We start from the raw sequence: 41,914 nt of genomic DNA, 5'->3' as shown, positions 1-41,914 counted from the left end.
CGTCAGCTCGAGCGTTACGGATTCGTCGAGGAGGACCCCGGACGCGGCTCGGGGCGCGAGCGCTGGTGGCGGCGAGTTCCCGGCGGGCTGCAGATCAACACACCCGACCTCCAGGAGGACGCCGCCACCCGGGAAGCGACAACACTCGTGCTCAACGAGTTCAACCGCGGACGGCTCCGGCGCCAGGAGCACTGGCGTGAGACGTTCGACGACTGGCCCCGGGAGTGGCAGGACGCCAGCAAGCAAGGAACGTTCCACCTGCGCCTCAGCGCGGGGGAGCTCGAGACCCTGAACAGCGAGCTCGAAGCGGTCATCATGCGCTGGCACCAGCTCGCCTCCGACCGCCAGCACGGTGACGCCGGCGACGAGCACAGCCAGGTGGAGATCCAGCTGTCGACCTTCCCGCTTCCCGATCCGGGCGGACCGGCCAGCTGACGCCGGTTGCAGTTCCCATCACGGTTGCCACCCGACGGAGGGCTCCGGCGTGTCTTGAAGCGTCGCGCCGGAGCCCCCGTCGTGTGACCGGTGAGTCCGATCAGTAGAGCCAGGGATACGGCGACCAGTCCGGGTCCCGCTTCTCGAGGAACGAGTCGCGACCCTCGGCCGCCTCGTCGGTGCCGTAGGCGAGCCTGGTCGCCTCGCCGGCGAACAGCTGCTGGCCGACGAGCCCGTCGTCGAGCAGGTTGAACGCGTACTTGAGCATCTTCTGCGCGGTCGGGCTCTTGGCGTTGATCTCCGCCCCCCATTGAAGCGCCGTCGCCTCCAGCTCGGCGTGGGGCACCACGGCGTTGACGGCGCCCATGCGGTGGTAGTCCTCGGCCGAGTACTCCCGACCGAGGAAGAAGATCTCACGGGCGAACTTCTGGCCCACCTGGCGGGCGAGGTAGGCGGAGCCGTATCCGCCGTCGAAGCTGGCGACGGCGGAGTCGGTCTGCTTGAACCGGGCATGCTCGGCGCTGGCCAACGTGAGATCGCACACCACGTGCAGGCTGTGGCCGCCGCCCGCTGCCCAGCCCGGGACCACGCAGATCACCACCTTCGGCATGAAGCGGATCAGCCGCTGGCACTCGAGGATGTGCAACCGCCCCAGGCGACCGGGATCGACGGAGGCCGCCGATTCACCGGGCGCGCCGTCGTCACCGGCGACCGTGTACTGGTAGCCCTGCTTGCCGCGGATGCGCTGGTCGCCGCCGGAGCAGAACGCCCAGCCGCCGTCGCGCGGCGACGGGCCGTTCCCCGTGAGCAGGACGCAACCGACATCGCTCGAGGTGCGAGCGTGCTCGAGGGCCGTGTACAGCTCGTCGACGGTGTGGGGCCGGAACGCGTTGCGCACCTCCGGCCGGTCGAAGGCGATGCGCACCGTCCCGTGCTCGACCGCTCGGTGGTAGGTGATGTCGGTGAAATCGAAGCCGGGGACGGGGGTCCACCGCTCGGGATCGAAGATGTCGGACACGCCGTTCGCGCTGTTGGACGCCATGTCGACATCATGGCCGCTACCGTGCCGAGCGATGGCTTCCACCCAGGCCTCCTCGATCCAGGTGTTCGGCGTCGGTGGCTTGCCCGAGATCGCCGCGGGTGACGATCTCTCGGCGATGATCACCGCGGCGACCGACCTCCACGACGGCGACGTGGTGATCGTCACCTCGAAGGTGGTGTCGAAAGCCGAAGGTGCCGTGATCGACCTAGCCGGCGTGCACCCCTCGCCCTTTGCCGCGGCCTGGGCCGAGCAGTGGGACAAGGATCCCCGCGTCGTCGAGGTCGTGCTCGCCGAATCCAGGCGCGTCGTGCGCATGAGCGGCCCGGTGCTGATCACCGAGACCCACCACGGCTTCATCTGTGCCAACAGCGGCGTCGACCAGTCGTCCAGCGGCGGCGCCGGCCGCGTCGTCGTGCTGCCCAAGGATCCCGACGGCTCGGCCCGCCGGCTGCGCGACGGATTCCGTTCCGCCGGCCTCGACATCGCCGTCATCGTCAGCGACACGTTCGGCCGGCCCTGGCGGGAGGGACAGACCGACGTCGCCATCGGCATCGCCGGGATGTCGCCGATCACCAGCTACATCGGCCAACGCGATCCCCACGGTCACGAGTTCCGCGTGCAGGAGCTGTGCGTCGCCGACGAGCTGACGGCCGCCGCCGAACTGGTGAAGGGCAACGTGTCGCGGGTGCCGGTGGCCGTCGTGCGCGGCTTCGATTGGGAGCCCGACGAGTCGGCGACCGCCCAGATGCTGCTTCGCGACCCGTCCCGCGACCTGTTTCGCTGACCGGTCAGTAGGGTCGCCCCATGACCACTCAGGCGGCGTCGGCCGAGGCGTTCACCGGACCGACCACCGAGCTGTTGCAGTCGTTGATCCGCAACGCCTGTGTCAATGACGGCACACCCGACAGCGGCGGCGAGATCCGCAACGCCGATCTGCTCACCACGTACCTCGAGGGTGCCGGGCTCGCCGTGCAGCGCTTCGAATCGCGGCCGGGCCGGGCGTCGATGGTCGCCCGCATCGAGGGTTCCGACCCCACGGCGCCGTCGCTCTGCCTGATGGGGCACACCGACGTCGTGCCGGTCAACCCCGACGGCTGGTCGCACGATCCGTTCGGCGGCGAGATCATCACCGCCCCCGACGGACGGCCCGAGGTCTGGGGCCGGGGCGCCATCGACATGTTGAACATCACGTCGTCGATGGCGGTGGCGGTGCGCCGGCTCGCCGACGAGGGCTTCCGCCCGAAGGGCACGCTGATCTACTTCGGCGTCGCCGACGAGGAGGCCGGCGGCACGTGGGGGGCCGAGTACATGGTGGACAACCACTGGGACGTCGTCGGTGCCGACTACGTGCTCACCGAGACGGGCGGCTGGTCGTCGGTCGGCAACGACGGCATTCGGCGTGTCGCGGTCAGCGTCGCCGAGAAGGGCATCGCCTGGCTGCGCCTGCGCGTGAAGGGCACGCCGGGCCACGGGTCGATGCCGTACGGCTCCGACAACGCCCTCGTCACCGCGGCCGAGGTCGTGCGGCGCCTGTCCCAGTACCGCACGATCCCGCAGCTCGACGACCTGTGGAAGGCCCAACTGGAAGGCCTGGACCTGCCCGACGACGTGCTCGCCGCGCTCGACGACCCGGCGCGGATCGACGACGTGATCGCCGGTCTCGACCCGGCGGTGGCCCGCCGGGCCAATGCGTGCACCCACACCACGATCTCGCCCAACGTCGCCCACGGCGGGCAGAAGACCAACACCATCCCCGACGTGGTGGACATCGACGTGGACATCCGCCTCCTTCCCGGTGAGAGCGACGAGGCGGTCGAGGCGATCTTTCGTGACGCCCTCGGCGAGCTTCGCGACCGCGTCGAGGTCTCACCGATCCAGCGGGCCGACGCGACCCGCTCATCGCTCGACTCGCCGCTGTGGGACGCACTGGCGGCACGCACCCAGGTGGCCTTCCCCGGCGCCAAGCTCCAGCCGGGTCTGATGGTCGGTGGCACCGATGCCCGGTTCTTCCGCGAGCGGGGCTCGATCGCGTACGGCGCCGCCCTGTTCGCCCCGGGGATGTCGCTGGAGAGCTTCGGTCAGCGATTCCACGGCAACGACGAGCGCATCGACACCGAGTCGCTCGGCCTCTCCACCGACTACTGGCACGGCCTCGCCAAGCACCTCCTCACCTGACGCCTGACGGGATGTGTCAGGCACATCCCGTCAGGCGCACGATTCACACGCGGAGGTCGGCGTACCCCGGGTGCTCGACGATGAACTGGTCGACGTACCAGCACGTCGGGCGGACCTTGAGCTGGCGCGATCGCACGTCGTCGAGCGCCGCCTTGACGAGGCGCTCGGCGTGGCCCTGACCGCGGCGGGCCGGTTCGATGAGGGTGTGGTGGAACTCGGCGACGTCGCCGTCGTCGCTCCGGAGCAGGCGGTACTCGGCGAATCCGATCTCGGCATCTCCGGCGAAGATCACGTAGCGGGAACCTGCCTCGTCGTGGGTGACCTGAGTTTCCATCCGTGCATTCTGGCCCGGCGACCAGCGTGCAGAGGACTCCGTCGCGGGCTCACAGACGGCGCAGCGTCGCTCCGGGGTAGCGAAGCGGAGCGACGCGGATGACGGCGTCGGTGACGCAGCACCGGTCCTGGGTGGCGATGACCGGGTTGAGGTCGAGCGTGACGATCTCGGGGTGCTCGGCGGCCAGCTGGGCGGCCCGCAGGATGATGTCGATGACGAAGCCCGAGCCCACTTCGGCGCGCTGCAGGGCCATTCCCGCCCGCGACTCCTCGAGCAGGGCGATGGCGCTCTCCAACGACAGCGGGGCGAGGCGCGGCGTCTCGTCCACGAGATCGGCCTGGCTGCCCCCGATGCCCACCGTGACGAGCGGTCCGGCCCGTTCGTCGGCCACCACGCGGATGCGCAGGTCGACGCCCGGCGCGGTCATCGCCTGGACGACGACGAAGTCGGCGTGATCGCCGAGCGCGCTCCGCATCCGCTGCACCGACGACACCACGTCGACGCGGTCGGCGAGGTCGAGCGCCACTCCTGCGTCGACGGATCGTCCGGGGTGGCGGTGGCGGGCTTTGATGGCGACGGGATAGCCCACCTCGGCAGCGGCGTCGACGGCGTCGTCGGCCGGCACGAACATCCTCGGCGGCATGGTGATGCCGTAGGCGCGAAGGATCGCGTCCGTCTCGGCGACATCGAGTGTGCGGCCGTCGCCGGACACCGGACCGCGCGCCAAGGCGTCGGCGATGACGGCGTCGACCGCGTCGTCGTCGACGCCGTCGATGGTGACCGGCGCAGCCGCCGCTTCGGTGTCGAGCCAATGGCCGTAAGCGTACGAGCGTCCGAGCACGGCAGCGGCCGATTCGGGGAACGCGAAGCCCGGGACCGACGACCCTCGCCTGATCGGGCCGTCGGTGGCGCCGAGGAGGACGGCGGTCACCGGCTTGGTCGCACCCTCGACGGCGGCGTCGATCTCGGCCACGGGTGCGCCGATGGCGGCCTGGAGCGGCGGCGCGTGGATGACCATGACGCCGTCGACGCCGTCGTCGTCGAGCGCAGCCCGGACCGCATCGGTGTAGTCGGCAGGCGTCGACCGCCAGTCGAGCGGCCGGGGTGCCGCCACGGGGCGCAGACCTGCTGACACGAGGGCAGCCTCGGCGAGCGTGCGGGGACTCCGGGAGTTGGACAGCACCGCGACGTTGCGGCCGTGCAACACGGGCTGGGTGGCGAGCACCCGCAGCGTGTCCAGAAGGGCGGCGACCGTGGGAACCTCGATCAGCCCAGATCGCTGATAGAGCGCGCCTCCCGACGGTCCCGAAGCCGCCGTCCCCGTGCGGACCGCGACGATCGGGCGGCGTTGCGACACGCGGCGAGCGATGCGGGCGAACCGCCGGGGGTTGCCCAGCGTCTCGGTGTAGAGGCCGATCACCTTGGTGTTCTCGTCGTCGTCCCAGAACTGCAGGAGGTCGTTGCCGGAGACGTCGGAGCGGTCCCCGATGGACACGAACCACGACAGCCCGAGGTGCAGCTGCTCGAGACGTCGCAGCACCGACGAACCGAGCGAGCCCGACTGCAGCGACAGGGCGATCGGTCCCGGGGTGAGGCGGACGGGCACGAGCGAGGCCTGCAGGCCGATCTCCGGGCGCGAGGACGCCACGCCCATGCTGGACGGGCCGATGATGCGCACCCCGGCGCGGTTGGCGTCGGCGACGAGGGCCGTGATGTCGACGTCGGTGTTGTCGACGACCGTGGCGATGACGGCGCCGCGGACGCGTGCCGCGGCACAGTCGGCGAGCACGTCGGCGAGCGCCGCGGCCGGCACGGCGACGACCGCCAGCCACACGTCGTCGGGGATGTCGGCGAGCCTGGCGTAGGTGGGCGTGTCGCCGACGGTCGCCCGGTTGGGGTTCACCGCGTACACCGGGCCGGTCGCCGCGCTGGACACGTTGCGCCACAACGCGTCGCCGACGGTGCCGGGGCGGTCGGTGGCGCCGACGACCGCGATCGTGCGCGGCATCAGGAGGCGGGCCATCGCCCGGCTGTCGGCGCGCTGCTCGCGCTTGGCCATCGAGTCGAGGAACTGCGCCGTCTCGTCGAGGGCGAAGTCGACCTCGATGACGCCGCTGTCGTAGTGGCGTTCCAGCGGCCAGCCGGCCCGGCTGAACACGGCGAGCATCGGCCGGTTGTCAGCGAGCACCTCGGCCGTGAAGTGGTCGATGCCGTTGGAGGTGGCGATCGCCGCGAGGTGCTCGAGCAGCAGCGTGGCGATGCCCTTGCCGTGGTGGGCGTCGTCGACCATGAAGGCCGTGTCGGCGTCGTCCCGGCCGGGCCACCGTTCGTAGCTCGCCCAGGCGAGGAACTCGCCATGGCTCTCGACGACGAGGGCGGCGCGATCGACGAAGTCGACGTTGGTGAAGTGTTCGAGCTCGGCCTCCGAGAGGGTCGGTTTCGGCGAGAAGAAGCGCCGGTACAGGCTGTCGGCTGACTGGCGCTCGTGGAAGGCGAGGAGCGCCGGAGCGTCGGCCGGGGTCATCGGCCGCACGACGGCGGCCTCGCCGTCGCCCAGGACGACTCGCGAGGTCCAGCGGGCGGCGACGTCGTCGGCGGTCATTCGGCGGCGATGGGGGGTCGGGCCGCCGGGCTCAGCCGTAGCCGTCGAGGTGGGTGCTGTGCCAGCGCCAGGCCGTCTCGACGATGTCGTCGAGCGTCTTGGTCGCCGTCCATCCGAGCGTCGCGTTGATCAGCGTGGGGTCGGCGTACGTGGCGACGGGGTCTCCGGCGCGCCGGCCGACGATGTCGTGGGGGACGGGGCGGCCGGCCGCACGCTCGGTGGCCTTGATGACGTCGAGCACCGAGCTCCCGATGCCCGTGCCGACGTTCAGTGCGATGCTCGCACCACCGCCGGCGAGGTAGGCGAGCGCCCGGACGTGAGCGTCGGCGAGGTCGTCGACGTGGATGTAGTCGCGGATGCAGGTGCCGTCCGGCGTGGGGTAGTCGTCGGCGAACACCTGGAGCGGTGGGCGGCGGCCGAGGGCTGCCTTCATGGCGACCGGGACGAGGTTGATGCTGCGGTCCCAGACCTCGCCGTGCCGGCCGTCTGCTTCGGCGCCGGCGGCGTTGAAATACCGCAGGCTCACCGAGCGGAGGCCGTGGGTCACGCCGTACCAGCCGAGGACCTGTTCGACCATCGCCTTCGAGGCGGCGTAGACCGATTCGGGGCGGATCGCCGCGTCCTCGGCGACGGGGACGGAGTCGGGCGTCCCGTTCACCGAGCACGACGACGAGAAGACGATCTGGTCGACACCGAGGCCGAGCATCGTGTCGACGAGTGTGGCGGTTCCGGCGACGTTGTTGATCCAGTACTTCGTCGGGAGCTCCATCGACTCGCCGACGCTCTTGTAGCCGGCGAAGTGGATGACCTGGGTGACGCGGTGCTCCTTGCAGGCCGCGGTGACGGCGTCGACGTCGTCGATCGACGCCCGCACGAGGGGGATCCCCGGGATGGCCTGTGGGTAGCCGAGCTCGAGGGTGTCGAGCACCACCACGTCGGCCCCGTCGGCGTGGAGCCGGCGCACCGTGTGCGATCCGATGTATCCCGCACCGCCCGTCACGAGCACACTCATGGCCGGCAGGCTACTGCTGGGGGACCCACCGTCACGGCCGCGAACGCCGGACGGCGCCCATAATGTGCGTGAGATGAGGTCCCCGCGGGTGGCTCTGGTGCTCGGTGCCGGCGGCTCGGTCGGCCACGCGTTCCATGTCGGTGTGCTCAGCAGCCTGGCCGAGGAGCTGGGCTGGGATGCCCGGTCCGCCGAGCTGATCGTCGGCACGTCGGCGGGATCGATCGTGGGCGCCGGTCTGCGGGCCGGCCTCGGCCCGCTCGACATGCGTGCCAGGGCGCTCGGGCGGCCGTTGTCGCCTGCTGGGCGTCGCATCGTGCGCACCGGCGAGGCGGCCATCGCCCAGCTCGCGGCCGCCGACCAGCCGGCGGAGGCCGACCCGGATGCCGCCGTGGACGAGAGCCCGGGCGCCGACGGTCCCCTCGACGGCGTCGCCGAGCTCGCGACGCGAGTCCGGCAGATGCGCATGGCGTCGCCCGAGCGCGTCCTGCGTGCGCTGCGCGAGCCCTGGCGGGTCACCCCCGGCTCGCTCTTCTCGGCGATGGTGCCGCCGGGCCGACGCCCCACCGACTCGCTCGGTGCGCCCTACGACGCGCTGTTCGGGTCGGAGTGGCCGTCGTCGTCGCTGTGGATCGTCGCCGTCAAGCTCGACGTCGGCAACCGGGTCGTCTTCGGCCGCGACGAGGGCGCCAGCGCCGGCCCGGTGACCGTCGGCCGGGCCGTGCAGGCGTCGTGCGCCGTGCCCGGCTACTTCGCCCCCGTCAAGATCGACGGCGAGCGGTACGTGGACGGAGGGGTGCACTCGACCACGAACGCCGATCTCGCCGCCCACCTGGTCCCCGTGCCGCGCACCCATCCGGCGTCGGCGGAACCGGTGGAGCCGGAGGCACCGGACCTGGTCATCGTCAGTGCCCCGATGTCGCCCGAACGGGCCGGGCCGGAGCTCTCGCCCCGTTCGGCCGTGCGTCAGATGGCCCGGCGCTGGCTGGCGGGAGAGCTGATCGGGCTGCGGGACCGGGGTGTGGAGACCGTGGCCTTCCAACCCACGGCGGACGACCTCGCCCAGATGTCCGGGAACACGATGGACCCGTCGAAGGCCCCGGCCGTGATCGAACAGGTTCAGGCCTCGACGCTCGCCCGGCTCCGCGAGCCCGAGATCGCCGACCGCCTGGCAATCCTCAGCCGCTGACGCGCGAGGAGAGCAGCGCTTCGATCGCCGCCGCCAACTGCTCGTTGTCGCCGGCGGTGGCCACGACGTCGTCGCCCCGGTAGATCGTGGCTCCGTGCCGGCCGGGACCCATCTCCGTGAGGTCGTTGTGCACGACGAGGTCGACACCGTCGCACTCGGCTACCTTGCGCACCGCCTCGCGGCGCGCCTGCGGCTCGGCGTCGTTGGTGAGCTTGAAGCCCACGATGGTCGCCTGGTCGCCGGCGAGCTGCTTGAGCGTGGTGAGCAGCTTCGGGTTGCGCCGAAGGTGGATCGACAAGGCGCCGCCCGAGTCGATCTTGCCGCCCGTGGCCGCGGCGACGCGTCGGCCGTCGACCTCGAGATGATCGATGTCGTAGTCGCTGACCGCGGCCAGGTGGATCACGGCGTCGAAGTGGCCGCCGGGCAGGGTGGCGCGCAGCACCGCGTCGAGATCGGCGAACGTCTCGTAGGGGACGAGCTCGACGCCGGCGGAGGCAGCCGGCACGACGGCGTCGGCGGCGTGGATCAGCGTGACGTGATGGCCACTCGCGGCGAGGTGCGTGGCGATGGTGGCGCCGGTGGATCCGGTGCTGGTGTTGGTGATCGCCCGCACACCATCGATCGGCACTTTCGTACCGCCGGAGGTGACGGCGACGCGCAGCGACTCGGGAGCCGCCTCATGACCGGTGCCGGCCGGAAGTCGGCGGAGCACCTCGGCGACCACGACGTCGGGGTCGGCGAGGCGGCCGGCCCCGATCTCCCCGCATGCCAACGCCCCGGCGTCGGGTTCGAGGAACTCGACGCCCCACCCCCGCAGCCGGGCGATCGATTCCTGGGTGGCCGGATGCCGGAACATCGCCGTGTTCATCGCCGGGGCGACGAGGTAGGGCTTCGGGCGGCCGCCCGATGTCGACCCGCTGAAGTCATGGGCCAGGAACATCGTGCCGACGAGATCGTCGGCGATTCCGGCGGCGAGACGATTGAGCGTGTTGGCCGTCGCCGGGCACAGCACGATCACGTCGGCCCAGCGCACGAGGTGGATGTGATCCATCTGCGAACCGGGCTGGAACGTGTCGGTCGCCACCGGGCGGCCCGACAGGCCCTCGAGGGTGGCCGCGCCGACGAACTTCAAGGCGGCGTCCGTGGCGACGGTCTGCACCTCGCAGCCGGCCTGGGTGAGCCGGGAGATGGCGTGGCACGCCTTGTAGGCGGCGATCGAGCCGCTCAGCTGGAAGAGCACACGAGGGGACAAGCCGTCAGGCTAGTGCCTCCTCTCCGGGCCATGTCGGTTTGACGGTGGCGGCGCGCAAGACTGGTCCGATGCCCCCCACGAAGGACCCCGTCCGGAACGATTCGGCCAAGAAGGATTCGACGACCACCGGCGCCGAGACGGCCGCGCCGACGATCAGCCTGGCCGACGTGGCCAAGGATCGCCGGACGTTCGATCCCGCTCCGTCGCGATCGACGACGATCGACGTGGTGGTCACCCGTTCGGCTCCGGCCGCGGCCGGAGCGATCGGTCTCCCCGTCGGGGAGAAGGGGGCGGTCCCTCGTTCGCTCGGCCTCGACCGGGCCACGCTCGCCGCCGCCGGTTTCGAGGGCAAGCTCGGCCAGACGCACGTCGTACCCCGTCAGGGTGCGGCGGCGCTGGTGGCGATCGGTGTCGGCGAGGGCAACCTGTCGACGAGCCAGCTCCGCGACGCGGCCGCCGCCTTCGCCCGGGCGGCGGGCAAGCACGGCTCCCTCGCCACTGCGTTGCACACATCGGCGAGCGGCTCGGCGGCCGACGCCGCAGCGGCGGTCGTCGAGGGGATCGTGCTGGCTCGCTACCGCTACGGGGCGTTGAGGAACTCCTCGTCCACGACGCCGGTCTCGGCGATCGCCCTCCTCGCCGGCAACGATGTCGCCGCGGTCGAGCGCGGGGCGACGAAGGGCCGGGCCACCGCTGCTGCCGCCTGCCTCGCCCGCGACCTGGCGAACACGCCGCCGAGCCATCTCACGGCCACCCGGATCGCCGAGCTCGCCGTGCAGATCGGTGCCGAGACCGGTCTCGGTGTCGAGGTGTTCGGCCCCGAGGAGCTGACGCTCCTCGGCTGCGGTGGTCTCCTCGGTGTGAACGCCGGGAGCGCCGAGCCGGCGCGGTTGGTGAAGCTGACCTACCGGCCGAAGCGGGCCAAGCCCACGGCCGCGCACATCGCGCTCGTCGGCAAGGGCGTCATGTACGACTCTGGCGGCATCAGCCTGAAGCCGAGTGACGGCATGCACCTCGTCATGAAGATGGACATGTCCGGCGCCGGCAACGTGCTCGCCGTGATGTCGGCGCTGACCGCCTTGGGGTGCCCCAACCACGTGAGCGCCTACCTGATGTGCACCGACAACATGCCGTCGGGGTCGGCCATGAAGCTGGGCGACGTCCTGCACATCCACGGCGGCACCACCGTCGAGGTGCTCAACACCGATGCCGAAGGCCGCCTGGTGTTGGCCGACGGCCTGGCGCTGGCCGCCGAGGAGTCGCCCGACGCGATCATCGACATCGCCACCCTGACCGGTGCGTGCGTGGTCGCCCTCGGCACGTCGTACGCCGGCGTGCTCGGCAACGATCAGGGGCTCGTCGACGCCATCCGGGGGGCGGCCGATGCAACCGACGAACCCGTGTGGCAACTCCCGCTCGCCAAGGATCGCTACCGCAAGCTGCTCGATTCCGACGTCGCCGACCTCAAGAACGTCGGTGGTCCCTATGGCGGGGCGATCACGGCTGCGGTTTTCCTCTCCGAGTTCGTCGGCGACATCCCGTGGGCGCACCTCGACATCGCCGGCCCGATGAAGTTCGACGCCGACGACTCGTGGCGGACCAAGGGCGCCAGTGGCGTGGGCACGAGGCTGCTGATCGACCTCGTCACCAGCTACGCGCGCTCGTCCGCCTGACCCGCGGCGGGCCCGTCACACGTGGGACGGTGCGACGACGACGTGATCGACCGGGAGCCCGTAGCGCCGGGCGATTCGGTCCGGCAGGCTGAGCTTCAGCCACCGCGACAACCCTGCCGGCAGGGTTGCCACGATGACGGCGTCGAATTCGTGATGGTTCATCGCGTCGGCGACGGCCAGCATCGGGTTGGCGTCGCCCACCTCCCCCTCGACGTCGGCGCCGGTGGCCCTGAGCTGATCCAGACAGCCTTCGAGCCGTTGGGCGGCGATCGCTCGCGCCTCGCCCTCCGTCCACGTCAGGTGCTCCTTCGGTGGAGTGGCCGGCACGACGACGTAGAACGAGCACGGGCCGAGCCGGCGCCGCTTCTCGATGCACTCGGTCAGGGCCTCCCCTCCGAGCGTCTGGTTGGCAACGATCAAGATGGTGGGCATCGGGTCCCCCTCTCGTCAGGCTGGGCTCCTGACCTCTCCAGTCTCGACCCATGCAGGCCAGAGGGCAAGGGTGTGGCCGATTGTTCTCGGATCCGCGCGTGCGGGTACACGAGCGCCATGAGTGACGACAAAGGCGGCCTGATCGAGGCCGCGACCCTGGCCCGCGACCGTTCGTACGTTCCGTACAGCAGCTTTCGGATGGGCGCAGCCGTGCGGTGCGCCGACGGGACGATCGTGCCGGGGGCATTGGTCGAGAACGTCTCGCTCGGCCTGGCGATGTGCGCCGAGCGCTCGGCGTTGTTCGCCACGGTGGCGCTCGGGTTGGTGCCGACGACGCTGGCGATCGTCTCCGAACGCACGTCGGGTCGGCTGACCTTTCCGTGTGGCGCATGCCTCCAGGTCGCCCTCGAGCTCGCCGGGCCGGAGCTGACGGTCATCGCGTGCGAGCCGGGCGGCGAGTCGAGCCGTGCCCGGCTGGGTGACCTGATTCCCCGGGCACCTCGCCGCGGCACGTACGCGTCCGGCTGACGAGCGTCCGACCCCGTTCACAACGGATTGCGATCAGCGGATGACCGGGAACCTGAGGTGGGTGACCTGATCGCCTTGGACGCAGATGGTCGGGTTGCCGAGCGGAACGTCCTCGACGGCGGCGTTCCCGAAAAACCGTCGACCGCCGCCCATGACGACGGGCACCAAGTCGATCGCCACCTCGTCGAGCAGCCCGAGCTCGAGACATTGACCGGCGAGCACGCCGGCCGTCACGTTGACGGCGAGATCACCGGCGATCTTCTGCGCCCGTTCGATCGCCGCCCCGACCCCGTCGGTCACGAAGGTGAACGGGGCATCGGGATGAGCGGCCACCCACTCCGTCGGAACGCTGTGCGTCACCACGACGACGGGGACGTCGAAGTCATGCCTGCCGTTCCACCCGTCGGTGAAGTCGAAGAGGGTTCGACCGCACACGAGCACCCCGAACGTGGCGATCCACGACTGCATGTGGGCAGCGCTCTGCGCCGTCACGTGGAGGGTTGTGTCCCCTCGGGGCGAGACGAGCTCGACGTCACCGTTCTGGAGCCAGTCGAAGAGTCGTCCGATGGTGTTGTCGTCCTTGGCGATGTACCCGTCGACCGACATCATCGCCTGTGCGATCACGTTGCCCATTGAATCTCCCAAGGTCGAGACGACGGAGGCGTCGCCGATGCGTTGGAGCCAGAGACGATTCGGCCGCGGCAAAGTCATCGCGACCGGGCAAACGCCCCGCGACGATCGGGCGAGATCAGGCCAGCGGCGCAGTGAGGGTGATGCCGGCCCCGGCGAGGGCGTCGGCGAACACGTCGCGGAGCGACTCGGTCTCGGCGGGTGTCTCGCCGCTGACGAGGATCGACCACGTCACGCCGTCGGGCCGGTGGGCGACCATGGCGTGGGTGGCCTCGACCGTGCCGGTGTGCCCCCAGGAACCGTCGGGCCACACGATGGTGCCCAGCCCGTAGAGGCGCTGGCCGGGATCGGGGAACGACACGCCGGCCATCGGGATGGGCATCAGGGCGGCCAGTTCGGCCGAGAGCGGGTGCCAGCCGGGACGTGTGGTGTCGAGCGAGTCGACGAGCCTCACGAGATCGGCGGGCGTCGCCACCCAGGCCCCGGCCCCGCCGAGGGCCTCCATGTAGGCCCGGCCGGGCGCGGACGGGTGGACGACCTCGGAGATGTTGGCGCCGTACGTGCCGACGGTGCGGGCGCCGCGGATGCCGAGTGGGCGCAGGACCAGGTCGTTGACCGACTCCTCGTAGCTGCGTCCGGTGATGTCGGCGATCAGCAGACCGAGCAGGCAGAAGTTGAGATTGCTGTAGACGTGCGCCGTGCCCGGGCTCCGGTCGAGACCGTTTGACAGTCCGTAGATCGCCGCCCCTTCACACGTGGTGAAGTCCCCACCGAAGAACTGCCCGCGGTACTTCGGGACGCCGCCTGTGTGGGACAGCAGTTGGCGGACGGTCACCGTCGACCACCCGTCGTTCGGGCTGACGCCGAGCGACGCGGCGATCCGTGCCGCCACGGGTTCGTCGAGGCCGATGTGGCCCGCCTCGACGAGGCGCAGCACCGTGACCGCGGTGAGGAGCTTGGAGATGCTGGCGATCCGGAAGCGATCGGTCGGCACCGTGTAGTCGATGGGGTCGACCGGCGTGCGCCGGCCGTAGGCGGCGACGTGCACGAGCCGACCGTCCACGGACACGGCGACGCCGGCCGCCAGGTCGCCGCGGTCGACGAGTCGGTTGCTGACGATCTGGTCGAACACCGCCCAGGACTCGGCGTCGACCAGCGGCGGGCTCGCCGGGGGGACGGTCGTGGTGGCCACTGCGTGGGCCGCGGAGTCCGGCGGCGGGTCGCTGGGGTCGGACGACGCTCCCACCGACGAGGTTTGCAGTGCGAATGCAAGCAGGATGGAGAGCGTGCGAACCACCGTGACCATCATGGCGTGCCGGTTCCCGTGAGCAACGGCATCGTCGTCGGGTCGGGCCCCAACGGGTTGATGGCAGCCATCGTGCTGGCGCGCGCCGGGCTGGACGTGGAGGTGATCGAGGCATCGGCGACGATCGGCGGGGGCATGCGCTCGGCCGAGCTGACCGTGCCCGGGGTGCTGCACGACGTGTGCTCGGCGACCCATCCGACCGCCTTGGCCTCGCCGGCGCTCCAGGAGCTCGCGCCCGATCTCGAGCGCCACGGCCTGCGGTGGAGATGGCCGGCGGTGGACATCGCCCACCCGCTCGACGGGGGCCGCGCCGGGGTGATGGTCCGCTCCCTCGACGAGACCTGCGCCGGGCTCGGCAAGGACGGGGGAGCGTGGCGCCGCACGTTCGGGCCGCTGACCGACCACTTCGCCGAACTGGTGACCGATGCGTTCCGGCCGATCCTCCATGTGCCGGCGCATCCGATCCGCCTCGCCGGGTTCGGGCTCGAAGCACTCCGCCCGGCGACCTGGGTGGCGCGCCGATGGCGCAGCGACGAGGCGCGAGCACTGTTCGCCGGCGCCGCCGCCCACATCATCCAGCCGCTCACGCGCCCGCTGAGCGCCTCGGTCGGGCTGATGCTGACGGCCAACGGTCATGCCCACGGATGGCCGGTCGCCGAGGGCGGGTCTCAGAAGATCGCCGCGGCGCTCGCCGGGGTGCTCGCCGACGCCGGCGGCAGGATCACGACCGGCCGCCGCGTCTCGTCGATCGACGAGCTCGCGGGTGTCGACGTGGTGATGCTCGACACGAGTCCCCAGGCGGCCGCCGACATCGTCGGCGACCGACTGCCCAGGCACGTCGCGCGGGCGTACCGCCGGTACAAGCAGGGCCCGGCGGCGTTCAAGCTCGACCTCGCCGTCGACGGCGGCATCCCGTGGACCAACGAGGCGTGCCGTCGAGCCGGGACGGTGCACGTGGGCGGCACGCTCGAGCAGATTGTCGCGTCGGAACGCGCCGTGTCCCGGGGGACGATGGTCGACGATCCGTTCATGCTGGTGTGCCAGCAATACCTGGCCGATCCGACGCGGTCGTCGGGGACGATCCATCCGGTCTGGGCCTACGCCCACGTTCCCAACGGCTACACCGGAGACGCATCCGAGGCGATCCTCCGTCAGATCGAACGCTTCGCCCCGGGCGTCCGCGAGCGCATCGTCGCCCGGGTGGCGATCGGGCCGGCCGGGCTCGAGGCCTACAACGCCAACTACGTGGGCGGAGACATCGCCACCGGCGCCAGCGATCCGCGTCAGACCCTCTTCCGTCCCCGCGTCGCGGTCGACCCGTACTTCACCGGTGTGCCCGGCGTGTACGTGTGCTCTGCGGCGACGCCGCCGGGCGCCGGAGTGCACGGGATGGGTGGCGCCAACGCCGCCCGTGCGGCCCTCCGCCGGCTCAGGTGACGGGGACGTCGACCGTGTAGGCGTCGCCGCGGTAGAGGTGGTCGCCGACGTCGATGACGCGACGGGCCGCGTCGTACCCGACGTGACGGACGCGCAGCAGCGGGGTGCCGCGGCGGACGCCGAGCAACCTGGCCTCGAACGTCGCCGCCCCGACCGCACTGATCTCCTTGCGTGCCGTCACCGGGACGTCGCCGCGCTGGCGCATCACGCCGTACAACCCGCCCGTCTCGAGCATCGCCGCGGTGAGATCGGCGTAGCGCAGCGGCAGCCAGTTGCGCATCACGACCAACGGCTCGTCGTCGGCCGACCGCAGCCTGGTGATGGCGACGATGTCGGTGTCGTCGTCGTATGCGGCGGCGACGTCGGCGCAGCGGGGTTCGACGACGATCGACAACACCTCCGTCGCCGGCCGGCGACCGGCGGCGACGAGGTCGTCGTGCACGCTCGTGAGGTGCGCGCCGCGATGGAACTCGCGCGGTGTCACGATGGTGCCGATCCCGCGCCGCCGGCTGATCAAGCCGTCGCGGACGAGCTCGTCGAGCGCCTGGCGCATGGTCGGCCGGGACAGCGAGAACCTCTGGGCGAGGTCGATCTCGTTGGGCAGTAGCGTGCCTGTCGCCAGCTCGCCGGAGCCGATCAGTTCCCGGAGATGCTCGGCCACCTGGTGGTACAGCGGCACGGGGGAGTCGCGTCGCAGCACCATCGTTCCGATCGCTCCGGTCGCTCCGGTCATCTCACCTCCCGCTGTGAGCCCCTCTGGGCCGTCGTCGCGCGTGAGTTCTCGCACGGTCGCACGCTTTGTCTTGACATTAGGACTTTAACAAGACACGCTGATGAGCATCGTGTCCACCGCTGCCCATCACTCACCGGCCGCCGGCGAACCGCTCGTCAGCGCGGATCGCATCGGCGGCGCGCCGATCACGTGGGGCGTGTGCGAGGTGCCCGGCTGGGGTGTCATGTTGCCGGCCGACAGGGTGCTGGCCGAGATGCGCTCGCTCGGCCTGTCGGGCACCGAGCTCGGAGCACCGGGATTCCTGCCCCGCGACCCCGACGCCTTGCGCGCCTTGCTCGAGCCGCATGGCCTGTCGTTGATCGGCGGGTTCGTCCCGGTCGTGCTGCACGACCCGTCGGCGCGCCAGCGCACCCTGGCCGAGGCTCGGGCCACGGCCCAGCTGTTCTGCGCCGCCGGCGCGACGATGTTCGTGTCGGCGGTCGTCGTCGACGAGGCATGGAGTCCGCGACGCCCCCTCGCCGACAGCGAGTGGGACCACCTCGTCGGCATGCTCGGTGAGCTCGACGATCTGTGCGCCGAGTACGGCTTGATCCAGGCGCTCCACCCGCACGTCGGAACGCTGGTCGAGACCGCCGCCGACGTGCGCACGGTGCTCGATCGCAGCGCGGTCCGCTGGTGCCTCGACACCGGACATCTCGCCATCGGAGGCTACGACCCGGCCGAGTTCGCCGCCGATGCGGCCGATCGGGTCGCTCATGTCCACCTCAAGGACATCGACGTCACCGTGGCCGCCGAGGTCCGGCGCGGTGCCCTGACGATCCAGGAGGGGGTCGGGCGTGGTCTCTTCCTCCCGCTCGGCGACGGCGGCGCGCCGGTCGCCGGCACCATCGCGACCCTCGAGCGCGCCGGGTACTCAGGTTGGTACGTGCTCGAGCAGGACGAGGACCTCGGTCCCGTCGCCCCGGCCCAGGGAGCCGGGCCGCTCGAATCGGCCCGTCGCAGCCTGGACTATGTTCGCTCGCTGACGGCCCCGCCGCCGTCCTGACGCACGCTGCCAGGGGATGCAGCCACGTCACCCGTTCCGACAAACCACCCGGTCGTCACGGCCGGACTTCAATCCCGGCCGAGGAGGCCGGCTGGAAACAGGGGGAACCATGAGAGGAAAGCTCCGCTTCGGCGTCGTCGCCGCAGCAGCCGTCTTGGCCGGCTCGACCGCCACCGCGTCGGCGCAGGCTCCAAGCAGTGCCGAGGGAGGCGACGTCACGATCGAGGTCGTGACCCACGGCCAGGCCTCCGATCCGTTCTGGTCGGTGTTCAAGCGTGGCGTCGACGACGCGGCCGCCCAGATGGGTGTGACCGCCAACTACTCGGCGCCGGCGTCGGGTGACATGGCCGAGATGGCCTCCCTCATCGACGCCGCGGTGGCCAAGGCGCCCGACGGCCTGGTCGTGTCGGTGCCGGACTTCGGTGCGCTCCAGGAGTCGCTGGCGGCGGCCCACGAGGCCGGCATCCCGATCATCACCGTCAACTCGGGCTCGGACAACTACCAGGAGATCGGGGCGATCACCCACGTCGGCCAGGACGAGTTCATCGCCGGTGAGGCTGCCGGTGCCCGCCTCGCCGAGGCCGGAGCCACCCATGTGCTCTGCGTGCACCACGAGGTCGGCAACCAGGGCCTCGACGCCCGGTGCGACGGGGCAGCGGCGGCGATCGAAGAGGCCGGCGGCACCCTCGAGGTGGTGCAGGTCGACCTCAACGACGCCGCCGGCATCACCAGCACGGTCAGCTCGACGCTGCAGGCCGACGACACGATCGACGCCGTCTTGGCCCTCGGGCCGACGGCTGCGTCGCCCGCGCTGGCCGCCCTCGACGAGCTCGGTGTGCTGGGTGAAATGACGATCGCCACGTTCGACCTCAGCGCCGACGTGATCCAGGCGATCGTCGACGGCAACATGCTGTTCGCCGTCGACCAGCAGCAGTACCTGCAGGGCTACCTGCCGATCGTCATGCTCAAGCTCTACGCCGACAACCTCAACACCGTCGGCGGCGGGCAGCCGGTGCTCACCGGTCCCGGGTTCGTCACGGCCGAGAACGCCGAGCAGGTCCAGCAGCTCACGGCGGACGGCTCCCGCTGACCCCGCCTGGGTGTGGGAGGGGCAAACCCCCTCCCACACCGGCGCAACTCGAGAGGAGATCACCGTGACCGTCGCACTTCCGGCACCGGGCGTTCGACCGAGGGACGAACGGCTCGGCCAGACGTCGATCGCCCGCAAGCTGCTCATCCGTCCCGAGTTCGGGGCCCTGGTGGGCGCCGTCGTCGTCTGGCTGTTGTTCTTCTCTCAGGCCCGCGGCACCTGGCTGTCCTGGCTCGGAACCGCCAACTACGTGGAGGTGTCGGCGCGTTACGGACTCACCGCACTGGCCGTCGCCCTGCTGATGATCGGGGGCGAGTTCGACCTGTCGGCCGGCGTGCTGACGGGAACGACGGGTATGTTCGCGGCGATCTTCGCCGTGCACAGCGGGATGCCTGTACCGCTCGCCGTGCTGCTGTCGTTGGCCATCGCCGCGGCGATCGGCTTCGCCAACGGCTTTATGGTGATCCGGTCTGGCCTGCCGAGCTTCATCGTCACGCTCGGCATGTTCTTCGCCCTCCAGGGCTTCAACCTCTGGTTGACCAAACGGGTCACCGGTGTGACGAACGTCGAGGGCATCCGAGAGGAGCCCGGCTTCGAGTTCGGGCGCTGGCTGTTCGCCTCGGATCTCTTCCACCTCGGCCGGGCGGCCTTCAAGGTGGCGATCCTGTGGTTCGTCGTGCTCGCCCTGGTGGGGGCGTTCGTCCTCACGAGGACGAGGGTGGGCAACTGGATCTTCGCCGTCGGCGGCAACAAGGACGCCGCCCGTATGGTCGGGGTGCCGGCCACTGCCACCAAGATCGGTCTGTTCATGGCCGTGTCGATCTGCGGCTGGCTGCGCGGCATGGTCTATCTCTTCGACACCGGCCGCTCGAACGTCACCGAAGGTGTCGGGGTGGAGTTCTACTTCATCATCGCCTGCGTGTTGGGCGGCTGCCTGTTGAGCGGCGGCCTCGGCTCGGTGATCGGCGCCGCCCTCGGCTGCCTGATCCTCGGCATGACGCAGCAGGGCATCCCGCTGGCCGGCTGGGACAACAACCTGTACTACCTGTTCCTCGGCATCATCCTCCTCATCGCGGCGTTCTCGAACGAGGCGATCCGGCGCTGGGCGCGCACAGCCTCGAAGCCGCCACCGTCCGACGTCGAGGCGTCGGCGAAGGAGGGAGCCCAAATGGCGGCGGCCACCCAGGCGATGGTCCGCGAGGGAGAGCTGCCGTGACCGGCATCGCGATCGAGGAAGGACTGGTGCAGCCCGTGGGCCGTGACGTGGGCGTCGATGGGGGACACGCACTGATCGAGCTGCAGCGCGTGTCGAAGTTCTTCGGGAACGTCTTGGCGCTGCAGAACGTGACCACCAGCGTGCGCGCCGGCGAGGTGACGTGCGTGCTCGGCGACAACGGCGCCGGCAAGTCGACGTTCATCAAGATCCTCGCCGGCGTGCACGGTCACGACCAGGGAACGTTCCTGATGGAAGGACGCGAGGTGCACTTCCACTCGCCTCGCGAGGCGAAGGCGGCCGGCATCGCCACCGTGTACCAGGACCTGGCGCTGGCCCCGCTGATGTCGATCTGGCGCAACTTCTGGCTCGGCTCCGAGCCCACCCGCTTCGGCATGATCGACATGCGCAGGGCCAAGCGGATCGCCGTCGAGGAGATGGCCAAGATGGGCATCGACGTGCGCGACCCCGAGCAACCCGTCGGCACGTTGTCGGGCGGCGAGCGGCAGTGCGTGGCGATCGCCCGGGCCGTGTACTTCGGGGCCAAGGTGCTGATCCTCGACGAGCCGACCGCCGCCCTCGGCGTGAAGCAGTCGGGCGTCGTGTTGCGGTACATCGTCGCCGCGCGCGACCGTGGCCTCGGCGTGATCTTCATCACCCACAACCCGCACCACGCCTACCCGGTGGGCGACCGCTTCGTCATCCTCAAGCGCGGCCAGAGCCTCGGCAACTTCGCCAAGAGCGAGATCACCCGTGACGAGTTGACGGCGCTGATGGCCGGCGGCGCCGAGCTCGAGGAGCTCAGCCACGAGATCGAGTCCGTCGTCGCACCCGACGCCCTCTGACGATGGTCGCGCCCGAAGTCCTCACGATCGGCCGGGTCAGCGTCGATCTCTACGCCGACGAGCCGGGCGCGGCGTTCACCGATCCCCAGCACTTCTCCAAGTCGATCGGCGGGACGGCGACCAACGTCGCGGTCGCCGCCGCCCGCCTCGGTCACCGGGCCGCGGTGCTCACCAAGGTCGGTGCCGACCCGTTCGGCGACTACGTCGTGGCGAAGCTGGAGTCTTTCGGCGTCGACACCCGGTTCGTCGGGCGGCACGCGCGCCTGCGCACCCCCCTGGCCTTCGCCGCGCTGACACCGCCCGAGGACCCCGAACTGCTCTTCTACCGCGAGCCGTCGGCGCCCGACATGCAGCTCGAGATCGGTGACGTCGATGACGACACGATCCGCGACGTCGACGTGCTGTGGCTCGCCGGATCGGCGCTCGCCGACGACCCGGCTCGGCACACGATCGTCGAGATCACGCGGACCCGCGCCCTCCGCCGCCACACGGTGCTCGACCTCGACTACCGGGCGCCCCTGTGGACCAGCGAGCGTGAGGCGTCGGCCGTGATTGGCCGGGCGCTCGTGATCGCCACGGTGGTGCTCGGCAACCGCGCCGAGTGCCGAGTCGCCGTGGGAACGGACGATCCCGACGACGCGGCGACGGCGATCCTCGAGCACGACCAGATCGAGCTCGCCGTGGTCAAGATGGGCGGCGACGGCGTGCTGGTGGCCACGCGTGACGGCCGCACGGTGGTGCCGCCGCGACCGGTGAAGGTGGTGTGCGGCCTCGGTGCCGGCGACGCGTTCGGAGGCGCGCTCGTGCACGGTCTGCTGCTCGGCTGGCCACCGGTGCGGACCGTGGAGTTCGCCAATGCCGCCGGGGCGATCGTGGCCGGCCGGCTGCTGTGCGCCGACGCCATGCCCACGCTCGACGAGATCACCGCCGTGATCGAGGGAGGGACTCCATGAGACCGCTGCTGACCGACGAGCAGTTCGCCACGCTGGTCGACGTGCGCGTCGAGGATCCGGGGAGGATCGCCGCCGCGATGGCCGCCCGGCGGCGGCGTGAACGGATGACGGTCGACGGCGCCCTGTTCATCGTCGCCGCCGACCACACCGCGCGCGGCATGATCGGCGTGCCCGGCGACCCGCACGCGATGGTCGATCGTCGATCGATGCTCGACCGCCTGCTGCTGGCGATGCGGAACCCCCGCGTGGACGGCGTGCTGGCCAGTGCGGACATCCTCGAGGACCTCGTCGTGCTCGGTGCGCTGGACGATCGGGTGGCGGTGGGCACGATGAACCGTGGCGGGCTGGCCGGTGCCAGCTGGGAGCTGGACGACCGCTTCACCGCGTACGACGCCGACCACCTCGCGCGGTCCAACCTCGACGCCGGCAAGATGCTGCTGCGCATCGATCCCGACGACGCCGGGACGGTGCCGACGCTGGCCGCCTGCGCGGCCGCGGTCGGCGAGCTCAACGATCGCCGCATGCTGGCGATGGTCGAGCCGATCCCGTACACCAAGGACGCCGCCGGCAAGGCCGTGTGGGCCGGCGACCCCGACGCCCTCCTGCAGGCGGTCGGCGTGTGCGCCGGGCTGTCGGGCTCGTCGGCCTACACCTGGTTGAAGATCCAGGCCACGGCGGACATCGCGGCGGTGGCGGCGATGACCACGCAGCCGCTGTTGATCCTCGGTGGATCGCCGGGACCGGATCCCGACGCCACGTTCGCATCGTGGGCCCGCGCGTTGGCCGAGCCGACGGTTCGCGGGCTCGTCGTCGGCCGCGCCCTGCTGTATCCCGCCGACGGCGACGTCGAGTCCGCCGTCGCCCGGGCCGCCGATCTGGTGACCGCCTCCACGTCCCGGCGGGTGCCGGCATGACCGCGCAGCCCCGCTTGCTCGGCCGCGTCGACACGGTCACGCCCGAGCTCGCCGGCTGGACCTACAGCGGCCTGCGGATCGCCACGCTGCAACCGGGCGAAGCGGTCACCTGCACCACAGGTGACGAGGAGCTGGCGGTGTTGCCGCTGTCGGGCGGCCCGGTCGTCGTCGAGGTGGAAGGCCGCCGGTTCGACCTGGAGGGACGATCCTCGGTCTTCGCGCGGGTGACCGACTGGGCGTACCTGCCGATCGATGCCGAGGTGCGGTTGTCGGCACCGTCGGGTGCCGAGGTCGCCCTACCCTCGGCCCGGGCCACGCGACGATTCGAACCCGCGCACGTCGCCGCCGGCGACGTCTCGGTCGAGGTGCGCGGCGCCGGCCCGGCCACGCGGCAGGTCACCAACTTCATGTCGCCCGACGCGTTCGACGGTGCCGACAAGCTGATGTGCGTCGAGCTGCTGACGCCGGACGGGAACTGGTCGAGCTATCCACCGCATCGCCACGACGACAGCGCCGAGTGCCCGGTCAACAACGAGGAGATCTACTACTTCCGGATCGGCCGACTCGACGGGTCGGGCCGCACCGACTACGCCCCCGACGGCTTCGCCATGCATCGCACGTACACCGACGAGGTCGACGTCAACGTCGCCGTGCATGACGGCGACGTGTTCGTGATCCCACGCGGCTACCACGGGCCCTGCGTCGCCTCGCCGGGGTATCCGCTCTACTACCTCAACGTCCTCGCCGGCCCCGGCGGCGAGCGATCGATGGCGTTCTGCGACGATCCCGCCCACCACTGGGTGCGCGACACGTGGTCGTCGATGCCGAGCGACCCCCGCTGCCCGATGACCTCGGCCGCCGGCCCGGTGACCGCATGACGGCGACGGCGACGGCGACGCGACGCCGCCTCGGGATCGGCACGGTCGGGCTGGGCTGGATGGGACAGGCCCACAGCCGCAGCTTCCGGCGCATCCCGGCGCTGTTTCCCGACCGGACCTACGAGCCCGAACTGGTCGTCTGTGCCGATCCCGTGGCCGAGCGCCGCGAGTGGGCCGTGTCGGGGTTCGGGTTCGCGTCGGCGACCGACGACTGGCGGCGGGTCGTCGACGACTCCGCGGTCGACGTCGTCGTCATCACCGCGCCCAACATGCTCCACGTCGACATCGCCGTGGCGGCGGCCGCCGCCGGCAAGGCGGTGTTCTGCGAGAAGCCCGTCGGCGGCACGCCGGCCCAGGCACGCACCGCCGCCCACGCGGCAGCGGCAGCCGGCGTCACCACCGGCGTCGGGTACAACTACCGCTGGGCCCCGCTGGTGCAGCACGCCGCTGAGCTGATCCGATCGGGCCGGATTGGCACCGTCACCAACTATCGCGGCCGCTTCCTGTCCTGTTACGGCGCCGACCCGCTCGGCTCGCTCAGCTGGCGCTACCTCGTCGATGAGGGCGGCTACGGCGTCACGTCCGATCTGCTCAGCCACACGATCGACCTGGCCCACTTCCTCGTCGGCCCGATCACCGAGGTGGTCGGGCTGGGGGAGACGTTCGTCCGCGAGCGTCCGCTGCCTGCTCTCGCCGGCCTGCGTGGCCGTGGAACGCAATCGGGCACGCACTACGACCGTGGCGTCGCCGGAGGTCCCACCGGTGCGGTGACCAACGAGGACTGGTTCGGTGCCATCGCCCGGTTCGAGTCCGGAGCCGTCGGGACGTTCGAGACCTCGCGCACGATGGTGGGGCCCGAGAGCCAGAACGCCTTCGAGGTGCACGGCACCGGCGGGTCGCTGGCCTGGAACCTCGAGCGCATGAACGAGCTGCAGGTCTACCTGGCCGACTCGCCGGCCACGGGGTACACGACCGTGTTCGGCGGCGAGGCCTATGGCCATCACGGCGCCTTCGTGCCGGGACGGGCGAACCCGATCGGGTTCGAGGATCTCGTGACGATCGAGGACCACCACTTCGCCACTGCGGTGGCGGCTGGTGCGCCGTTCGACCCTGGTTTCGACGCGGCGGTCGCCTACGTCGACGTGCAGGAGGCGTTGTTGCACTCGTGGGACACCCGGACGTGGGAGAAGGTGACGACGACATGACGGTGATGACGACGGCGGACGCGATGGTGCGCTTCCTGATCGCCCAGCGGACGATGATCGACGGACGCGAGGAGCCGCTCGTGCCGGGCGTGTTCGCCATCTTCGGGCACGGGAACGTCACCTGTCTCGGCCCGGCCCTACACGCTGCCGGCGACGCCCTCCCCACCTGGCGGGGCCAGAACGAGCAGGGCATGGCCCTCGCCGCCATCGGCTACGCCAAGGCGATGCGCCGCCGCCAGTTCATGGTGGCCACCACGTCGATCGGGCCCGGCGCGCTGAACCTCGTCACTGCGGCCGGCGTGGCGATGGCCAACCGCCTGCCCGTGCTGCTGCTCTCGGGCGACACGTTCCAGAGCCGGTTCCCCGATCCGGTGCTGCAGCAGGTCGAGCGCTTCGGCGAGCCGTCGACGACGGTCAACGACGCCTTCCGGCCGGTCGTGCGCTACTGGGACCGGATCACCCGGCCCGAGCAGGTGATCACGTCGTTGCCCCAGGCGGTCGCCACGCTGCTCGATCCCGCCGACTGCGGGCCGGCGTTCGTCGGCCTGCCCCAGGACGTGCAGGCCGAGACGTTCGACTTCCCCGACCGGCTGTTCGACCCGGTCGTGCACCAGATCGCCCGGCCCCGCGCCGACCGCGGGCAGGTCGCCGCGGCCGCCGCGCTCCTCCGGAACGCGGGGCGCCCGCTCCTCGTCGCCGGCGGCGGTGTGCACTACTCGCTGGCTGAGGCCGAGCTGGCGGACTTCGCCGAGCGGCACGGCATCCCCGTCGTCGAGACGGTGGCCGGCAAGTCCAGCCTCGTCGCCGGTCATCCGAGCTACGCCGGGCCCATCGGCGTGATCGGCGCCGAGGGGGCCAACGCGCTCGCGGCCGAGGCCGACGTGGTGATCGCCGTGGGGACCCGCCTCGGCGACTTCGCCACCGGCTCCTGGTCCGTGTTCGGCAACCCGCAGATGCGTCTCATCGGCATCAACACCGCCCGTTTCGACGCCGACAAGCACCTCGGTGCACCCGTGGTGGGCGACGCCCGTGAGGTACTGGCCGAGATTGGTGCCGCACTCGGCGAGTGGCGGGCTCCGGCGGCGTGGTCCGCGCGGACGGTGCCCGCGGCCTCGGCGCTCGGGGCGTACCTCGACGAGATCGGCTCGCCCACCGCCACGTCGCCGTCGGGACTGCCGACGTACGCCCAGGTGATCGCGGCGATCGGAGCGCTCGCCACCGCCGACGACTACGTGTTGACCGCGTCGGGAGGCTTCCCCGGTGAGCTCAACGCCGGCTGGCGATCGCAGGCCGTCGCCACGTTCGACTGCGAGTACGGCTTCTCGTGCATGGGCTACGAGATCTCTGGCGGCTGGGGCGCGGCGATGGCCCGGGCGCAGCTGACGCCGGACGGGGACACCGTCGTGTTCGTCGGTGACGGGTCGTACCTCATGCTCAACTCCGACCTCTACTCGTCGGTGTTCGCCGGCCACAAGATGATCGTCGTGGTGTGCGACAACGGGGGGTTCGCCGTGATCGACCGGCTGCAGGTGAACCAGGGAGGCGAGTCGTTCAACAACCTGTTCGCCGACTCCCGGCACGCCGGCGACGAGCCCCCGCGGGTGGACTTCGTCGCCCATGCCGCGTCGCTCGGGTGCGTCGCCCGCCGGGCGACCACGATCGCCGAGCTGAGCGACGCCTTCGTCGCGGCCCGCGACGACGACCGCACGTCGGTCATCGTCATCGAGACCGATCCGCACACGTGGACCGAGGGCGGAGCGTGGTGGGAGGTCGGTGTGCCCGAGGTGTCCGGCGTCCCCGGCATCGTCGCGGCCCGCGAGGCGATGGACGCCGCCAAGCAGACGCAGCGCAAGGGCATCTGATGAGCGTTCGCGTCGCGGTCCTCGGCTGCGGGCGGATCGGGAGGATGCACGCCGAGATGCTCGCCCGCCGCGTCGGGGGGGCCGAGCTGGCCGGGGTGTACGACATCGTCACCGAGCTCGCCACCGAGATGGCCGCGCGGTTGGACGTGCCACAAGCCGGTTCGGTCGACGAGCTGTACGACCGGGGCGTCGATGCCGTGGCCATCTGCACCAGCACCGACACCCACGCCGATCTGATCGCCGGGGCCGCCGCTTTGGGTGTCGCGGTGTTCTGCGAGAAGCCGATCTCGCTGTCGCTCGATGACGTCGATCGGGCGCTGGCGGCCGTCGATGCCGCTGGGACGTTGCTCCATGTCGGGTTCAACCGTCGCTTCGACCCGTCGCACCAGGCGGTGCGTGACGCCGCGGCTCGGGGGGAGCTCGGTGACCTGCACCTCGTCCGCATCACCAGCCGCGATCCGGCCCCTCCGCCGATCGAGTACGTGCGGCGGTCCGGTGGCCTGTTCTGTGACATGACGATCCACGACTTCGACATGGCGCGCTACGTCACGGGCAGCGAGGTCGTGTCGGTGTTCGCCACGGGCGCTGCGCTCGTCGACGCGGCGATCGGCGCGGCCGGCGACATCGACACCGCCGCCATCGTGCTGCGCCACGAGTCGGGTTGCCTCACCACGATCGACAACAGCCGCCGGGCGGTGTACGGCTACGACCAGCGGGTCGAGGCGTTCGGCTCGTCCGGCGTGGCCGCGTCGGACAATCCGCCGGTCAACACCACGTGGCGTCGCGACGCCACGGGCCTGGCCGGCCCACCCATCGGCACGTTCTTCCTCGAGCGCTACGAGCAGTCGTACCTGCGCCAGTGGGCGGCGTTCGTCGCCGCCGTCCGCGATGGCGGGCCGTCACCGGTGCCGGGCGGTGATGGGCGGGCTCCCCTGGTCGTCGCTCTCGCCGCCGCCGAGTCGCTGGCGACCGGCGCGACCGTCGCCGTCTGACCCGACACACGCTCGGCTACCGTTCCGCCATGACGAATCGACCGGGGGCGCTGGCGGGGATCGGCAACACGCCGATCGTGCGCTTGGAGAAGCTGGTCCCGCCCGGAGCGGCCGAGGTCTGGGTCAAGCTCGAGGCGGCGAACCCGACCGGCTCCTACAAGGACCGGATGGCCCTGGCAATGATGGAGGGGGCGGAGTCGCGAGGCGATCTCCGGCCAGGAGACACCGTGGTCGAGTACACCGGTGGCTCGACGGGAAGCTCACTGGCGCTCGTCTGTTCGGTGAAGGGATACCGGCTGCGCATCGTCACGTCGAACGCCTTCGCGCAAGAGAAGCTGCGCACGATGGCCGCGTTCGGCGCCGAACTCGACATCATCGACAGCCCCGACGGCATCCATCCGGGCCTGATCCCGGCGATGCGGGCCCGAGCGGCCGAGATCCTCGCGAGCGAGGGCGGGTACGCCACCGACCAGTTCCACAACCGTGACGCGCTCGTCGGCTATCGGGGGATCGGACGCGAGGCCATCGATCAAATCGACGGGCGGATCGACGCCGTGTGCGTGTACGTGGGTGTCGGCGGGTGCCTCGTCGGCACGTCGGAGGGAATCGCCACGCGGTGGCCCGACGCACGCCGAGTCGCCGTCGAGCCGGCCGAGTCGGCGGTGCTCTCCGGAGGTGCACCCGGCACGCACCGGATCGAGGGTGGTGGCGTCGGCTTCGTCCCGCCGCACCTCCAGCCCGACCAGCAGGGGACCGTTCCGTTCGACGAGGTCGTCGCGGTGTCGACCGCCGATGCCTTCGAGATGGCCCGCCGCGCGGCTGACGAGGAGGGGATCTGGGGCGGGCCCTCCGGCGGCGCCAACCTCGTTGCCGCCGTCCGCGTCGCCGAGCGGCTCGGGCCCGGTCGGCGGGTACTCACCGTGCAACCCGACTCGGGCATGAAGTACCTCAACGGCGACCTCTACACCTGACGAACGCGAGCGGCGCATGGACCAGGGGTCGGGACGCGGGACGAAGGGTACGACTCCCGCGAGCGTCAGGATCGGCGGGAGGGGGACCGTCACCTCATCCTCGTATCTGGATCGACAGCAGTTCGCCGGCGAGGGTGACGACGTAGGCCGTACCGTCGACCAACTCCAATGACGTGGGCCGGTCGAGCACGATCTCGGCGCCGGCCGAGTCCGAGACCGGCGTCATCGTCCCGTCGGAACCGACGATCACGAGCCGACCGGTGTCGGGCTCGGCGGGCGAGCCTTCCTGGACGTCGTCCCACGCTCCCTGCGACAGGGCGTACAGCTGCTCGCCGTCAGCCTCGACATCGACGATCATGCTCGCCCCGCTCGCGACGGTCGACGGTTCGGCAGCGCTGTCCGCAGGCAGCTCGAGCACCTGGCCATCCTCGGGGAGGTGGGGGAGCGGTCCGGCCAGCCCGACGAAGACCGTGTCGTGAGCGCTGGCGAGGCCCGTCGGCACGACATTGCCGAACGTGGCGATCTCGTCGACCGCGCCGTCGAGTCCGACCCGCAGCACACGGTTGTGATGGCCGTCGGTGACGAGGAAGCCGTCAGGGGTCGGCTGCAGGGCGTACTGGACCCCGGTCGTGATGAAGAAGTCGGTGGTCGGGGGATGCTCGACCGACCACGCACCGATGTCGGCCACCACGCTGAACGTCCCGTCGTCGTCGAGGCGGTAGATGCCGACGACGTCGTCGCCGATGGGGTCGCCGTCCACGATGTCGCCACCGACCATCGTGACGAGCACGTAGGCGGTGTCGTCGATGAACGCGACGTCCATCGCCCCGCCGATGCCGAGGACCTGGGGTGGAAGACCGCTCCCCACACGCGTGACCGTCCCGGTCGCCGGATCGATGCGTTCCACGGTGCCGGCGTTCCCATCCGTGACGTAGATCGCGCCGTCCGGTCCGATCGCACTGCCCGATCCCAGCCCGCTTCCGAACGTCGCCACCGTCGCCACATCCGGTGATGCCGCCGGTTCGGGCGGGGGAGCTGTCGTCTGGACCGCCCGTGCAGGCGTCAACGCCAGTCCGGAGATCGCCAGCAGTGCCACCGGTCCACGACGGGCGGTAGTGGTGGCCGAGAAGTGCCTGAACCGAGTCATGCGTTCGAACGTACGGAGATCGTCGGTGGCACGCATGACCACATCGAGCCTTTGGCTCCGGCCGCAGCGAACGGCGCATAGCGAGACCTGACTATGCCGACTCAGCCCGTGTCGAGGGCCGACACACCCGCCGGGCACGTCGCCGACTCGGCGAGCCACGCCTCGTGGGCCAGGCGCAGCTCGTCGGGCATGCGGAGGAGGTGGCGCCGGGCCACGTCCGGTACCCGCCGCCGGACGACGTAGCCGGTGGAGCAGTGATGGGCGAGCCCGAACATCACGCAGCGGTGGAACGCCTTGGCGAAGGGGCTCGACTGACCCCGGCTGTAGGTGAGCCCGAGCGACTGCGCCGTGACCGCGAGGTCGAGGATGTAGCCGTCGGGATGCTCGTCGAATCCGTCGACGAGCCGGCGCAACAGCCAGGTGGCGGTCGGTCCGAGCGTGGACAGCCAGAAGCGCTCGACGTAGCTCGAACGCGGATCGTGGCCGGACTCGTCGACGACCGGATCGATCCACGGGGTGATCGTGACGCAGTCGGGAGCCGCCGCCAGCGGGCCCTGCGGCTCTGGCGCGGCGGGTTGCTCGCCCGGGGCGAGGGGACGGCGGGTCGGGGGTGGGGGAATGGCGAGGCGCCGCCCGCCGGTCGGCGCGCTCGCGGTGATCGATGGGGTTGGCTGCATGGCTCCTCCGTCGGACTGGTCGTTCGGAGGGGGATGCCCGGTTGCCTCCCCGGGGCGCGGCGGGGGTGGCAAAACGGAAAAGAAATCTGCGTGGTGCGCGGTTCAGGTGAGTTGGGGCTGCCGGGTGGCGGCGAATCGGGCGGAGAACTCGCCGACGTCCACGAGCGCTTGCTTCAACGCCGCTTCGGCGTCGGCGGTCGCCATGTTCGGGTGGAACCCGAACGTCGAGACCTCGCTGATGCCGGCCCACTCGAGCCACCCTTGGAAGTAGTCGTGCAGATGGTTGGCGCCGAACTCGGGTCCTCGGCCTGGCCCCCACACGGCACTCGTCGTGATGACCGCGGCCCGCTTGCCCGACAACAGGCCCGTGTAGCCGGCCTCCGGGTCGAACGTGAACAGCCGTCCGGGCTGGGAGACGACGTCGATGAACTGCTTGAGGATGTACGGCACGGTCATGTTCCACATCGGCACGCTGAACAGATACGTGTCGGCGCGTTCGAACCGGTCGAACGCGGCGAGCGCCGCCTCCCACGCGGCGGCCTCGTCGCCGGTTGGCGTCCGTCCGGCGATCACCGTCATCTTCGATGCCGCGGCGGCGGGCCCGAAGGCCGGCAAGGTGCCGTCCCACAGGTCCCACGTCTCGATCTCGACGTCGGGGTTCGCCGCGGCCACCCCATCGAGGAACGAGCGGGCGAGGGTGAGGGTCACGGACGCCTCGCTGCGAGGCGAGGCGGAGATGTGCAGAAGTCGGTTCACGACGGTTCCTTTCGGATGGATATCGGATCGATATCGGAGGAGTGTAAGCGGACTGAAGTCCGCTTTGGTACCATAACGGACCACAGTCCGCTTATCAACCAGGAGTTGCCATGCCCGACACCGCCGACGGCTCACCCGTCGACTTCGTGACGGCCGGTGCCCGGCGGGGGCGACAGCGCGCGGATGCCGCACGGAACCGCGAGCGTGTGCTCGCCGCCGCCGAGGAGCTGTTCGCCGAGCTCGGCGTGGGCGCGGTCACGATGGATGCCGTCGCCGCTCGGGCCGGCGTCGGCAAGGGCACCCTCTACCGCGGGTTCGGCGACAAGGGCGGCCTCGCCGTCGCCCTGCTGGACGCTCGCGAGCGCGAGTTGCAGGAGCGGCTGCTGAGCGGCCGGAAGCCGTTCGACCGGCGAACGCCGCCGGCCCACCGCCTGGAGGCCTTCGTCGTCGCCTACCTCCGGCTGGCCGTCGCCCAGCTCGACCTGCTGCTCATGTCCGAGACCAACGCACCGCTCGCCCGTCAGAGCACCGGCGTCCACGGGGCATGGGTGCTGTACTGCACGAGCCTGCTCGCCGAAGGCGGCGCGCCCGACCCCGACCTGCGGGCCGAAGCACTGCTGGCCATGCTCTCGGCCGAGCAGGTGGCGTTCTGGGTGCGCAACGAACAGCGCAGCCTGGCCGATCTGGAGCGGTCGCTGAGCACCGTCGCCCGCCTGCTGTGCAACTGAGTCCGCCGGCACCGATCGACCGACGAGACTGGGGGCATGACCGACGCCGACGACCGTGACGACGCCGCGCTGACCCACGACATCGGCAGGGTCGCCGGGTGGATCGACGAGGCCGAGCGCGTCGTCGTGCTCACGGGCGCGGGGATCAGCACCGATTCGGGGATTCCCGACTTCCGCGGCCCCAAGGGCGTGTGGACCCGGAACCCGGCGGCCGAGAAGACAGCGACGTTGCAGAACTATCTCGCCGATCCCGAGGTGCGGCGCATGGCGTGGCTCGATCGACTCGACTCGCCGGCCTGGACGGCGGAGCCGAACAGCGGTCATCGGGCGATCGTCCGGCTGCAGCGACGCAGCAAGCTCCTCGCCGTCGTCACCCAGAACGTCGACGAGTTGCACCAGGAGGCCGGCAACGATCCCGATCGGGTGATCGAGGTGCACGGCACCATGCGGTGGACACGCTGCTGGTCGTGCGGCGACCGCCGGCCGATGATCGAGACACTCGCCCGGGTCCGGGCCGGGGAGGCCGACCCGCCGTGCCTGGTCTGCGGTGGTGTGCTCAAGAGCGACACGATCAGCTTCGGCCAGCAGCTGGTGGAGGAGGTGATCGACCGGGCCTTCGAGGTGAGCCGGAAGTGCGACGTGATGCTCGCCGTCGGCTCCACCCTGAGCGTCTACCCGGCGGCCAGCTGCGTGCCGATCGCCGCCCGGGCCGGCGCCCGCATCGCCATCGTCAACGCCCAGCCGACCGAGATGGATCTCGTGGCCGACGCGGTCCTGCGCGGTCAGATCGGCGAGATCCTGCCGCGTCTGGTCGGGTGATCAAGCCTCCGACGGTGCCGGGGGGTCGAGCTGCAGATACAGGTCCGTCAACCGTGCTCGCCACGAGAGGTTGCGCTCGGCCGACTCCGGCTCGACCGCTGATCCGGTCACGAACCAGTCGTACATCGTGCGGCCGGCCTCCTGCCCCGCGCGGGTGTGGACGCACCGAGCCTCGTCGGGGATGTCCGGCGCGGCGTCGGTCAGCAATGCGACCTGGACGATCTCGCTGTGCACCGGGTCCTTGATGCACAACGCCAGATAGCCGGCGGCCTGGGCCGCGAACAGCAGGCGGTCCACGGAACCGGCCGGCGCCTCCGCCGCGCCGCAGCGCAGCGCCCACACGACCGACGCCGCCTCCGGTGTTCCCATCCCCACGTCCTCGGCGGCGATCGCCATCAGGCGGCTCCACAGCAGTTCGTCGTGCGCGTCGTCGGTGCGGGCGAGCTCGAGCGCGCACAACACCGCCTGTTCGCGCCGCCCCCGCCGCACGTGCTTCTGGAGGGCCGAACGCACCTCGTCGCTCGGCAGCCCGTGGATGGTCGTGCGCGTCGTCCACGGATCGGACGAATGGTGCGGCACGGGCCGCGTCCAGCTCATCGCAGCACCGCCTCGGGGACGAGGCGCAGCGGGAGGTGGTGGACCACCCCGAAGCCATTGATGTCGAGCTCGGCGCCGGGTAGCAGTTCGGCGGCGGGGGCCCGCCGGACGAGCCCGCCGACGATCTCGGTGACCTCCATGCGGCCGAGCGAGGCGCCGAGGCAGTAGTGGCGACCGAGCCCGAACGAGAGCTGGCCCGGTTGGGTGGCGCGGCCGAGCCGGAACGTCGCCGGTTCGTCGAACACGTCGGGATCGCGGTGGGTCGCGGGCACGCGGAGCGTGACGAACGTGCCGGTGTCGACGTCGACGCCGCCCACCGTCGTGGGCGCCGTGGCCACCTTGACGATCGTGCGGATCGAGGGCTCGAGTCGGCCACACTCCTCGACGGCCGGGGCGATCAGGTCGGGATGGTCGTGCAGCAGCCTCCAGACGGCGGGGTGCTCGGCGAGCACCTTGAGCGCCAGCGCTGCGGTGGCGGCGGTGTTGTCGACCGCCGCGCTCACCAGCTCCTCGAGCAGGCAGAGGTCGTCACCGGGGTCCAGCGAGCCGTTGGCCACGCCGTGCTGCAGCATCGTCGTCAGGTCGTCCCCCGGCTGACGCCGGGCCCGCGCGGCGACCTCGGCCACATAGTCGGCGAGGCGTACCCTCGCCGCGGCGATCGTCGGTCCGTGGCGCGGGTCAGCGGCGAACACGAGCAGGAGGTCCTTGGACAGCTCGGCGACGAGTGCGGCATCGGCATCGGGCGCGCCGATCATCCAGCAGAACAGTCGGGCCGGAATGATGTCGGCGAGCTCGGTCATCGCGTCGAGCGGGCGTTGCTCCGCCAGGACGTCGTCGAGGATCTCGTCGACGAGGGCACGGGTCCGGTCGCGCAGCATGCCGACCCGGCGGGCCGAGAACCACGGGCTGACGGCCCGCCGCAGGCGCTGGTGTGGGGCGCCGTCGCTGTCGGTGAGCGACCGGCCGGGAACGCCCCACGCGGCGCCCGTTCCCTGCTGCTCGGCGACCACGCCGATCCCCGGGCGGAGGTGGGGGTCGTGGAACGCCGCTTCGGCGTCGCGGTACGAGAAGACCGACATCCCCAGGGGATCGCGAGCGACCCGTCCCGGGCGCAGCCGGTCGTAGACCGGGTACGGGTCGGCGAGGACGGCGGCGTCTCCGGGGTCGAAGGCGGGGAGCTCGACGAGCTGATCGGGCATCTGTCCAGCGTGGACGGACCACGTTTCCGGCCCGTTTCGGGGCGATGACGTGATCTTCACGACCCGGAAACCCGCCCGACACGGTGCTGATCCACGCTTGCCCGGATGACGGCGACGGAGCTCGACGCGGGGGCCACCGATCCGGCGACCACCGACCAGGGAACGCCGGCGAACGGCGACGCCGCGCAGGCACTGGGCATCGACGTGACCGGTCTCGCCAAACGATTCCGGATCGGTCGCGACGACGTGCAGGTGCTCGAGAGCTTCGATCTCGACGTCTCCGCCGGCTCGTTCGTCTCGCTGCTCGGACCGTCGGGTTGCGGCAAGTCCACCGTGTTGCGGATCCTCGCCGATCTCGAGACCCCGACGAGCGGGCGGGTGACGGTGCACGGCACGACGCCTGGCGTGTTGCGTGGTGCGGGTGGCATCGGCGTGGCGTTCCAGGAAGGGGCCCTGCTGCCGTGGCGGTCCGTGGTCGACAACATCCGCCTACCCCTGCAGGTCGCCCGGCGGCGCGGCGGCCGCCCAGTGGCGGACGGATCCGTCGCCGACCTCGTCGCCCTCGTGGGCCTGAAGGGCTTCGAGAAGGCCCGGCCCGCCCAGCTGTCGGGCGGCATGCGTCAACGCGTGGCGATCGCCAGAGCACTGGTGGTCGAACCCGATCTGCTCCTGCTCGACGAGCCGTTCGGCGCGCTCGACGAGATGACGCGCACCCGGCTCAACGTTGAGTTGCAGCGGATCTGGACCGAGCGGCGCTGCACGACCCTGATGGTCACCCACTCGATCGCCGAGGCGGTGTTCCTGTCGGACACCGTCGTCGTGATGAGCGGTCAGCCGAGCCGCGTCGTCGAGCGACTGGACATCGATCTGCCGCGGCCGCGCACGCCCGACGTGATGCGCACGCCGCACTTCCACGAACTCGTCGATCACCTCGCCGGCGTCCTGTATCGCGGGATGGATCAGTGACCGCTGCCGTCACCCCGCGCCCGGCGCGCCGCGCTGCGGGCAGCATCGTCCCGTCGATCGCCGGGTTCGGTGTCCTGCTCGCGGCGTGGGCCGTCGCCGCCGGGCTCGTGATGCGCTCGGAGACGGCACTTCCGGCGCCGTGGTCGGTGGCCCGGGCGATGGTCGACGACCTCGCGTTCTACGGACCGCACGTGCGCCAGACGCTCGGCGAGGCGGCGTGGGGGTATCTGTGGGGCGTCCTCGCCGCCCTCGTCGTCGGTGTCGTGTTCGTCCTCTTCGGCGTCGTCGAGCGCGTCGCCGTGCGCCTCGTCGTCGCCGTGTACTGCCTGCCGTTCGTGGCGACGGCACCGATCCTCCAGCTGATTCTGGGCGGCGACCGGGCGAAGATCGCCGTGGCCGCCCAGGCCGTCTTCTTCACCACCGTCGTCGGCGTGGTGCTCGGGCTCCGCTCGTCGGAACAGCTCCTGCTCGACGCCGTCCGGGTCAGCGGCGGGGGGCGTCTTCAACAGCTCGTGCGGGTCCGGGTGCGCTCGGCCGTGCCGTCGATCTTCGCCTCGCTCAAGGTCGCCGCCCCGGCCGCGCTCCTCGGGGCCGTCATCGGCGAGTTCATCGGCGGCCAGCGCGGGATCGGCGTGGCGATGATCGCCAGCCAGCAGGCGTTCGACGTGACCCGGACGTGGGGGTTGGCGATCCTCCTCACCGCTCTGTCGGCCTCGGCCTTCGTCGTCACCGGTTGGATCGGTCGCCGCCTCGCCCCGTGGGCGGCCACGTCGACGGGCGTCGCCGAGCCGGACACGACCACCGTGTCGTCGAGCGTGCCCCGTCGCGTCATCAGCGCGGCCGGATATCTGGCGCTGTCGGTCGGGCTCATCCTCGCCGTCTGGTGGGGCGCGATCCGCGTCTTCGACCTCAACTCCTTCTTCGCCAAGTCGCCCGGCGACGTCTGGTCGTTCCTCACCGATCCGTCGGAGGCCGACGCTCGCCGCGAGGTGTTCCGCGCCCTCGGCACGACCCTCCGCAACGCGACGCTCGGCCTCGCCGGCGGCGTGTCCGGCGCCGTCGTGCTCGCCGTGGCGGTAGCCGGCAACCGCGTCGTCCAGCAGGCGGTGATGCCGGTGGCGATCGGAGTCCGCTCGGTGCCCCTCGTGGCGATGACCCCGCTGGTCGCCCTCGTCGTCGGGCGGGGTCTGCTCTGTGTCCTGCTGATCGCCGGCATGGTGACGTTCTTCCCGACCCTGGTGCACGTGGTCGACGGGCTGCGCAACGCCCCACCTCTCGCGTCCGACGCCGTCAGATCGTTCGGCGGTGGGCCGGTGCAGCAGCTGTTCCGCGTGCGCCTGCCCTACGCCTTGCCGGCGCTGTTCGCGTCGATCCGCATCGCCGGGCCACAAGCGCTGATCGGCGCCACGCTCGCCGAGTGGCTGGCGACCGGCCAGGGCATCGGCAGCCACATGATGGTGGCCCTCGCGCTGTCCAGGTACACCGAGCTGTGGGCCTCGATCGCCCTGCTCACCGCGGCATCCCTCGCCGTCTACGGCATCGCCTCGAGCGTCGAGCGCACCGTCATCCGCCGCTTCCACGGCCGCCGATGACACCGACGCGCCCCACACCGACCACGTCCCCCCACCCACATCGTCACAGCAAGGAGATCGGAATGAAGCCCACCTTTGGACGCAGAGAGGTGATCCGGCGCGGCCTGCAGGTCGCTGGCGGGCTCGCCGTCGCCGGCCCGGCCGGCCGGCTCTTGTCAGGAGGCGTCGTCGCCGCCGGGAGCCGCCCGGCGAGCGGGGACCTCATCGCGGTGCCGTACCAGCTGTCGTGGCTGCCGACCACCGAGCACTGCGGCACCTACATCTCGATCACCGACGGCACGTTCGAGAGCCTCGGCCTCGCCGTGACCCCGATCCCCGGCGGTCCGACGACGCAGAACTCCGCCATCATCGTCGGCGGCCAGGCCCTCATCGGCGGCGACGGCGCCGAGAGCATCGGCGCCGCCCGCGTCGAGGGTGCGCCGGTGAAGATCTTCGGCGCCCGCCTGCAGAAGAACCCGATGTGCGTGATGAGCCTTGCCGACACGCCGATCACCACGCCCGAGGAGCTGATCGGCAAGACGATCGGCGTCGCCCAGGGCAACCAGCCGTCGTGGGACGTGTTCCTCCAGATCGTCGGCATCGACCCCGGTGACGTCAACGTCGTGCCCGTGCAGTTCGACCCGTCGCCGACCGCCAACGGCGAGGTCGACGGTCAGGTCGTGTTCGCCATCAACGAGCCCGGTCAGCTCCAGGTCCAGGGCTTCGACACCCATGTGCTGCTGATGGCCGACTACGGCTTCTCGATCTTCGCCGGCTGCTACTTCGCGACCGAGGAGACCATCGACTCCGAGTTCGACACGTTGGTCAACTTCCTCGCCGGCGAGCGGGCCGGGTTCATGACCAACCTCGCCGACCCGACGATCGGGCGAGACCTCACCGTCAACGAGTTCGGCGCCGATCTCGACCTCGACCCGGAGCAGCAGCTGTATCAGAGCCAGGCGCTGGCGACGGTGATGGTGACGCCGTGGACGACCGAGCACGGGCTGCTGTCGATGTCACCCAACGACATCGCCGCCAACATCGCCACCCTCGCCCTGGCCGGTGTCGAGGTGGGCGAGGATCTGTTCACGACGGCCGTCGTGGACGCCCTGCCGCCCCTGCCCATCGCGGCGCCGGGGACGCTGCCGGGATCGTCCGTGCCCGGTTCGTCGGTCCCTGGGACGGCGCCGTGACCGCCACGATGACCGCTCCGGCGACGACCACCACGGTGCTGGCCGGCGGCCGCGTCGTCGACCCTGCCTCGGGCACCGATGCCGTGCTCGACGTGGTGGTGACCGATGGCGTGGTCGCTGCGGTCGGGGCCGATCTCGCAGCCGGTCTGCCCGAGGCCGGCGTGGTCGACTGCGCCGGGCTGCTGGTGACGCCCGGCCTGATCGACCTGCACGTGCACATCATGGCCGGGCTCGGCAACTTCTGCGTCGAGCCCGATGAGGCCGGCGTCGATCGTGGCGTCCCCACGGTCGTCGACGGCGGCACGTCGGGCACGGCCACGTTCGACATCAGCAGGCGGGCCGTGATCGACCATCCCGACACCCGCACCAACGTGCTCGCCTTCATCGACGCCAACCAGCTCTACCTCGCCACCAAGGACTTCATCGCGCACCGCCTGCACATCGCCGACCACGAGGGCAACCTCGACCTCGACGAGCTGGCGGCATGCGCCGAACGCAACGCCGACGTCGTCGTCGGCTGCAAGGTGCGGGCGTGTCACACCGGCGATCCCCGCCACAGCCCCTTCCTCGACGGCGCCCACAAGGCCCTGCCCAACCTCCCGATCATGGTGCACCTCGGGCGCTTCCCCCACACGCCGGTCATCCCGCCCCGGACGTTGCTCGAGGCGCTGCGCACGGGCGACATCGTCACGCATGCGTTCCGTGGCGGCGGCGGGATGCGCGGGCCCGACGGCGACGTCGTGCCCGAGCTGCTCGACGCCGTCGACCGAGGTGTGATCCTCGACATCGGCCACAGCGGCACCGACTTCCGGTTCCGTGAGGCCCGCCAGCTGTTCGACCGCGGCATCATGCCCGACACGGCCTCGACCGACCTCAACCTGTTCAACGTCAACGGACCGGTGTTCTCGCTGACCGAGACGCTCACCAAGCTGCTCGCCCTCGAGATGTCGCTCATCGACGTCATCGCCACGGCGACGGTGAACCCGGCCGAGGCGATCAAGCGCAGCGACGTGCTCGGCGCGCTGGCACCGGGCCGTCGCGCCGACATCAGCGTCATGCGCCTGCTCGACGACGGCCCCTACCCGGTGAGCGACGGTCACGAGGTGGTCGACAGCCCGCTCGCCCTCGAGCCGGTCGGTTCGGTCCGGGCGGGGGAGTGGATCCCCGTGCCGGCGCGGGTGCCGTCGTATGCCGCCGACGGTTGGTCGTGGACGGCCCCGCCCGACGACCAGGACTGGTGACTCCGAGATAGTGCCAGGCACTATCTCGGGCGGGTTGATACCCGAGCGACTTGGTAGGCTTTCGGCATGGCGACGTTCCGTGATCTGCTGTCGGCGGCCAAGGCCACCATCTCCGAGGTCGACACCCAGGGCGCCGCCGACCGCATCGCGGCCGGCGCCGTCGTCCTCGACGTACGCGAACCCGACGAGTTCGACCAGGGTGCCCTGGCCGGTGCGATCCACATTCCCCGTGGCCACCTCGAGGCCCAGGTGGAGAGCCGCCTGACCGACAAGGACGCGCCGGTCGTCGTCTACTGCGCCGGCGGTGTGCGGTCGGCCTTCGCCGCGCGCACGCTGGGTGAGCTCGGCTACACCGACGTCGTGTCGATGGACGGTGGATTCGGCCGCTGGAAGGACGAAGGCCGGCCCTGGAAGACGCCGGTCACGCTGAGCGCCGACCAGAAGGTCCGCTATCAGCGCCACCTCCTGCTCCCCGAGGTCGGTGTGGAAGGCCAGGCCAAGCTGCTCGATTCGAAGGTGTTGCTGCTCGGCGCCGGCGGTCTCGGATCGCCGGCCGCTCTCTATCTGGCCGCCGCCGGTGTGGGCACCCTCGGCATCGTCGACATGGACGAGGTGGACGCCTCCAACCTGCAGCGCCAGATCCTCCACAACCTCGACCGCGTCGGCGACCGCAAGGTGGACTCGGCGAAGAAGACGCTCGTCGCCCTCAACCCCGACGTCAACGTCGTCACCTACGACACGCGCCTGTCGGCCGACAACATCGTCGAGATCATCTCGGGCTACGACATCATCATCGACGGCGCCGACAACTTCCCGTCCCGCTACCTGCTCAACGACGCCAGCGTGAAGCTCGGCATCCCCGTGGTGCACGGCTCGATCTTCCGCTTCGAGGGCATGGTCAGCGTGTTCCACCCGACCGCAGGACCGACGTACCGCGACATGGTCCCCGAGCCGCCGCCCGCCGAGCTGGCGCCGAGCTGCGCCGAAGCCGGGGTGCTCGGCGTGCTGCCTGGCATCGTCGGCTCGATCCAGGCGTTGGAGGCGATCAAGGTGCTGCTCGGTCTCGGTGAGCCGCTGATCGGGCGCATCCTCACCATCGATACCACCGACATGACGCTGCGCACGTTCAACCTGCGCCCCGATCCGGCGAACCAGGTCACCTACGCGAACCGCGACCGGATCCAGGTGCGTGACGTCGAGGGCCTGTGCGCGCCGTGGCTGGACGGGGACCACTGAGCTGTCCTGCCCCGCCGACCTCGGTGGGCCGCCGCGCCCTCCGGTGATGATCGCTGACGAACCGATCGGGCCGCACGACCGTCGAACAGACCATGAGCGCCCGATCTACCCCTCGTCCCGCCGCGCCCCGACCTCGTTCACGAGCCGGCTCGACCTTCCGTGACACCCTGATCATCGCCGGTGTCGCCGTCGCGGGCGTCGTCGGACTTGTGATCTGGGACGGCGGCGATCCACCGGCCGTGGCCGGCCCCGGCGGTACGGTTCCCGGCGGTCCGGGCGGCTCACTCACCGATCCCTCCCTCTCCGGGTCGGCCGGCATGTCGTCGGCCGAGAGCGACTCGCCTGTCGCCGCCGTGACCACCGCCCCTGCCGACGCTGCTGCGACCGCCGGACCCGCCGTGGCCGCCGCCGATCCGAGCTCAGCCGGAGGCGACGCCGCCGAGTACGAGGCCGCAGTCGGCATGCAGGATTCTCTGATCGCTCTGTTGCCTGTACCGGCCGGAGCGACCGAGGTCCCGCCCGACGGTGCCGGGATCCGCACGTGGACCGTGCCCGGGACCGACTGGCAGGCGGTACGCGACGCCTACCTTCCTGCCCTCATCGGTGCCGGGTACACGTTCGTCCTGACCGAGGCGATCGACGACGGCACGGGCGTGGGTGAGCTGTACGCGCTCAGCCACTCGTCGGGTGCGACCCTCGAGCTTGGCGTCGGCTTGGCCGACGGTCAGTCGATCGTGGAGGTGACGCGGCGATGAGCACACAGCAGCCCGGCTGGTACCCCGACCCGCTCCGGCATGCCGATCGTCGCTGGTTCGACGGCACGAACTGGACCGCCAACGTGCTCGACACCGCCGGGCGACAAGGCGTCGACCAACTCGCCGGATCGGCGGCCGCGCCGCTCGAGGCAGGGACCAGCGCCGGCCCGCCACCGCCACCGTCGTCCACCGGCGCGGCCGACTGGGGCGGGCCTGGCGGCGGGACCTGGGCCGACGCTGGCTGGCGGGCCCCGGCCCGCGACCTGCCGGCCGTGGCAGCACCC

39 protein-coding genes and 2 pseudogenes are annotated in these 41,914 nt (G+C 71.1%); 27 read left to right on the top strand and 14 right to left on the bottom strand.

Annotated features, from left to right (window positions below; all coding sequences use genetic code 11):
- Positions 1–435: pseudogene (locus tag DN771_RS26575) on the top strand (ArsR family transcriptional regulator); the annotation flags it as partial.
- Between the two features lie 100 nt (positions 436–535).
- Here DN771_RS26575 and DN771_RS26570 read toward each other — a convergent pair.
- Positions 536–1,477 carry a 1,4-dihydroxy-2-naphthoyl-CoA synthase gene (locus DN771_RS26570; protein ID WP_117000599.1) on the bottom strand — a complete coding sequence of 314 codons (942 nt, stop codon included), beginning with the start codon at positions 1,475–1,477 and terminating at the stop codon, positions 536–538.
- A gap of 31 nt (positions 1,478–1,508) precedes the next feature.
- Here DN771_RS26570 and cofE point away from each other — a divergent pair, with 31 nt between their 5' ends.
- Together cofE and DN771_RS26560 are read left to right on the top strand one after the other, a co-directional pair.
- A complete protein-coding gene (cofE, locus tag DN771_RS26565) occupies positions 1,509–2,261 on the top strand; it encodes a coenzyme F420-0:L-glutamate ligase (protein ID WP_117000598.1) in 753 nt (250 codons plus the stop codon).
- Positions 2,262–2,281: 20 nt separating this feature from the next.
- Positions 2,282–3,652: a M20/M25/M40 family metallo-hydrolase gene (locus DN771_RS26560; protein WP_117000597.1), complete on the top strand. Its 1,371-nt coding sequence runs from the start codon at positions 2,282–2,284 to the stop codon at positions 3,650–3,652.
- Between the two features lie 43 nt (positions 3,653–3,695).
- Here DN771_RS26560 and DN771_RS26555 read toward each other — a convergent pair.
- The 3 genes and pseudogenes from DN771_RS26555 to galE all read right to left on the bottom strand — a co-directional run.
- Positions 3,696–4,001: pseudogene (locus DN771_RS26555) on the bottom strand (GNAT family N-acetyltransferase); the annotation flags it as partial.
- Positions 4,002–4,035: 34 nt separating this feature from the next.
- The gene (locus DN771_RS26550; protein WP_117000595.1) at positions 4,036–6,588 is read right to left on the bottom strand and encodes a GNAT family N-acetyltransferase; all 2,553 of its coding nucleotides are present in this window, start codon (positions 6,586–6,588) and stop codon (positions 4,036–4,038) included.
- 31 nt (positions 6,589–6,619) lie between these two features.
- Entirely contained in the window at positions 6,620–7,600 is a 981-nt protein-coding gene (gene galE, locus DN771_RS26545) for a UDP-glucose 4-epimerase GalE (RefSeq protein WP_117000594.1), read from the bottom strand.
- 73 nt (positions 7,601–7,673) lie between these two features.
- On the opposite strand from galE, the gene DN771_RS26540 reads away from it, so the two are divergent.
- The gene (locus DN771_RS26540) at positions 7,674–8,786 is read left to right on the top strand and encodes a patatin-like phospholipase family protein (RefSeq protein WP_162942446.1); all 1,113 of its coding nucleotides are present in this window, start codon (positions 7,674–7,676) and stop codon (positions 8,784–8,786) included.
- Here DN771_RS26540 and coaBC read toward each other — a convergent pair.
- Positions 8,776–10,038: a bifunctional phosphopantothenoylcysteine decarboxylase/phosphopantothenate--cysteine ligase CoaBC gene (gene coaBC / locus DN771_RS26535; RefSeq protein WP_117000592.1), complete on the bottom strand. Its 1,263-nt coding sequence runs from the start codon at positions 10,036–10,038 to the stop codon at positions 8,776–8,778. The genes DN771_RS26540 and coaBC overlap by 11 nt on opposite strands.
- 68 nt (positions 10,039–10,106) lie before the next feature.
- On the opposite strand from coaBC, the gene DN771_RS26530 reads away from it, so the two are divergent.
- The gene (locus DN771_RS26530) at positions 10,107–11,711 is read left to right on the top strand and encodes a leucyl aminopeptidase (protein WP_117000591.1); all 1,605 of its coding nucleotides are present in this window, start codon (positions 10,107–10,109) and stop codon (positions 11,709–11,711) included.
- A gap of 15 nt (positions 11,712–11,726) precedes the next feature.
- On the opposite strand, the gene DN771_RS26525 is transcribed toward DN771_RS26530, so the two are convergent.
- Positions 11,727–12,143: a universal stress protein gene (locus tag DN771_RS26525; RefSeq protein ID WP_117000590.1), complete on the bottom strand. Its 417-nt coding sequence runs from the start codon at positions 12,141–12,143 to the stop codon at positions 11,727–11,729.
- A 117-nt stretch (positions 12,144–12,260) separates the two neighbouring features.
- Here DN771_RS26525 and DN771_RS26520 point away from each other — a divergent pair, with 117 nt between their 5' ends.
- Entirely contained in the window at positions 12,261–12,671 is a 411-nt protein-coding gene (locus DN771_RS26520; protein WP_117000589.1) for a cytidine deaminase, read from the top strand.
- A 33-nt stretch (positions 12,672–12,704) separates the two neighbouring features.
- Here the strand turns inward: DN771_RS26520 and DN771_RS26515 are convergent, their stop codons facing one another.
- The gene (locus DN771_RS26515) at positions 12,705–13,304 is read right to left on the bottom strand and encodes a dihydrofolate reductase family protein (RefSeq protein ID WP_117000588.1); all 600 of its coding nucleotides are present in this window, start codon (positions 13,302–13,304) and stop codon (positions 12,705–12,707) included.
- 115 nt (positions 13,305–13,419) lie between these two features.
- The gene (locus DN771_RS26510) at positions 13,420–14,598 is read right to left on the bottom strand and encodes a serine hydrolase domain-containing protein (protein ID WP_162942445.1); all 1,179 of its coding nucleotides are present in this window, start codon (positions 14,596–14,598) and stop codon (positions 13,420–13,422) included.
- A 27-nt stretch (positions 14,599–14,625) separates the two neighbouring features.
- Here DN771_RS26510 and DN771_RS26505 point away from each other — a divergent pair, with 27 nt between their 5' ends.
- A complete protein-coding gene (locus DN771_RS26505; protein WP_117000586.1) occupies positions 14,626–16,044 on the top strand; it encodes a phytoene desaturase family protein in 1,419 nt (472 codons plus the stop codon).
- On the opposite strand, the gene DN771_RS26500 is transcribed toward DN771_RS26505, so the two are convergent.
- Positions 16,037–16,777, bottom strand: coding sequence for a GntR family transcriptional regulator (locus tag DN771_RS26500; RefSeq protein ID WP_117000585.1), 741 nt, complete (start codon positions 16,775–16,777; stop codon positions 16,037–16,039). The two genes, DN771_RS26505 and DN771_RS26500, sit on opposite strands and share 8 nt — an antisense overlap.
- A 100-nt stretch (positions 16,778–16,877) precedes the next feature.
- On the opposite strand from DN771_RS26500, the gene DN771_RS26495 reads away from it, so the two are divergent.
- From DN771_RS26495 to DN771_RS26445, 11 genes are all read left to right on the top strand, one after another.
- Positions 16,878–17,822: a TIM barrel protein gene (locus DN771_RS26495; protein ID WP_117000584.1), complete on the top strand. Its 945-nt coding sequence runs from the start codon at positions 16,878–16,880 to the stop codon at positions 17,820–17,822.
- Between the two features lie 109 nt (positions 17,823–17,931).
- On the top strand, positions 17,932–18,912 hold the full coding sequence (locus DN771_RS26490) for a sugar ABC transporter substrate-binding protein (RefSeq protein WP_117000583.1): 981 nt from the start codon (positions 17,932–17,934) through the stop codon (positions 18,910–18,912).
- A gap of 64 nt (positions 18,913–18,976) precedes the next feature.
- Positions 18,977–20,128: an ABC transporter permease gene (locus DN771_RS26485; RefSeq protein ID WP_117000582.1), complete on the top strand. Its 1,152-nt coding sequence runs from the start codon at positions 18,977–18,979 to the stop codon at positions 20,126–20,128.
- A 47-nt stretch (positions 20,129–20,175) separates the two neighbouring features.
- Positions 20,176–20,970: an ATP-binding cassette domain-containing protein gene (locus DN771_RS26480; RefSeq protein WP_117000601.1), complete on the top strand. Its 795-nt coding sequence runs from the start codon at positions 20,176–20,178 to the stop codon at positions 20,968–20,970.
- 2 nt (positions 20,971–20,972) lie between these two features.
- Complete coding sequence (gene iolC / locus DN771_RS26475; protein ID WP_117000581.1) at positions 20,973–21,923, top strand: 5-dehydro-2-deoxygluconokinase; 951 nt, start codon at positions 20,973–20,975, stop codon at positions 21,921–21,923.
- The gene (locus DN771_RS26470) at positions 21,920–22,837 is read left to right on the top strand and encodes a Cgl0159 family (beta/alpha)8-fold protein (RefSeq protein ID WP_117000580.1); all 918 of its coding nucleotides are present in this window, start codon (positions 21,920–21,922) and stop codon (positions 22,835–22,837) included. The genes iolC and DN771_RS26470 overlap by 4 nt, the downstream gene beginning before the upstream one ends.
- Positions 22,834–23,715 carry a 5-deoxy-glucuronate isomerase gene (gene iolB, locus DN771_RS26465; RefSeq protein WP_117000579.1) on the top strand — a complete coding sequence of 294 codons (882 nt, stop codon included), beginning with the start codon at positions 22,834–22,836 and terminating at the stop codon, positions 23,713–23,715. Before DN771_RS26470 ends, iolB begins: the two co-directional genes overlap by 4 nt.
- Positions 23,649–24,920 (top strand): Gfo/Idh/MocA family protein, encoded by a 1,272-nt coding sequence (locus DN771_RS26460; protein WP_117000578.1) that lies wholly within the window; start codon positions 23,649–23,651, stop codon positions 24,918–24,920. The genes iolB and DN771_RS26460 overlap by 67 nt, the downstream gene beginning before the upstream one ends.
- Positions 24,917–26,782, top strand: coding sequence for a 3D-(3,5/4)-trihydroxycyclohexane-1,2-dione acylhydrolase (decyclizing) (gene iolD / locus DN771_RS26455; RefSeq protein ID WP_117000577.1), 1,866 nt, complete (start codon positions 24,917–24,919; stop codon positions 26,780–26,782). Before DN771_RS26460 ends, iolD begins: the two co-directional genes overlap by 4 nt.
- The gene (gene iolG / locus DN771_RS26450) at positions 26,782–27,774 is read left to right on the top strand and encodes an inositol 2-dehydrogenase (RefSeq protein ID WP_117000576.1); all 993 of its coding nucleotides are present in this window, start codon (positions 26,782–26,784) and stop codon (positions 27,772–27,774) included. The genes iolD and iolG overlap by 1 nt, the downstream gene beginning before the upstream one ends.
- Before the next feature lie 29 nt (positions 27,775–27,803).
- A complete protein-coding gene (locus tag DN771_RS26445; RefSeq protein ID WP_117000575.1) occupies positions 27,804–28,745 on the top strand; it encodes a PLP-dependent cysteine synthase family protein in 942 nt (313 codons plus the stop codon).
- 94 nt (positions 28,746–28,839) lie between these two features.
- On the opposite strand, the gene DN771_RS26440 is transcribed toward DN771_RS26445, so the two are convergent.
- From DN771_RS26440 to DN771_RS26430, 3 genes are all read right to left on the bottom strand, one after another.
- Complete coding sequence (locus DN771_RS26440) at positions 28,840–29,892, bottom strand: ScyD/ScyE family protein (RefSeq protein WP_162942444.1); 1,053 nt, start codon at positions 29,890–29,892, stop codon at positions 28,840–28,842.
- 101 nt (positions 29,893–29,993) lie between these two features.
- Positions 29,994–30,569, bottom strand: coding sequence for a hypothetical protein (locus DN771_RS26435; protein WP_117000573.1), 576 nt, complete (start codon positions 30,567–30,569; stop codon positions 29,994–29,996).
- Positions 30,570–30,671: 102 nt separating this feature from the next.
- On the bottom strand, positions 30,672–31,325 hold the full coding sequence (locus tag DN771_RS26430; RefSeq protein WP_117000572.1) for an FMN-dependent NADH-azoreductase: 654 nt from the start codon (positions 31,323–31,325) through the stop codon (positions 30,672–30,674).
- A gap of 110 nt (positions 31,326–31,435) precedes the next feature.
- Here DN771_RS26430 and DN771_RS26425 point away from each other — a divergent pair, with 110 nt between their 5' ends.
- Positions 31,436–32,053 (top strand): TetR/AcrR family transcriptional regulator, encoded by a 618-nt coding sequence (locus tag DN771_RS26425; RefSeq protein ID WP_117000571.1) that lies wholly within the window; start codon positions 31,436–31,438, stop codon positions 32,051–32,053.
- Between the two features lie 36 nt (positions 32,054–32,089).
- Positions 32,090–32,872, top strand: coding sequence for an SIR2 family NAD-dependent protein deacylase (locus DN771_RS26420; protein WP_117000570.1), 783 nt, complete (start codon positions 32,090–32,092; stop codon positions 32,870–32,872).
- Here the strand turns inward: DN771_RS26420 and DN771_RS26415 are convergent, their stop codons facing one another.
- On the bottom strand, positions 32,873–33,469 hold the full coding sequence (locus tag DN771_RS26415) for an AAA family ATPase (RefSeq protein ID WP_117000569.1): 597 nt from the start codon (positions 33,467–33,469) through the stop codon (positions 32,873–32,875).
- Complete coding sequence (locus tag DN771_RS26410; protein WP_117000568.1) at positions 33,466–34,668, bottom strand: cytochrome P450; 1,203 nt, start codon at positions 34,666–34,668, stop codon at positions 33,466–33,468. The genes DN771_RS26415 and DN771_RS26410 overlap by 4 nt, the downstream gene beginning before the upstream one ends.
- Positions 34,669–34,773: 105 nt before the next feature.
- Between DN771_RS26410 and DN771_RS26405 the strand changes: the two genes are divergently transcribed.
- The 7 genes from DN771_RS26405 to DN771_RS26375 all read left to right on the top strand — a co-directional run.
- On the top strand, positions 34,774–35,634 hold the full coding sequence (locus DN771_RS26405) for an ABC transporter ATP-binding protein (RefSeq protein WP_117000567.1): 861 nt from the start codon (positions 34,774–34,776) through the stop codon (positions 35,632–35,634).
- On the top strand, positions 35,631–37,226 hold the full coding sequence (locus tag DN771_RS26400) for an ABC transporter permease (RefSeq protein ID WP_117000566.1): 1,596 nt from the start codon (positions 35,631–35,633) through the stop codon (positions 37,224–37,226). The genes DN771_RS26405 and DN771_RS26400 overlap by 4 nt, the downstream gene beginning before the upstream one ends.
- A gap of 62 nt (positions 37,227–37,288) precedes the next feature.
- On the top strand, positions 37,289–38,398 hold the full coding sequence (locus tag DN771_RS26395) for an ABC transporter substrate-binding protein (protein ID WP_162942443.1): 1,110 nt from the start codon (positions 37,289–37,291) through the stop codon (positions 38,396–38,398).
- Entirely contained in the window at positions 38,395–39,639 is a 1,245-nt protein-coding gene (locus tag DN771_RS26390) for an amidohydrolase family protein (protein ID WP_205528787.1), read from the top strand. The genes DN771_RS26395 and DN771_RS26390 overlap by 4 nt, the downstream gene beginning before the upstream one ends.
- Before the next feature lie 66 nt (positions 39,640–39,705).
- The gene (moeB, locus tag DN771_RS26385; RefSeq protein WP_117000564.1) at positions 39,706–40,875 is read left to right on the top strand and encodes a molybdopterin-synthase adenylyltransferase MoeB; all 1,170 of its coding nucleotides are present in this window, start codon (positions 39,706–39,708) and stop codon (positions 40,873–40,875) included.
- A gap of 92 nt (positions 40,876–40,967) precedes the next feature.
- Entirely contained in the window at positions 40,968–41,630 is a 663-nt protein-coding gene (locus DN771_RS26380) for a hypothetical protein (RefSeq protein WP_162942442.1), read from the top strand.
- Positions 41,627–41,914: DUF2510 domain-containing protein (locus DN771_RS26375; protein ID WP_117000562.1), on the top strand; the 288-nt coding region annotated here is incomplete at its 3' end. The genes DN771_RS26380 and DN771_RS26375, both read left to right, overlap by 4 nt.

The sequence above is a fragment of the Desertimonas flava genome (assembly GCF_003426815.1).
Taxonomy (GTDB): domain Bacteria; phylum Actinomycetota; class Acidimicrobiia; order Acidimicrobiales; family Ilumatobacteraceae; genus Desertimonas; species Desertimonas flava.
Note: the sequence above shows the minus strand (reverse complement) of the source record. Positions and strands in the feature narration are given on the sequence as shown.

Bases quoted from the DNA above. Each gene is read 5' to 3' on its own strand.
- DN771_RS26570 (WP_117000599.1), bottom strand. From the start codon at position 1,477: ATGGCGTCCAACAGCGCGAACGGCGTGTCCGACATCTTCGATCCCGAG.
- cofE (WP_117000598.1), top strand. From the start codon at position 1,509: ATGGCTTCCACCCAGGCCTCCTCGATCCAGGTGTTCGGCGTCGGTGGC.
- DN771_RS26560 (WP_117000597.1), top strand. From the start codon at position 2,282: ATGACCACTCAGGCGGCGTCGGCCGAGGCGTTCACCGGACCGACCACC.
- DN771_RS26550 (WP_117000595.1), bottom strand. From the start codon at position 6,588: ATGACCGCCGACGACGTCGCCGCCCGCTGGACCTCGCGAGTCGTCCTG.
- galE (WP_117000594.1), bottom strand. From the start codon at position 7,600: ATGAGTGTGCTCGTGACGGGCGGTGCGGGATACATCGGATCGCACACG.
- DN771_RS26540 (WP_162942446.1), top strand. From the start codon at position 7,674: ATGAGGTCCCCGCGGGTGGCTCTGGTGCTCGGTGCCGGCGGCTCGGTC.
- DN771_RS26530 (WP_117000591.1), top strand. From the start codon at position 10,107: ATGCCCCCCACGAAGGACCCCGTCCGGAACGATTCGGCCAAGAAGGAT.
- DN771_RS26525 (WP_117000590.1), bottom strand. From the start codon at position 12,143: ATGCCCACCATCTTGATCGTTGCCAACCAGACGCTCGGAGGGGAGGCC.
- DN771_RS26520 (WP_117000589.1), top strand. From the start codon at position 12,261: ATGAGTGACGACAAAGGCGGCCTGATCGAGGCCGCGACCCTGGCCCGC.
- DN771_RS26515 (WP_117000588.1), bottom strand. From the start codon at position 13,304: ATGGGCAACGTGATCGCACAGGCGATGATGTCGGTCGACGGGTACATC.
- DN771_RS26500 (WP_117000585.1), bottom strand. From the start codon at position 16,777: ATGACCGGAGCGACCGGAGCGATCGGAACGATGGTGCTGCGACGCGAC.
- DN771_RS26495 (WP_117000584.1), top strand. From the start codon at position 16,878: ATGAGCATCGTGTCCACCGCTGCCCATCACTCACCGGCCGCCGGCGAA.
- DN771_RS26490 (WP_117000583.1), top strand. From the start codon at position 17,932: ATGAGAGGAAAGCTCCGCTTCGGCGTCGTCGCCGCAGCAGCCGTCTTG.
- iolC (WP_117000581.1), top strand. From the start codon at position 20,973: ATGGTCGCGCCCGAAGTCCTCACGATCGGCCGGGTCAGCGTCGATCTC.
- DN771_RS26470 (WP_117000580.1), top strand. From the start codon at position 21,920: ATGAGACCGCTGCTGACCGACGAGCAGTTCGCCACGCTGGTCGACGTG.
- iolB (WP_117000579.1), top strand. From the start codon at position 22,834: ATGACCGCGCAGCCCCGCTTGCTCGGCCGCGTCGACACGGTCACGCCC.
- iolD (WP_117000577.1), top strand. From the start codon at position 24,917: ATGACGGTGATGACGACGGCGGACGCGATGGTGCGCTTCCTGATCGCC.
- iolG (WP_117000576.1), top strand. From the start codon at position 26,782: ATGAGCGTTCGCGTCGCGGTCCTCGGCTGCGGGCGGATCGGGAGGATG.
- DN771_RS26445 (WP_117000575.1), top strand. From the start codon at position 27,804: ATGACGAATCGACCGGGGGCGCTGGCGGGGATCGGCAACACGCCGATC.
- DN771_RS26440 (WP_162942444.1), bottom strand. From the start codon at position 29,892: ATGACTCGGTTCAGGCACTTCTCGGCCACCACTACCGCCCGTCGTGGA.
- DN771_RS26435 (WP_117000573.1), bottom strand. From the start codon at position 30,569: ATGCAGCCAACCCCATCGATCACCGCGAGCGCGCCGACCGGCGGGCGG.
- DN771_RS26425 (WP_117000571.1), top strand. From the start codon at position 31,436: ATGCCCGACACCGCCGACGGCTCACCCGTCGACTTCGTGACGGCCGGT.
- DN771_RS26420 (WP_117000570.1), top strand. From the start codon at position 32,090: ATGACCGACGCCGACGACCGTGACGACGCCGCGCTGACCCACGACATC.
- DN771_RS26415 (WP_117000569.1), bottom strand. From the start codon at position 33,469: ATGAGCTGGACGCGGCCCGTGCCGCACCATTCGTCCGATCCGTGGACG.
- DN771_RS26410 (WP_117000568.1), bottom strand. From the start codon at position 34,668: ATGCCCGATCAGCTCGTCGAGCTCCCCGCCTTCGACCCCGGAGACGCC.
- DN771_RS26405 (WP_117000567.1), top strand. From the start codon at position 34,774: ATGACGGCGACGGAGCTCGACGCGGGGGCCACCGATCCGGCGACCACC.
- DN771_RS26395 (WP_162942443.1), top strand. From the start codon at position 37,289: ATGAAGCCCACCTTTGGACGCAGAGAGGTGATCCGGCGCGGCCTGCAG.
- moeB (WP_117000564.1), top strand. From the start codon at position 39,706: ATGGCGACGTTCCGTGATCTGCTGTCGGCGGCCAAGGCCACCATCTCC.
- DN771_RS26380 (WP_162942442.1), top strand. From the start codon at position 40,968: ATGAGCGCCCGATCTACCCCTCGTCCCGCCGCGCCCCGACCTCGTTCA.